Source organism: Rhizobium sp. BK313, assembly GCF_014193655.1.
In the GTDB taxonomy this organism is placed as follows: Bacteria; Pseudomonadota; Alphaproteobacteria; order Rhizobiales; family Rhizobiaceae; genus Rhizobium.
The window spans coordinates 457,103-514,773 of sequence record NZ_JACHZQ010000004.1 but is presented as its reverse complement, the minus strand read 5'-3'; the positions used below and the strand labels follow the sequence as shown (position 1 = coordinate 514,773).

Genomic DNA, 57,671 nt, shown 5'->3' with positions numbered 1-57,671 from the left:
TTTCGCAGCAATGCTGGCGCTCGGGATCGTCGCCGGGAGCGCTCATATGATGATCACCCGCTCGCTGAAGCTCGCTCCAGCCTCGTTGCTTGCCCCGCTGCAATACAGTCTGCTCGTCTGGGCGATCGCTCTCGGCTTCCTTTTCTTCGGCGATCTTCCGGACAGCCAGATTCTGATAGGCTCCGCGGTCATTGTTGTCGCTGGCCTCTTCATCTTCCACCGGAAGAACCTCACGGGAGTTATCCCAAAAGAGGCCGTTCCGCCGGATGGGCACTGAGCGGGAGGGCGGCTATCGCGTGCCAACATGCATCCGGTCGCCTGGGATGATCGAGTCTCTGAAGGTTTCGGCAATGAAATGACCCGCAAGTGTCTTGCGGTTTTCGGCGCCGTTCATGGTAATGCGCAGCATTCCGCGCTACGTCGCGATGCGGAAACGGCTAAGCAAGTTCTTGCAAGCCACATCCAAGCTGGTGTCGAGCACGCCCTGGCTGCCGGGGCCTTGTGAACCATTTGCGGCAACGACGCGTCATGCGACTTTCTGCAAACCATAAGGAAGCGCCTGCAGCCCACTGTTTACATTTGCGATTCCCCGCCAAGCCCAGGCTGGCAGCCTCTCGAACTTGCCGCTGACCAGACGACGCGCCATCGCAATTTCTCCGCAGCCTTTCTGACGCCAACGTCAGACCAATGACAATGTCGCAGGCAGATTGTGATACTGTCGCGAGATACTCGAAGATCACTCGAGCCATCTTTCCGCGAAGTAGGGACTGAGGATCTAAGCCCAATCGATGGAAACAAAAGCCCGGTTCGCTCCGGGGAAACGGCACGAAATGCTGGCACTTGCGATGGGAGATTGAGATGGATGATCGCGCCTTACAGGTGGAGTTGAAGCGTCATTGGGATGCTTCTGACGCGGGCGATTTCAAGGTCGAACATGAAATCTATCGCGAGGATGCTGTGCTGGATTATCCGCAATCGGGCGAGCGGATTCGCGGTCGGCAGAACATTCAAGAGAGCCGGTTCGTCCAGCCAAACAAGAAGCGTTTTACCGTCCGGCGAATTGTCGGCAGCGGCAATCTTTGGGTCACTGAATTTGTCCTCACCTACGACGGCAAACCATCCTATGTGGTGAGCATCATGGAATTCCAAGAGGGACTTGTGGGCCACGAAACGCAATATTTCACGGACGGGTTTGACCCCGCACCCTCGCGTGCGCATCTTGTTGAGCGATTGAACGGGACCACGCCATCCTGAATTCAGTGCCGGGGGAGGCTGTGCGATGCAAAACGATGGGCACGCCACTTGCGTTGCTATTAAGGGCGACCGTCCGCACTGTGAGGATCAAGCCCTGCGGCGAGCAACCTTTTAAGGGTGGCATCGGTCCTTCAGGCTGGTTCCGCTGTCGAAGGCCCGCGCATATTGGCCGGCCCCTGGACCACCAAAACCTATAGGAGAAGGCAATGCCGATCTCATCGACAGAGCTAGAAACAGCCGCCGACGTCTTTGCCGAAGTGCGCACCAAGCCGCTGTTTATAATGAAACTGGATGTCAGACCTGCGCTCGTGTTCGGCGACACGCCGGTCACACACCGGCGAGTCCGGATCGTTGACGGCGGTCGTTTCGAAGGCGAGCGCCTCTCCGGCGATGTTCTGGACGGAGGAAGCGACTGGCAGGCGGTTCGTACGGACGGCTGTATCGTATTGGACGCACGATTGAACCTTAGGACCGATGACGGAGCACTGATTTGCATGAGCTACCGGGGCTTGCGTCACGGTCCCGCGGAGGTGATGGCTCGCATCGAGAAGGGGCAGGTCGTGGACCCGGCAAGCTACTATTTCAGGATCAATCCCATGTTTGAGACGGCATCCGAGAAATACAGCTGGTTGAACGGCGTCCTTGGTGTCGGTATCGGTCACCGTTTCGAGGACGGACTTGTCTATAACGTGTTTGAATTGCTTTGACGCGAACATCGGCGGGGAAAAGCGATCCCTCGCTCTCCTCAAGATCCCCTACTACCCAACGGGATGCCTATGCCGGCTAAATCGCCAATTTCATCTCGCGATAGTGCTCCGTCAATCTTGCCAGGTCAAAGGCCCTATTGAGTCCGCTTGGATTTGGAAGCACCCAGATCGAAGCCCCTGCAAATTCGTCCGGCTGTCTGCCCCATTCGACATGCGCTCTCAGACTGATAGCTGCGTATGCCGCCTTACCTAGAAACGCCAAATTCCGTGGTGCAAGCTTTCTTATCTTGTCTTCCAGGGCAGGAACGGCGGTGATGTAATCGCGTTTCTTGAGTTCGCTGGCGCTCTTCGTGGGACGGGAGACTGCCGATGTCAGGCCCAAGCCATAATTCAGTATCTCGCGTTCCTCGTCCGCCCGCAGCAGGCGTGGCGTAAATCCGGCGAGATGCAATACCCGCCAAAAGCGGTTGCTTCGGTTCGAGAAATTGTGGCCGTCTCGCTCGGCGGAAAGGGCAGGATTCAATCCGCAGAAGACCACTGAAAGGTGAGGTGCGAGGATTTCCGACAGCCCGCTCGCCTGCGTTGCGGTTTCGACCTGATTATCAATGTCCTCGGCTATGGCATTGTCCTGCATATCAACTTTCCTTGCGGGAGCGGAAGCGAGGGCGACGCGCAATTGGCACCTCGTCCAATCAGGATGTATGGCGGCCTGATGGGCCTGCGATCTGCGCCATGACAGGCTGAATCCCGTCCTCGTGATGCAATTCGTCGATCAGGAGCCGAAACCAGCTATAACCAACCCAGAGCGAGAGCTTGTCATCGATGTCCTCGGCGCGGACCTCGCCGCGGGCAGCAGCAATCGTCAGCATTCGTTTTACGTCGGCAGTACGCTCAGGGAGAAACCTCTCGCGCAATGCGCCCAGCGCCTCTTTCGTGCCCTGCGCCTCGGCAATCAAGCCCCGCAATGCGGCTCCCGCAGGGTGTGACCGCCAAAACCGCCACAGGCTTGTCGTGTATTGCACCAGGTCCTCAACCAGGTTTCCTGTGTCGGGAAGCGGCACGAAGGTCGTTCGTTCGGTCGTATAGATTGCGATGAAGAGGTCCGCTTTCGTCGGGTACCATCGGTAGATCGTCGTTTTTCCCGCTCCGGCCCGGCGAGCGACCTCATCGACAGAAAATCCGGCGTAACCCTTTTCGCTGATGAGTTCCTTCGCGGCCGCAAGGACGGCAGCCTCGGCTTCGGGGTTGCGGCGCGATCCTATGGACGTTCGCCTTTTGGCGGGGAGGGACTTCGGCTTCGTGGTCATACATCAGGCCTAGCTCAAACCCGTGCCAGCGATCAACAAGGAAACGATCGCACACGCCCGAACCAAGATATATGGCTCTGCCGCGGCTGACGGTTCAATAGGCGCCTGCCACGCCTAGGCCAACAAAGGTCTTCCTTGCCCCCCAAGGGCATGACGCCCGGCGTGACTGCGAGGATCACGGTGGTGTCGCCGATACCTTTGGATCGCTTTGCGACGAACTCATGTGGCATAGTACGCGGCCGAAAATCCGACGCTGAATGCACTCAATTGGCCCTTGGAATGAAGCCGGGCACGCCGGTTTCAACCACGCCGTTGAACCGGATGTTCGTCCTTATGCCGTCCCGAATCTCCTGCATGGCATCATCAGGTAGGGTCGAGACGTCAAAGTTCTCTTCAATCCGGTGAGGTGTGACCGAGGTGGTCAGGAAAGCAGTGCCACGCTGCACGGCCCATGCCAACGCAACTTGAGCCGGCGTCTTGTTGACGCGCTTGGCAACGGCTGTGATCACAGGATCTTCCAGCACTTTCGGTTCCATGCCGTGTCCCAAGGGTGCGAAGGCCAAGAGTACAATCCCGTGCTCCCGACAGAAGTCGAGCAACTCCCATTCTGGGAGATACGGATGAGATTCGACTTGCACCACCGCAGGCTTGATCCGTGCAGCGGCAACGATCTCCTTCAGCTTCTCCAATGTAATGTCGGATAGTCCGATCGACTTGCACTGACGGTCGGCCACAAGGCGCTCAAGCGCTCGCCATGTTTCGATTAACGTCACCCCTGAATCATAGACGACCTGACCGCGCTCATCTCTAGGTTCCTGCTCGTCGCCGGGCCGAAAGGCAAAGGGGGTATGGATGAGATAGCAATCGATGTAGTCGACCTGCAGTCGCTGGCGGCTCGCGTCAAAAGCCTGCTTCACCCGCTCTGGACGATGATTGGAGTTCCACAGTTTTGTGGTTACAAAGACGTCCTCCCGCCGAACCGTGCCCGCTTTGAACGCATCCTGCATCGCGTTACCAACCGCCTCCTCATTGCGATATCGTTCCGCACAATCGAAATGTCGAAATCCCACCTCCAATGCATTTTTTACGGCCTGTCTGGTCGCGACTGGATCGGGGATCAACGTGCCGAACCCGAGGGCAGGAATCGCACCAGTTCCGTGGGTAAGAGGAATTCTCCTATAACGAAGCATATCCGGCGTTGCCATTCTCCTACTCCCTTGTTTGAGGCCAATCGCTACTCGGGCGCCAGACAGCGCCATACTGAGTTTGTCTGTTAGATAAAGGGCGCCCGCTATCGCCATAGAAACGCGTTGCGAGCATGAAATCCGGCATTGTGAAAGCCGCTCGTCCCTGATGCCTATGGTACCTTGGTGTCACCGCCCATGCGCGGAATCCCGTCAGATTCGGCGGCCCAGATTGCGAAGGAGTTAGGTGCGAGCACGAGAAGAGCAAGCGGCATGTCAAAGTTCCTTTTGCAAGCATGCCACAAATTCAGCGATGGTTTTTTCATTGCGCCGGTAGAAGACCCACTGGCCCACGCGATGAGTGGTGACCCGATCGGCGCGCTGCAGGACGCCGAGGTGAGAGGAGACCGTCGATTGCGATAGGCCGGAGCGCTGGAACTGGTTGGCGCAGACGCCCATTTCGGGAGGTAGTTCCTGCGTCGGAAAATGCTCCTCCGGCTTCTTCAACCAAGCCATGATTTCCAGTCTCGCGGGGTTGGAAAGCGCCTTTAATATTCGATGTTTATCCATGTTGAATGCACAGCATTATTTTGTCAGCGGATGCGCTGGAGACGGGGTCGTGAGCGCAACGACAAACAGCCCAACAATTGCCGCCAGAAAAGCGACCCAAAAGCCGTCAATGTACGCCTGGACGTTTGCCTCTCGCTGCACGACGCCCGCCAGCACACCGATACCCCGTTTCACGGCGTCCGCTTGCGAGCCGCCGGCTTCCGAACCCGAGCCCAACTGGGCCAACATGGAATTCCATCCCGGCGTCGCGCCAGTGACATGCAAGCCGATTTGGCGAAAATTTCTCACGAAGCTTCCTCAAATCGACCGGATCCGAGGTAGCAATGTTAATATAAACGATCCGTATCGTTTCATCGCCGAGAAATGGGGCTATCGGCGGATTGGTCGGATCGATCGGCACTGCAGGCGAGGTCGCGTTTTCAGCTATAGGCGATATCTCGCGATTCCCGGCGAAGGCACCGATCCGTTACCCGCAGTCACTTGAAGAAACCAAGCCATTTGCGGGTCTGCGGTTCGACTTCAGGCGCCTTGCCGAAGACGATCTCGTCCTGCCGGCGAGGACCAGCGGCCTGCGGATCATGGTTGATTCTGTTGCCGGATGTTTGAAGGTGCCGTTGACGATTATCGCGGATATCGATTCAACCATCGGACGGAAGGCGATGGCCGCGCATTGCGGCTGCTACATGATCAAAGCGCCGCATACCATTTCTAACGAGACCGCGAGAGGTGTGTTTGCAAGCAGCGTCCTCCGAAGCCCGTTCATAACCAGACACGTCACGGTCGTAGCCGGTCGTCAGCGCCCGCTCAGCTGGGCAAGTAGAGAGGTTGCTTCGAGGCTGACAGCAACCCTGGAAAGGCTGATGCGACGGTGACGACGCGAGGAAGCGTGTGGTCTCGTCCTTCGTCGTTTAAATGAGCAATAAAGATTTCGGTTAGTCTTCCGCAGTCGGGGAGATCGCAAGGCCCGGCCCGATTGCAGTAACCGAGTTCATGGGGTAATTCCCTTGGATGGTTGTCGCAATGATCATTCTGGCGCTCGCTGCGCGGAGCGAAGCATAGAGCCGGTGTGACCTAGCGTTGTCCTGCAAAGATCCTATGTTTCGTCCTGGATCTATTGTATATGTGTGGGAATAAAGTATCCGATCTACAAATATTGATGGTGTTGGGGGCGCCTGATGGTGAAGTTCAACTTCGATGGCCCCCCTGTAGGTGACGACGCTGCCGACATTTCGGCTGCGTGTCATCGCCAATTCCTGCCTCTGATCCGTGAAGTCGTCCGGGATGGGGTTGCCGCCGGATGGAGCGAGGAGGATATTCTTCTGACCTTGGTAGAACTTGCTTGGGCACTATACGAGAAACGTCGCGGTGAGCTGTAATAACCAGCCGTTATTCACATGGCTCTATATTAGGTTATTACGTGGCCAACGATATCGACGATCTGGCAGGGTTCAAATGAGGCAGCTATACTAGTGTCTCCTAAAATACCGTGATGTTTTTCTTTCGTCCGGCACATTTTTTCTTCACATGCAAATGTTCTGCCCTATCTGCAGTTTGCGCGTCACGCCGACTTTTCGGCGACGTCGGGCTAAACGCAGGACTTCAAGCAACGATTGAAATCCTGCGTTCGTTCGGACGGGCGCAGGATTGCGATCGGGTTGGGCGAGGCGGAATGAAAGATGCGGACGAGACTCAGAGACGAGGCGATTGCCGGGTCGTCTGTTGGAGGACGGGCAGATCGATATGTCTTCGACATAATTCCTGAAAGTGCAGGTCCGAGAAAGGCCACCATGCGGGGGAGCGTGATATACTCCGTCCGCAGCCCTGGATCGCAGAAGTTCCTAGCCAAGGAGCATTCTGTGGGAATTGTGCTCGCGCCCGCGCGCAAGTTGAGAGCCTCGCTCGGCAGCGACAAGATCAAAGAGTACGATGCACCGGTTGGATGTATCGCCATTAATCCCGCAGGCGTGGATAGTAGCCTCGCCTGGTTGGCGACCAGGAAAAATGTCGTCGTAGCGATCCCCCCGGAAGTGCTGTCCGAATTAGCGGTTCATGAGTTCGACAACGCCGATGTAGAACTTGAACCGCCTGCTTTCGGCACGGTTGACCTCTTGGCCCTCGATATGGCCCAGAGGATGTCTGCCGAGTTGACGGAGAAAGCAGCTCCGAATGACCTCTATCTGGACTCATTGGTTACGCTGTTCGGTATTCATCTGCTTCGCACCTACACAAGCCGTAGGAAACACGCCGTGTCGCCCAAGGGGGGGCTCTCCGCCAATAGCGCGCGACGCGTGCGAGACCACCTCAATGAGAATTTTACGCAAAAAGTACATGTCGCCGAGCTTGCGTCGGTCGCGGGAATTTCAACGAATCATTTCATAGTAAGGTTCGCCAGGACGTTTGGAATACCACCGCATCAGTATCTGATTAACCTGCGCCTGGACTTTGCGGAAAAGCTGCTCGTCGAAGGCAAGCTCCCGATTGCCGAAGTCGCCTATCTGTCTGGATTTTCGGACCAAAGCCATTTGGCCACTACCATGAAGAGGTATAGGGGAAAGACGCCGACCGAGCTACGATTTGCGAAGTAATCGTTGCGTGCTGCAGTGGTAGCGGTGGCGTGCCGTGAGCAGGTCCGGCAATGGCCATGCGGGCGGCGGGCAATGCATATATCCCGTTTCGGAAGACGGCTCCAGCAATGGGGTTTGGCGGACAGCGGATTTCCAAGTCCTTATAATCATTTCTGAAAACGCTTGCCTAAGGAAAGCGACGCGTGGAGGCGGCGCGATCCGTTCCATCCGCGAACCGGGAGCGCAGGGCTACAAGCACAATGTCATTTGGCGGCGGTGATAGTCGCGCCGGCGTGGAAGAACTATACGTCGCTTGGAAGCGCCAGGATGCAAGAGTACGAAGCGCCAGTCGGTACGCTTGTGGTTCACTGGCCAATGTCGATATCCGTGCGCAGGGTCAAATGAAAAGTAGCATGAACTAAAGTTGGTGTAGCAAGGCCGCCACACCTGAACCCCCGTGATTGAAGACCGTAATTTCCTGCAAAAATTCCGGGATTTTCCAAAATACCACCGTCGCGAATATGACCACACTCGACATGGTAACCATTCGGTGCGCTACGGAGCTTTCTGGCAATCATTTCATGGGGGTGTGTTGGATTGTCCATGGACATTCATTTTCCGGAATTTGAAATCTTCGCTCCGAAGATCGATACAGCCTGGACTGCCTTACAACGTCAATATGCCGGCCGTATAACCGGCGCGGAACTCGATCATCTATTTGCCTGCCTTGTCTTTGGATTGACCTCCCCGGCATACGCCGAACGGGAGCCAGCTCTTCATTTCGATGTCTGCCATGCGTTGGTGGCGATGAAGCTCCCCGCCGATCGGGTCAAGGCAGCGTTGCATTCCGTCCCGGAACCGACGCAGCCATGGGTCGTGAATGCCCGTGAGCAGATTGAAAGCCAAGCCGCCAGGATGGGGCGCACACTTCAAGAAATGCACAATTTCAACGACGACTCAGTCGCCGATGCGGATCCAAGCGCACCGAGTCGTCCAGGCAACACCGAGGATAGAGCAGCATGAGTGGGTGCAACGAGAGGCAACTGCAGTTCAAATCTCGTCTCATATTTGCCGGAAATTGGAGGTGGGGGAAAACCGATAGCCGTTCCGTGCGCCGCAGGCTAATGGCAGCGCTTCGAACAGCTCATCGCGTGCTGGGTATGAAACGTCTTCGCTTGGGTCTGGGGGCGCCGGCAATCGGCGGCACTGCTGGAGCGCTGCTTGTCGTCATCGGCGGCATGACCCCACAGGCGGCTTTCGCACAGCTTGCCATCGGCAACGGAATCAACGTCAACGGCGCCGATTGCGGCACCAATCCCAGTGCGGCAGCGTTCGGCACGGCGATCGGCTGTGGAACCGTCGCCTCAGCCGCCGGCGCGACCGCCATCGGCTTCAACACCCATGCGAATGGGCAGAACACAACGGCGCTGGGCTCCAGCAACAGTACAACCGGCAGCGGTTCGATCGTTGTCGGCTATTCCAATTCCGCCAGCGGTATCAATGCGATTGCGTTCGGTGCTCTGGCCGTTTCGAGCGGCGTCAACGCTGTGGCCATGGGTGGAGCGGCCAACGCCACCGGAAACGGGACGATGGCCTATGGCGTCAACACCGTTGCAAATGGCGATGGTGCCACGGCCTTCGGAAACGGTGCCCAGGCCCAGGCGGCGAACACTCTGGCAATCGGCACCAGTGCGGTCGCCAATACCAGCGCTGGCGGCAGCATCGCCATGGGCACCGGTTCGAAGGCGGTCTCGACGGGCCAAGGTTCTCCGATTGCCATTGGCGTGAATGCAAATGCCAGCGGAACCGCACCCGCCGGGTTCAGTTTCGAGGCGGTAGCACTGGGCACAGCCACAAACGCCACGGGCGCATGGTCGACCACCGTAGGTTCGAGCTCATCTGCGACGGGGACTGGATCGAGCGCCTTCGGCACGTCAGCCAATGCAACGGCAGATCAGTCTACAGCGATCGGCAATGGGGCAGGGGCTTCCGCCCTGAGGGGCTCTGCCATGGGCTACCTCGCCAACGCGTCGAACACCGATTCCATCGCCATCGGCACGTCAGCTGCCGCATCGGGGACCAACTCGCTTGCCATCGGCCCGACCACCGTTGCGTCGGGAGCCTTCGGGGTCGCCTTGGGTAACCAGGCGCAGGCGCTCGCGGCCGGTGGTGGCGTTGCGATAGGCTCGGGCGCAATCGTCGCCAGTACCGCGACCTCCGGGGTTGCACTCGGCAATAATGCGAATTCAAGTGGGGTTCTTTCGGTTGCCACTGGCGCGGGCGCCAGCGCCAGCGGCGACAATTCCACTGCCACAGGACGCCAGGCTGTCGCCAGTGGCACAAACTCCTCCTCATACGGATCTGGAACGACGGCGACAGGAGACAATTCTCTCGCTGCGGGCGTCAGCGCCAATGCAGGCGGGGCCGGCAGTACCGCACTCGGCATCGGCACCGTAGCAAGCGCCAGCCAATCGATCGCCGCAGGCTATCAGGCCGCTGCCACCGGTACTGGCGCCACCGCCATTGGCATGGGTGCCACCGCTTCCGCCGCATCGGCGATCGCAGTGGGCCCAAGCTCCAAGGCGGATTCGGTCGAAGCAGTCGCCATGGGCACCAATGCGGTCGCAACCGGCGGCAAGGCCGTCTCCATCGGCTCCGGCAATACCGCTTACGGCGACGGCGCAGTCGCCATCGGCGATCCGAGCTTTGCCAGCGGCACCGGCGCCTTCACCGGCGGCGCCAACAATATCGCCAACAGCGACGGCACGGCCAGCGCCACCGCCGCCAACCAGGCCAATGGCGCGGTTGCCATCGGCAACGGCAATGTTGCCATTGGTCAAGGCTCCGTGGCGCTGGGCAATGGCTCTACCGCTGGCGCGGCCGGTTTCGTCGGCAATGTCGCATTGGGCAATGGTGCGACGGCGGCGGCGAGTTCCGGCGACGTGGCACTCGGCTCCGGCTCCACGACTACGGCGGCCGTCGGCACCGCCAGCGCGGTAATCAGCGGTACGACCTACGCCTTCCAGGGCACTACTCCGACCTCCACCGTGAGCGTCGGCACGGCGGGTGCGGAGCGCACCATCACCAATGTGGCGGCAGGCCGGATCAGTGGCAGCTCGACGGATGCCATCAATGGATCGCAGCTCTTTGCGACCAACCAGGCGGTCGACACGCTGGCGAATACGCTCGACGCGACCGCAGTCCACTATCTCAGCATCAATGACGGCGGTACGACGCAGAACAATTTCAACAATAACGGCGCGACCGGGGTGAATTCGATCGCCATGGGGGTGAATGCGGCTTCGGCGACATCGAACAGCATCGCCATCGGCGATAGTGCCTTCAACCAACCCCCGGGCACCGGGGTTGTCACCGATCAGATCGCGATCGGCACAGCGGCGCACACCTTCAGCGGCAATTCGATCGCCATCGGTGGCCAATCCTCCGCGCTCAACGTGAACGCGATCGCGCTTGGCGCCTCGGCGACGGGAAGCACCGCCTATGCCATCGCCATCGGCTCCGGGCCGGCGGCGGGCGCCAGCGCAACAGGTACCGGGTCCATCGCCATCGGTGGCGGTGGCGGAACCGTGCCCACCGGTGCTCCAGCCTCCGCAACCGCAGCACGCGCAATCGCTATCGGCCAGAACACGGTCGCTGCGTTCACGAATTCGGTTGCCCTGGGCAACAAGTCCACGGTCGGAAGCGCCTCCTCGCTTGCCATCGGCGACACCGCCAGCACGGGCGCGACCGGCGCGAACGTCGCCATCGGCAATCTGAGCACAGCCAATTCCGGCACCACAGCCGGCGGCGCGGTGGCGATCGGGCGCTCGAGCACCGCCTTCGGCGACGGCGCGGTGGCGATCGGCGATCCGAGCTTTGCCAGCGGCACCGGCGCCTTCACCGGCGGTGCCAACAACATCGCCAATGGCGACGGCACGGCGAGCGCAACCGCCGCCAACCAGGCCGCCGGTGCCGTCGCGATCGGCAACAACAACAAGGCGATCGGGCAAGGCTCCGTGGCGCTGGGCAATGGCTCCACCGCTGGCGCGGCCGGTTTCGTCGGCAATGTCGCATTGGGCAATGGCGCCACGGCGGCCGCAAGTTCTGGCGACGTGGCACTCGGCTCCGGCTCCACGACCACGGCGGCCGTCGGCACGCCCAATGCAGTGATCAACGGTACGACCTACGCCTTCCAGGGCACTACTCCGACCTCGACGGTCAGCGTCGGCACGGTCGGCGCCGAGCGCACCATCACCAATGTGGCGGCAGGCCGGATCAATGGCAGCTCGACGGATGCGATCAACGGCTCGCAGCTCTTTGCAACCAACCAGGCTGTCGACGCCATCGGCACCACGCTTAACAACATTAACGTCGGCGGCGGCATCAAATATTTCCATGCCAACTCGACGCTGGCGGATTCCCAGGCCCTTGGAGCGGATTCCGTCGCGGTCGGTCCGAATGCGGTGGCTAACAACGCTGGCGACGTGGCGATCGGTCTGAACGCGGCGTCGGGCGCAACGACAGCAGTGTCGGGCGCGACGATCGGCGGTACAAACTACACCTTCGCGGGAACCACCCCGGCCGGTGCATTTTCGGTCGGTGCTGCGGGGGCCGAGCGCCAAATCCAGAACGTCGCAGCCGGTCAGCTCTCATCTGGCTCAACGGATGCCGTCAACGGGTCGCAGCTCTTCGCGACCAACCAGCAGGTTACCCAGAACACGACCGACATTGCCCATCTCGGCAATACGGTCACCACCATCGGGGGCCAGGTTACACAGAACACGACTGACATTGCCAATCTCGGCAATACGATCACCAATATTGCCGGCGACACATCGACGACCTTTACCGACGCAAACGGCGACGGCATCCGATATGTGCGCACCAACGATAGGACGCTTCCCGTCAGCGATTCCTCCGCGCAGGGCATCGGTTCTACTGCAGTCGGATATGACGCGACTGCTGTAGCCGACAATTCGCTCGCGCTTGGAAGGGATAGCCAGTCGACGATCGACGGTGGGGTCGCCCTTGGCTCCGGATCGGTCGCCGATCGCGCCCTGGCACCGACCACCGGCCAGATCGCAGCCGGATCCACCTTCATCCAATACAACACGACCGATAAGACGCTGCTTGGTGCGGTATCAGTCGGTACGTCGACCTCGTATCGACAGATCACGAATGTCGCAGACGGCACCAGTGCGCAGGATGCCGTCACGGTACGCCAGCTCCAGGGAGCGATCGCCTCAGTCGCGACGACACCGACCAAATATTTCCATGCCAACTCGACCGCTGGCGATTCCCTCGCCGTCGGCGCCGAGTCGGTGGCAGTGGGCCCGACCACGGTGGTCAACGGTGACGCCGGCATCGGCATCGGCAATGGCGCCATTGTCGATCAGATAGCGCCGGGTGGCACGGCGATTGGCCAGAATGCCCACGTCATGCTGAATGACGGCTTGGCGCTCGGCACGAACTCGACCGCCGCGGGGATCCAGGCCATCGCCATCGGGGCCGGCGCCCAGAGCACCTTTGCCAACAGCGTGGCATTGGGCGGAAATTCCATAACGACTGTCGGTGCCCAGACGAATTATACGGCTTATGCCCTCGCGAGCCCGCAGACCTCGGTCGGTGAGGTGTCAATCGGTGCCGCCGGGGCCGAGCGCAAGTTGACGAATGTTGCCGCCGGTTCGGCGGATACGGATGGGGTCAACGTCTCGCAGTTGCGCGGTGTTTCGCAGAATGTCGCCAATCTCTTCGGCGGCACTACCGTGGTAAATCCCGACGGCTCGATCACCGGCCCGACGTACAAAATCCAGGGCAACAACTATACGACCGTCTCCGACGCCTTCGGTGCAGTCGACAGCACGCTGACCAACATCACCAATGGCGGCGGCATCAAGTATTTCCATGCCAATTCGACGCTTGCCGATTCCGCAGCCTCGGGGACTGATAGTGTTGCGATCGGCCCCGAAAGCGTAGCAACCGGGACTGACAGCCTAGCTGCTGGTCACGGAGCCGCAGCTGCGGGGCAGGGCTCGATCGCTCTTGGCCAGGGGGCGCAGGCGAACAACGCGAATGACGTGGCGCTCGGTTCGGGTTCTGTGACAGACACGGCTGTCGGCACATCCGGAGCCACCATTCAGGGCAAGCACTATGATTTTGCCGGCACGGCGCCGGTTGGCACCGTCAGTGTCGGTGCTCAGGGGGCGGAACGAACCATAACGAACGTGGCAGCCGGTCGCATATCGGCTGACAGCACCGATGCCGTCAACGGTTCGCAGCTTTATGCGACCAATTCGGCGATCGATGATCTGCAGACCGGCGTGGGGAACCTCACCCAAAATGCGGTTCAATATGACCTCAATTCGGATGGCAGCAAAAAGAACAGCATCACGCTGCAGGGCGGCGACGCAAACGCACCAGTCGTCATCTCGAATGTCGGCAAGGGCGTGGCCGATACCGATGCTGTCAACGTTGCTCAATTGAACGATGGGATCACTCAGGTCAAATCCTACACGGATACCCAGGTTCAGTATGGCATCGACACCGCCAATAGCTACACCGACCAGAAGTTCGGCCAACTAAACCAAGAGCTTGGAGGTGTTCGCTCGGAGGCGAGGCAGGCGGCCTCGATCGGGCTTGCAGCGGCTTCGCTTCGTTATGACGATCGTCCTGGCAAGTTGAGCGTTGCAGTCGGTGGTGGCTTGTGGCGGGGTGAAGGCGCACTGGCCTTCGGCGCTGGTTACACCAGCGAAAACGGGCGAGTTCGAGGGAATTTGTCAGGCGCGGCAGCCGGCGGGCAAGTGGGCATAGGCGCTGGTCTTAGCTTCACTTTGAATTGAGTCCGCTATGTCCAAAGGAATGCTTTCCAGTGTCCCGGTTTTCATGGCTTGCCTGCTCCTGTCCAGCTCACATGCGGCCGGACAGGAGGCAACGCCTTCCGGCTATCGAATAAAGCCTTCCGAAGTAGTGGTGCCTCCAGATCTGAAGCTTGGCGATTATCAGAGGACCATTCGTCCGTTCGAAAACTGGACATTGATTTGTGACGAGAACCTGAAGGTCCGCCAGCGGGTTTGCAACGTTACCCAGATCATCGAGAACCAGGCAGGGCAGGTCGCATTCAGTTGGTCACTTGCGGCCACCAAGGGAGGCAGTCCCTATATGATTTTGCGTACCGCGCCAGTCGCCAGGAGCGATGGTCTTGTTTCGTTGAGGTTCGACGGACTTAAAGACCCGGTACAAATCAAACTCGACGGATGCAGCACAGTGGTTTGCGTCGGCATGTTGCCGGTGGGGCCCATGATGCGTGAACAGATTTCGAAAAACGCGGCGCCAACGATCTCCTATCCGACGACAGACGGGAACACGATCAGCGTAACCGCGACCCTCAAGGGCCTTTCTACCGCCGTTAAGGCGATAAATTGACGGATGCATTTCCAATGAGTCAGCAATCAATCCACGATCGAATAATGTCCCGAAACCAGAGCAGCGCCCCTCTTCAGAGCGCAGTCAATGACCAAGGGAGGCCGAAGCGGAACTGGCGGAAAACGGCGGTCTTCTCGCTGCTCGGAATTGCCGTTGTCAGTGCTGCCGGCTACGCCGCCATGCGATATGATGCGGTTGGGAATTTCATATCGCAGCCGGCGGTTGCGGAGACGAACGAAGCCAATCAAGCCTTGCCCGACACGCCGTTTCTGCAGCACGCCAAACAGGCGGGCTTGCAATCCTGCTCCACCGTCTTTCCTGTTCTCGGAGAGTTGCTGACAAACGGTACCCAATACAACGTGCAATCGAAATGGAACAGCAATGCCGCCGACAAACATGCGGTCGAGGCACTGGTCGGCATGAACTATGCCAGCCAGGGCTACAGCGGACCGGCCGCGGGCATCGTATTTGCTGCGCCGATCGCATCCGGGTGCGAAGGCACAATGGTTCGCGTGGTGCCGTTTGTGGCTTCTTGTGCAGATATTCCGACCAAGTTTCCGAACGGGAGCAAGCTCGTCAACAATCTTGGTCAGATCAGCGTCTACGAACTTGGCAATGATGGCGGCAACGCGATGCTTCTGCCTACCGGAAACGGCTGCGTCATCATTTCCGTGGCCTCGGCAGCAGGGAAACAAGGAAGCGCAAGATGAGATTCAGTTCATCCATTGCGGCGATCTGCCTGCTGTTTGTCTCTGCGGGGAATCTCGGCGCGGCTGATCTCTCTACCGCTTCGGACGTACCGGTTCCGCCGCCTCAAGAGGAGCGTGGCATCTGGGCGGCAATCGCGTACTCCACGCCCGACGAAAAGCACGGCTTCTTTTGGGGTGCCGACAAGCGGCAGGAAGCGATCGATACCGCACTCAAATATTGCAAGCGGGATGGGGGCAGCAAGTGTGTAGTGGTCACCGTATTCCGTAACCACCGGCATTGGGATGACGACGACAACACCGGCTTTCCATATGATCGCTGCGGCGCGCTCGCTATTGGGAAAGAAGAAAGCAATCGCGTTACGCCGTGGGGCGCTAACTCGGCACCAACGCGCCGAGAAGCCGAAGACCTTGCTCTTAAAGCATGCGAGCTCTCAGGGTCACAATGCAAGGTTCGGGAGTGGGTGTGTACATGATTCAAACGTTGGAGATAACCACGCCCGACCACCAGGATGGAAGCCATGGAGGTCATCAGTCTGGTGGCAATTGCGGAGCTAAATCCTTCGCCCTCTAGCACTTCACGGAACCAGCCGAGGAAGTGCCATCTTCTAGACAGAAAGATGTGACCCTTTGCCAATCTCGACATCTATCTCACCTCATAAGAGAAGCGCGCGGCGAACCGGACGACTCAATCGGCTATCTTCCACTCTGTGTGGGTTGGCATCCAAGCATGCCACCTATCATGTTGGGCTTATCCTTTTTTGTTGGAGCATCATTCTTGTGCTTGCTCCGGCAGCCTTTGCTCAGTCAGCTCTGCCAAACGGCGCTTCGACACTCCAGGAGACCTACCAGGACTGGCGGGTTGCATGTAACGTAACCGACAAGGCACCTGTATGTGCAATTTCCCAGGATCAGACTCAGCAAAATGGGCAGAGGCTGCTTGCCGTCGAGGTGCAAATGCGCGCCGATGGCAGCGCTATCGCAACGCTTCTCCTCCCGTTCGGCATCATCCTCGACTCCGGCGTGACGCCGAATGTCGATGATCAGCCGCCTCTAAAGGCGGTGCGCTTCCGCACCTGTTTGCCGACGGGATGCATAGCCTTGCTTCCAGTCGATTCTGCGACACTTGCAAAGTTGCGCGCGGGCTCACGCTTAAACCTCAAGGTTATCGCTGATCCGGGCAAGGAACTGAGCTTTCAGGTGTCGCTACATGGCTTCTCGGCCGCTCTCGATCGCATCGCCGCCTTGAACCCCAGATAGGAAACAGCGGCGGAGAGACGCGCAAGATGCGCATCAGTGAATTGACGCTTGCGGGCAAGGGCGGTGATCACCCATTTGCAGACCTCACCGAGCGATAGACCTTACGGCACTTGGCAAATCGGTATTGGCTGCGGTGGCGGCGCCGGATGATCTTTTCTGTACTGAGCAATGATCGGCTCCAGGGTTTCTTTCGGCCAAAACTTCGGAGCGCCGATTTCTTTCAAACAGGAATCATTCCAATACAAACCGGCGCTCGATGGCGAACGACCGCTCGCCACGGCCTTCGCGACAGCGTTGATGTCCGCTGACTCGGGATAGATGTAGAGTGTTGTCGGGTTGTCCTTCACCATGGAAATGATTTGACCAGCGTCTGATGGTGTCCAGCTGGTGCAGCCATCACTGCGGCCACCGGCGTAGTCCACTAGCTTTCCGAGTGGAACGTATCCGGCACGGTTTGCGTAGGGGCTTTCCGGATTTTTCTTCAGGCACACGCCCGCCACCACCGCGGCTGCGTGCCCGCCGATGGCGCGTTGCCGCGCATTTGCGGCCTCACCTTCGCCGTCAAATTGGACAAACGAGCGAAGCAGCGCCGCATCTTTTGTCCCTGATGCGCGATAGTAGCCCTTAAAAGTCGTTTTCGTTTCGTCCGTCATGTAGGCGCCGCCGGCCGTCAGGTTCGAATCCATCGCATTACCGAAGTTCCTGGCGCACTCTCTTCCGTTGGCAAAATCAGCAACGCCCTTCAAATCCCGACCGCTGCCGTGTCCGGACGAAATGACACGAAACGTTTGGGTGGCTTCACAGACAATATAAAAGCGGCCGCCCGATTTGCCATCGCTTAAATCGTTCGGACGCGTGGCGTCCATTGCGAAGTAGCAAGGATTGCTAACCCTGCCTTCGCTCACCTTTCGCATGTACAGCGCGCGTGCCCTCTGCAGGACCGGTTGTGCGATTTGGCCGTCACTTTCGCCGATATGGGCCCTCAGCCACAATGGAGTGTCCGATTGTCGGCCAGCATCAAATGACTGTGGCGATGCCGAGACGACTGCGGCGACAGTGCAGAAGCTGAATATATAAACGATACTAAAAAGGGCATATCTCAACTGCACTGAATGAAATCTCCCGTTGAAAAATCTGACGTCTGAATGCGCACTACCGGCAAAGCGGCCGGCGATAATGCTTTAGCATGCGCTGGCGAAAGCCGTCCATTGCGACACAGCGACCGCGACAACGAAATGGGCAACGTTATCAACGATTGAATCGCCGCGAATACCATCGCAGCCGCGGCGGGTGATCGGCATGGGCCTGCCCAACTACCCCGCAGGTAGTTGGCGAGCGTCGACGCTTCGCCTTTAGTCCTCGCAGCCCGGACGAATTTCGTTCGTGCGATATCAGCAAGGAACGAACATGACATCCTATCCGATCCAATCTATTGCCTCAGCTCCGGAAAAATCGAAGCCGGTGCTCGAGCAGTTGCAGCAGACTTTCGGCTTGATCCCGAACATCGCCGGGGCGATGGCCAACTCCCCGGAGCTGATCAAGGCCTTCATCGGGTTGTTTCAGCAGGTTCACGCCGGTACATTCTCAGAGGCGGAGATCCAGACCTTGCTGTTGACCAACGCCGTCACAAATTCCTGTGCCTGGGCAGTCGCGTTCCATACCATGTTGGCGCTGAAGCAAGCTGTAGCGGCGGCCGATGTCGAGGCAATCCGTGCACGCCGGGCGCCGGCGGACCAGCGCCTTGCCGCACTGTCGACCCTGGCGCGCAAGCTGATTGAAACGCGCGGCCACGTGATCGAGCAGGATCTAGCGGCTTTCATCGAAGCTGGCTTCAAGCGGCAACAGACGCTGGAGATCCTGGCGGTCGTCGCGGCCTCGACCATCACCAACTATGCCGGCACCATGACGGAGCCACCGTTAGAGGACTTCCTGCAGCAATACGTCTGGCAGGCATGATCGATTGCGATTGTCCACATCGCCAATCTACAGTGTGGCGCGGGCGGCGCTGATCTGAGAGGACCGCCTTTTCCTACCTTTGAGAGGAAGCAGCGATGCCTACGCAAAATTCGATCGCCATGCCGCCTGGTGGTGAGCTGGGCGTGCTACTGCGCCACTGGCGCGATTTGCGCGGTAAGAGCCAGTTTGACCTGTCGCTCGACACCGGGGTGTCGCAGCGGCACATCAGTTTCATCGAAATCGGGCGAAGTGTGCCGAGCCGCCAGATGCTGATCGACATCGCAACAGCGTTGGACATACCCTTGCGCGATCGCAACACGCTCTTAATGGCCGGCGGCTACGCGCCGATCTATCCGGACGGCGCCTGGGACGGTCCAGAGATGCATAGCGTCACCAAGGCCTTGGAGCGCATCCTGCACCAGCACGAGCCGTTCCCGGCCTTGGTCATGGACCGCTATTGGAACGTGCTCATGACCAACAAGGCAGCGCCGCGCTTCTTTGGCTGCTTCACCGACCTGTCGGCGCGCAAGAGTCCGCGCAACATGCTGCACCTGATGTTCGATCCCGAAGGCATGCGGCCATTCATCGCCGATTGGCCCACCGTCGCGGAAAGCCTGATCCAGCGCGTCTATCGGGAATCGGTCGGGCGCGTCGTCGATGACCAGATCAAGGAATTGCTGGCAGCCTTGCTCGCCTATCACGACGGCGAACCCGGCTGGACGCCGCCCAAAGCGATGGGTGCGCGGTCGGCGACGCCGGTCATCCCTATTGGTTTCATCAGGAATGGCAAGGTTCTCAACTATTTCTCTATGGTCACCACCGTCGGAACGCCGCGTGCCGTTGCGGCTCAGGAACTGCGCATCGAATGCATGTTTCCAGCGGACGAGCCGACTGAGGCATTCCACCTCGCGCTCCTAAACGACGACTCAAGGTGAGCGCCGGATTACGGCCCCCGCCTGAAAGCTCGAAATCGCTGAAATCAGCCGACAGGATCACGAGGCCTTTGTGCGGCTTCTACCTTGCGCACGCTCCTGCGTCAGCGCCTGAGACGAGGCGTGTGCGAACTTCGCGCTGACTTGCGCTGACGAGACGAGAAGGCCAGCTCCGCTTCCCTATCGGCGGAGGTGTGGCGCAAATCAGTTCATTGCCGGCATTTACGACGAAACCGACATTGCTGGTCTCAGGCTGGATCCCATCGCACAGAAGAGCGAGAAGCCACGTTTCGCCTTCGTCACGCCCATAAGCATGTGCGATGCCGCAGACGGCCTCCCCGTTCGAAATCGATGAGGCAAATGTTCATGGAAAGGGACACCGCGTTTGCCCCCCAACGCACTTGGCACCTCAACCTGCCTTGTTAAATCAAGAATGATGATATAAATGTCGGCTATTGATGAGGTACTCAAAAAATAATGAAACGCGGCTTTCTAACTATCTATGCCGGTGAGAACGCCGCGGCGTTGCGGGCGCTTTCCGTGCCTGCACGCGTGGACATGCTCAGGCTGCTGTGTTCCAAAGGCCCGCTGAACGTCAATGAAATCGCGCGCGCACTAGAGCTGCCGCAGTCGACGGTCGCCACCGGGATCATGATCCTGGAGGAGGCTGGTCTCGTCGAGACCAAGGCGGCAAAAGCGCGCAAGGGCTACCAGAAGATCTGCTCGGCGCTCTATGACGAAATTCTTCTGAGCTTTGAGGATGCGGCCTTGAAGCACGACGAAGATGTGATCGAAGTTGCGATGCCGATCGGTCTCTATACAAGCTGCGAGACCCATGCGCCCTGCGGCCTTTGCTCGACAGAAGGGGTGATCGGACTGCTCGACGTTCCGGACTATTTCCTTGATCCGCAGCGCATGCAGGCCGGTCTTCTCTGGTTTGGGCGAGGTCACGTAGAATACAAATTTCCCAACAATGCCAAAATCTTGAACAAGAATGTTAACGCCATCGAATTCTCGATGGAGTTGTCTTCCGAGGTCCCTGGAACCAATCCCGACTGGCCGTCTGATATCACGCTCTGGGTCAACAGCGTCGCCATCGGCACATGGACGTCGCCGGGCGATTACGGTGACAAGCGGGGTGCCTTCACACCGAGCTGGTGGAAGCTCGAGGGCTCGCAATATGGCAAGTTGAAGACGTGGCGGATATCGAAGAAGGGCACCTTCATCGATGGCGTCGCCGCGTCTGATGTCACTGTCGACGACCTGGCCATCAGCCAGCATTCCTCGATCCGTCTCAGGATCGGCATTGCCGACAACGCGCGTCATACCGGCGGCGTGAACATATTCGGCCGCGGTTTCGGCAATTACGGCCGCGACATCCTGATGCGCATAGACCTCTCGTAGGTCGAAATCATAAATCTTGATATATAACGCGCGTTGCCGAGGAAATTCCTTTTTGGCTCGGGCCTCATAAGCCATTGTATTTGCGCAATCTTGTCGAAAATCCCAAGGTGGTAGCATGTGTTCTGCGTTGAATCACAACTAATTTGACGTTGACTGGCTGCGAAAGTTATATCAGGATTGAGGTATAAGAACGAAATATTTGATATATACGGGAGGTTAGGCGTGAAGGCGCAAGTGGTCATCCATCGCGATTTCCGAATTGCCGATATCGACGACAGGCTCTACAGCTCCTTTTTGGAGCATCTGGGTAGGGCGATCTACGGCGGCATCTACGAGCCCGGCCACCCGACCGCTGACGCGGACGGGTTTCGCCAGGACGTCATTGAGCTGGTCCGCGAACTGAATTCACCCTATTGCCGCTATCCCGGCGGCAATTTCGTCTCCGCTTACAACTGGGAAGATGGCGTAGGCCCGCGTTCCGAGCGCCCTGTGCGCCTTGATCTTGCGTGGCGCACGCGCGAGAGCAATCAGATTGGCGTCAACGAATTCGTCGACTGGTGCAAGAAGGCCAACACCAAGCCGATGCTGGCCGTCAATCTGGGCTCCCGTGGCCTCGATTCGGCGCGTAATTTCCTGGAATATTGCAATCATCCGGGCGGTACCTATTGGTCGGATCTGCGCCGCAAGCATGGCTGGGCCGATCCCCATGGCGTGAAGCTGTGGTGCCTCGGCAACGAGATGGACGGTCCATGGCAGGTCGGCCATAAATCGGCCTACGAATACGGCCGCTTGGCCGACGAGACAGCCAAGGCCATGCGCGGTTTCGATAAATCGCTGGAATTGGTCGTATGCGGCTCGTCCAATTCGGACATGAAGACCTATCCCGACTGGGAAGCGCAGGTTCTGGAGCAGTGCTACGACAGCGCAGACCATATCTCTCTGCATATGTATTTCGCCAACCGCGAGAAGAACACGCTCAACTACCTCGCCAAGGCGGAGAAGCTCGACCGCTATATCGGCACAATCGGTGGCGTGATCGACTATATCAAGGCCAAGAAGCGCTCGAAGAAGACGATCGGCATTTCCTTCGATGAGTGGAACGTCTGGTATCACTCAAACCAGCAGGACAAGGACATCCTCGCGCGCAACGAATGGCCCGACGCGCCGCATCTCTTGGAGGACGTCTACAATTTCGAGGACGTTCTTCAAGTCGGCGGCATTCTGAACACCTTCATTCGCCGGTCCGACCGTGTGCGCATCGCCTGCATCGCCCAGCTCGTAAATGTCATTGCGCCGATCATGACGGAGAATGGTGGCTCGGCGTGGCGGCAGACGATCTATTATCCGCTTTATTTCGCCTCAAAATACGGCCGTGGTTTCGCGCTCCGGCTGGTCACGGACGGTCCGACCTATGACAGCGACGAGGCCGATGATGTGCCTTATCTCGATGTCTCTGCCGTACATGATGTCGCGGCGAATGCAGTCACCCTGTTCGCGGTAAACCGCCATCCCGACACCGCGCTCGCTCTCGACACTCGCCTGGAAGGCTTTCCCGGCGCCCGCGTCATCGAGCAACATGAGATGGTTCATGAGAACCTCGAGGCGGTCAACACTGCGTCCCGCCCCAATACGGTCGTTCCCGGGAAAACAGGCGACGCGAAGGTCGAGGATGGCCGGCTTCGCGCCACGCTGAAGCCGCTTTCTTATAGCGTGATCCGGCTGTCGGTTTGACGGCCGGTTGCCAGACGCAAATCATGCGCGTCTGGGCTTACTATAATGTCTTGCCGTCGCGAGGAGGCGACGGCAACGCAGTCAGTTCAAGGCCATTTGGACGTGCTCTGTCCAGGTCCAGCTGATGCAGGGAGTTTGGAAGCCGCGGCATGCACGCCAATGTGCACGCATGCCGTCCGATGAATAACCTAGGGAGGAGATCATGCAGAGGTGGAAGAAGCTTGCTTTCGGTGTCGCGCTGGCTACGCTTGGCCTGGTCGCGGCAGCCAAGGCCGAGGATTATACGTCCTTGCCCCGCAAGGAGACGCTGATCGTCGAAAATCCGGAAGGGACGATCAAGAATCCAGGTTGGTTCAATATCTGGGTCAATGGCGGTGGCGGTGTCTCGACGGGCCTGCAGCAATTGACGATGGATACGCTCTGGTACATCGACCCTGAACAGGGACTTGGTGGCTCGACCTGGGACAATTCGCTTGCCGCCGACAAGCCGCAATATAATGCGGACTTCACGGAAATGACGGTCAAGCTGCGCAAGGGGATCTACTGGAGCGACGGCGTGGAATTCACCGCCGATGACGTGGTTTATACCGTCAAGACCCAGATGGACCACCCGGGCATGAACTGGAGCGCGGCCTTTTCGGTACAGGTCGCCAGCGTCGAGGCGCCGGACCCCTATACAGTCGTCTTTAAGCTCAAGAAGCCGAATTCGCGCTTCCACGCCATTTTCACCGTCCGGTGGAACGGCGCCTGGATCATGCCGAAACATGTCTTCGAAAAAGTCGCCGATCCAATTCGCTACGATTTTGCCAATCCGATCTCGCTCGGCGCCTACAAGCTCAAAGCCTATGATCCACAGGGCAAGTGGTACACCTGGGAGAAGCGCGATGACTGGCAGCGGACCTCGCTTGCCCGCTTTGGCGAACCTGCCCCTAAATACGTAACCTATGTCGATCCAGGCCCTCCGGACAAACGCACGATCGCCCAGCTGGAGCATAATCTCGATATCATTCATGACAACACGCCCGAAGGCATGTTCACGCTGAAGGAGAAATCAAAGTCGATCGACAGCTGGTTCCCAGGCTTCCCCTTTGCCCATCCCGATCCGACGTTGCCGGCAGTGATCTTCAACACGCAGGATCCAGCGTTCCAGAATCCGGATGTCCGTTGGGCGCTTGCGCTTCTGATTGATATCCGCGCTGTCGACATGGCGAGCTACCGCGGTGCCGCCACGCTTTCGGCACTTGGCGTTCCGCCGACGGCTATCGCCATGAAGGATTACCAGGCGCCGCTGCAAGACTGGCTCAAGGATTTCGAAATCGATACCGGCAAACGCAAGATCAAGCCGTATGATCCGACGATCGGCCAGCAAGTCGCGGATATCTTGCGAAAGCAGCCGAAATACAAGGATCAGATTCCGACCGACCCGAATGCCATCAGCACGGCCTTTGGCTACGGCTGGTGGAAAACCGACCCACAGGCGGCTGGCGAACTCCTCGAAAAGGCTGGCTTCAAGAAGGTCGGCGGCAAATGGATGACGCCGGATGGTAAACCCTTCAAAATCCGCCTGACGGTGGAAGGCGACACACGCTCGGTCTTTACCCGTGCGGGCACGCTCATTGCTCAGGAATGGGCAGCCTTCGGCATCGACGCCAAGGCGGTGCCCACGACAAATCTCTGGCAGGTTGCCCTCCAGCCCGGTGATTACCAGGTCGCTATTGCTTGGAGCGTCGAAACATGGGGTGGCGATCCGGATCTATCGTTCTTCCTCGATAGCTGGCATTCGGAATTCGTTGCCAAGAAGGGCGAAAACCAGGCGCCTCGCAACTGGCAGCGATGGAACAATCCGGAGCTCGACAAGATCATCGAGAATATTCGTCAGGTAAGTGCCGACGATCCGAAGGGCATCGAACTCGGCAAGGACTATCTGAAACTTGTCGCTCGCGAAATGCCGACCATTCCGCTGATGTCCTACAACGTCTTCACGTCGATGGATACCACCTACTGGAAAGGCTACCCGACGATTGCCGATCCCTATACCGACCCGGTTCCTAATTGGGCTAATTCCCGGCTGATGATGGTGAAGCTGAAGCCGGCTCAGCCATAGTCCTCCCAACCCTGATGCGGCAAATGCCGCGTCAGGCACCTTTCGCCGGACCAAATGGCGGGTCCGGCGAACTTTGTTGAAGAGAGATCAAGTGCAAGCAGCAAGGAAAACGGTGGCATGGCGTCCTATCCCATTTTCGTATTGAGACGATTCGGCCAATTCCTGCTCGTTGTCTTTCTCGGCATTTCAGCGACCTTCTTCATCACGCATTTGACGCCAATCGATCCTGTTGAAGAAAGCATCGGTGCGATCCAGCAGATGGGGCAGTCCGACCCACGCGCCGTCGAACTCATGCGCCAGTCGCTTCGCGAGCTCTACGGCCTGGAGGGCTCGGTATGGCAGCAATATCTGCATTTTTGGGGCCGTCTTGCGACCGGCGATCTCGGGCCGTCGCTCTCCGCATTCCCAACGCCGGTCTCGACCATCATCCTTCGGTCCCTGCCGTGGACCATCGGCCTGATGACCGTTGCGACGTTGATGACATTCATCCTCGGCAACATGATCGGTGCGCTTGCCGGCTATTATCGCAAGAGCATGGCGCTTAAGGCCGTCAGCCTCGTCTTCATCGCGATGCAGCCGATCCCTTATTACATCCTCGCCTTCATGTTGATCATTGTGTTCGGCTATCTCTGGCCAATCCTGCCGATTAACGGCGGCTATGAAATGAACACCGATCTGCAACTATCCTTTCCGCTCGTTCTCGACATCCTTCGGCACTCGATCCTGCCGGCGCTGTCGCTGATCCTCGTCGGTACCGGGGGCTGGCTGATCGGCATGCGGGCGCTGGTGTCGAATATCATTACCGAGGACTATGTGACTTTCGCCGAACTCGGCGGCGTGCCGAAGAACCGCATCCTGCGGTCCTATATCGCCCGCAACGCCATGGTGCCACAGTTCACCGGGCTTGCCATGTCGCTGGGTGCGATCTTCAACGGCACGGTCATCACCGAAATTGTCTTCGGCTATCCGGGCATCGGAAACCTGCTGATTTCGGCGGTGCACGCCGGCGACTACAGCCTGGTGCTGGGGCTGAGCGCACTGTCCATTGCCGGTGTCGCCGCCGCCGTGTTCATCATCGATATACTGGGTCCGCTGATCGACCCGCGCATCAAGGTGGAATAAGGCCATGTTCACGATCATTCGCGACCTCGCCCGCCAGAATGCGGAATTCCTTTGCGGCCTGCTGCTCTTCGCAGTGATCGTCGGGCTGGTGGTTCTGTCCTACTTCTCGCCCTACAGCCCTTCCGATATCTATCTTCTGCCGCCCGACATACCGCCTGACGGCCAATATTGGCTGGGCACAACGTCACGCGGCCAGGATGTCTTCTGGCAGCTCACCACCGCTCTACGCAACACGCTTTATTTCGGCATCGGCGTCGCGTTTCTGTCGCGTATCATCTCGCTGGTGGTGGGGTTGGTGGCGGGCTATGCCGGCGGCGCCGTCGACCGGGTGCTGATGGCCATCAATGACAGCATCATGGTCATTCCCCAGTTTCCGCTGCTGATCCTGCTCTATTTCGTGCTGAAGGACGGGATGACTTGGAGCGTTCTCATCTTGGTGATGGCCTCGCTCGGCTGGTCCTACGACGCCCGCCTGATCCGCTCCGTGGCGATCAGCCTGAAAAGCCGGCCGTTTACGACCCAGAGCGTCTATTCCGGCATGAGCATGTACAAGATTCTCGTCCAGGAGCATCTGCCCTATGTGTTGCCGATCGTCTTCGCAACGACGATGAACAACATGATCTGGTCGATCGGCATGGAGATTACGCTATCGGTGCTTGGTTTCACGGATATCGAAACGCCGACGATGGGCATGATGATCTATTGGGCGAACGCACATTCGGCGCTGATTGCCGGAACGTGGTGGTGGGTTGCCGCGCCGGTGGCGGCCATCATCGTTCTATTCATGGCACTTTTCCTCCTCTCGATGTCCATGAACGAATACAACGATCCGCGCAGTCGCCTGAATCGGATGGGGGGCTAGTTATGGACGCTGTAGTCGAGGTCAAAAACCTCAAAGCCTATTACCGGGCTTTCCTCTTCGGTATCGATCGCGAAGTGCGCGCGGTCGACGATATCAGTCTGACCATCGCTCGCGGCGAGATCTATGGCGTCGCCGGCGAATCGAGCAGCGGCAAGACGACGCTCATCAAGACCATCGCCGGCGCCATTCGTCCACCGCTGAGGGTCGTCTCCGGCTCGGTCACCTTTCATTTCAATGGTGGCACGCAGGACATCTATGCGATGGCTCCGGATGAGAGGGCGGCCCTCAGATGGCGGCATCTGTCCTACATCATGCAGGGCTCGATGAACGTGCTCAATCCTGTGCGGCGCATCCGCCATTCGTTCATGGATTTCGCCTTTCGCCACATGAAGGTCGAGAGATCCGTCTTCTTCGACCGGGTCGCCAGCCATCTGCAGCGGCTGAAGCTTGATCCGCAGTTGCTCGATGCCTATCCTCACGAATTGTCCGGCGGCATGCGCCAGCGCATGACGATTGCGCTCGCCACCATTCTGACACCGGAATTCATCATCGCCGACGAGCCGACCACGGCACTCGACGTCATTGTGCAGCGCGACGTATTGACGATGATCCGCGAGATCCAGCGGGAGATGGGCTCCTCCTTCCTGTTTGTCACCCATGACATGGGAGTGCACGCCGCAGTCTCCGATCGCATCGGCATCGTCTATGCCGGTCGCCTGGTCGAGGAGGCGCCGACGCGCAAGCTCTTCCAGCTGCCGCTGCATCCCTACACACAGCATCTGGTGGCAAGCCTGCCGCGTATCGGCGACGCATCCGCTCGGCCTTCATTGGAAGGGCGGCCGCCCAATCTTGCCATGCCGCCCGAGGGTTGCCGTTTTCATCCGAGGTGCCCGAAGCGCATGGATATTTGCAGCCGGGAGGTGCCACCGATGGTCTCGGTCGAGCCGGACCGGCGCGTGGCCTGCTTTGCCGTGACGGGAGACCGGACTTGAACGATCTGCTTTCGCTCTCGCATGTCACCAAAGTCTACCGGCAGGGCGGTCTGCTCGGCCGGCGCCATATTACGGCTGTCCGAGATGTCAGCCTCACACTCGGGGAGGAACCGGAGATCCTCTCGATCGTCGGCGAATCCGGTTCGGGAAAGTCAACGATCGCGGCGATGATCCTCGGCCAGACGGCGCCGACGGAGGGACGGCTGGAATTTAGGGGCAGGCCCGTTGCGGTTCACGGAAGGGCTGAGCGGCGCGCCTTCATGAGGGAAGTCCAGCCAGTGCTGCAGAACCCGTTTGAAGCCTTCAATCCGCTGAAGCGGGTCGATCGCTATCTTTTCGAAACGGCAAAGAGTTTCGCGCCTGACGGCAAACGCCCAAGCCGCGCAGAGGTAGAGCGCATGGCCGATGTCGCGCTTTCGCATATCGGTCTGAGTTTGGCTGAGGTAAAAGGGCGATTTCCTCACGAACTATCGGGCGGCCAATTGCAGCGCACCGCGATCGCGCGCGCGCTCATACCGCAACCACGGCTTCTGGTCGCCGACGAGCCTGTTTCCATGGTCGACGCATCACTGCGGATGGCGATTGTCAATCTCTTCAGTCAATTGAAGAACGAACTCGGCCTGTCGATCATCTACATTACCCATGATCTCGCGACCGCCTATTACATCAGCGATCGGATCATCATCATGAAGAAGGGCGAGATCGTCGAAGAAGGTAAAGCGCGGGCCGTTCTGGACAATCCACAACATCCCTATTCACAAGCGCTGAAAGACGCCGTGCTCTCCACGACCCCGGAGATTCCGAAATCTTCCGTGATGTAGAACCATGTTCGCCGCTTCCGAAAAGGCGGGGAACTGGCGTGGTGTTCGCAACACAACCGGCTAACCGGGTGAGTTCTGACGGTTGCCCGATCGTAAAATGGTGAGGGCGAGATTGCCGGTGAAATTTCCGCCGGCAACTCCACGACAAGCGCTGCCCTAGTTGTCGGACGCGGTCGAACGAGGCGTGCCGTCGCTTCGCGGACGAGGCATCCCAATGGCAAGCGTCCGGGCAACGAATCCGTTGAGGATGACATCCAATATCTTCAGCAATAATGTCTTCATCCTACCGGGCCTTTCTCACGATGCTATCTCGGCCTTGGCATGAACATAGCGCCGCCAGCCGCCGAAGTCGGTGATATCCAGCGCATCCACAGCGGCATGAGCCTCGCAAAGAAAGCCCGATACCGCAGTGCCGTCATCCAGTGAGATCTTACCAATGCCGAGTGGGGCGGGGATTTTCTGGACGAAGCGGCCGAAGGCTTCGGGTGATACCGCCCAGACCTCAACCTCCACGCCCTTGCCCGAAAAACTCGGGTCGCGCACCATCCCCGGTTTGGGCGGGACGGTTCCCGGCAGCGCGAAGAGACGGTAATCACCAGCCGTTCGGCAGATTTTCAGCCGGTATCCGCCCGAAGAAGTGAGTTCGTGGTTGAGCGGCATGCCGCTCAAATGCGCCCCGACGACGACGATCGGCACCGAACCGTCATCGGCCGGCGGCACTCGGCTTGCCTCGGAGATCACAGCCATGCGGTCCTTGCCCATTCCCACCTTCAAGGTCCGGTGCATGGCGTCGGCGAAGGGGGCGAGGGCATCGTCGGTAAAGGCCGGGCCAATCAACGTCACGCCAGCCGGCAGGTGGCCATCCGCGTCGAAGCCGGCTGGAATGGCAATGGCCGCGCAATCGAGCAGATTGACGAAGTTGGTGTACCTGCCGAAATGGCCGTTTTTCACAATCGGATCGGCCATCATTTCTTCGACCGTATAGGTGGTCGGCGAGGTCGGCAGCATCAGGACATCAGCCTTCTCCCATTCCTCCCTGGTCTTTTGGCGCAGCGCTTCGAGCTTATATCTGCCTTCGAAGGCAGCGACCGCGTCATAGGCTTTCGCGCCCTCGATGATAGTGCGCACGGTGGGATCGAAATCGCCGGCATTGGTAGCGAGAAAGTCCTTCACCGCCGCCAGCCGCTCGGCGACCCAGGGGCCGTTGTAGAGCAGTTCTGCTGCCTCTCGGAACGGCGCGTAGTCGAAGGGAACGATGATGGCGCCGAGCATGCGTGCCCTTTCGATCGCGGCGTCATAGAGGGCTTCGACGTGCTTGTTGCCGAAGAATTCCCGCTCGGCCCCGTCAAGCACGCCGATCCGCAAACCGGAGGCAGGCAGGTTGGCGGGAGCCGCCTTGCGCGAGAACGGATCGGCGGCATCATAGCCCTCCATTATCTTGCGGATCGCAACGCCGTCGCCGACCGTCGCAGCAAAAATGGTGACTACGTCGACGCTGCGGCAAGCGGGCACGACGCCGACATTCGGCACCAGCCCCGGCGTCGGCTTGATGCCGACGAGATTGTTGAAGGCCGCCGGCACACGGCCGGAGCCGGCCGTGTCGGTGCCGAGCGCGAAGCTCGCCAGGCCCGAGGCGACGGCAACCGCCGAGCCGGAGCTCGAGCCGCCCGACACGTAATCCTTGTTGAAGACCGAGCGCGGCGCGCCATGCGGCGAGCGCGTGCCGTTAAGGCCGGTGGCGAACTGGTCGAGATTGGTCTTGCCGATCACCAGCGCGCCGGCGGCTTTGAGCCGAGCCACCACCGTTGCATCCTTGTCGGGATGATAGGCGAAAGCCGGGCAGGCGGCCGTCGTCGGAAGACCCGCTACGTCGATATTGTCCTTGACCGCAAAGGGGATGCCCCAGAGCGGCAGGGTGTCTGGATCGGGCGCCAGCGCCATCAGCGCCTTGGCGGCGGCACGCAGTTCTTCGTCCGGGGTCGGCGTGATGAAGATTGCCGGATCGTCGGAAGCCTTGCGGCGGTGGATCACCTCCTCGACGAGATCGAGGGGCGACAAGCCGGATGCATAGGCGGATTGGAGCGAAGCGAGATCGAGAATGGCAGGGAGCATCAGATTTCCTCCAGCACGACGAGGACATCGCCGGCTTTCACGTTGCGGCCGGGGCCGGCGCGCAGATCGCGGACGCGGCCGGCGGCATGGGCGGTCACATTGATTTCCATTTTCATGGATTCGATTATAGCGAGCGTCTCGCCGGCGACGACCGGCTGACCCTCCTCGACGAGGATCTTCCAGACGTTGCCGGGGACTGCGCTTTCGATGCCGAAGCAGCCTTCGGGGATGTCACCCCCAAGCCCAGGACCGGTGCCTTCGTCGACCGAGAAACTGTCGAGACCGAGATCCTTCCAGCGCTGGCGTTCGGCCTCGAAGGCCGATTGCTGACGGGCCTTGAAGGCGCCGATCGGCTGCGCGTTGGCGGCAAGTTCCGCCTCGTAGGCTGCGTAGGAGAATTCGCTCTCCTCGATGCGGATCGGATAGCCCCCATGAGGGAAGGCGGCACGTGCCTCCGTCAGTTCCTCGTGGCTGACGGGAAAGAAGCGGATCTGGTCGAAGAAGTCGAGAAGCCAGGGCTTCTGTTTGGAGAAAACCTGCGTCTGGCGCCAGGTGTTCCAGACCTGGATCGTCCGGCCGAACAGCTGATAGCCGCCGGGACCTTCCATGCCGTAGATGCACATATAGGCGCCGCCGATGCCGACGGCGTTTTCCGGTGTCCAGGTTCTGGCCGGATTGTACTTCGTCGTCACCAACCGATGCCGGGGATCCATCGGCGTGGCGACCGGCGCGCCGAGATAGACGTCGCCGAGCCCGAGGACGAGATAGCTGGCGTCGAAGACGATATCGCGCACCGCCTGTTCATCGGCGAGGCCGTTGATGCGGCGGATGAACTCGATGTTCGACGGGCACCAGGGCGCATTGGGGCGGACGAGCTCCTGGTACTTGCGCATCGCCAGTTCGGCGTCGGGATCGTTCCAGGAAAGCGGCAGATGTACGACACGGCTCGGGACCTTCACCGCCTGCGCCGGCGGCAGCGATGCCTCGATTTCGGTCAGGAGACCGAGAAGGCGCGTGCGGGTGAGGCCGGTCCCGTCATAGTGGATCTGCAGCGACCGTATGCCGGGCGTGAGATCGACGAGGCCCGGAAGCTTCACGTCCTTAACCGCCTGCATCAAGAGATGCACCCGCAGACGTAGCGCGATGTCGAGCTGCATGGGTCCATATTCGACCAACAGATTGTCGTCGCCCTGGCGGCGATAGACAACGGGGACCGGCCCGGCGTCGTTGCGCCCAATGATCGCGGCACCGGCCTCGTCGCCAATGCGCTTTACGACCGGGCCGGCGATCGGGTCCTCGGTGCGCTTCACCGCATGGAAGCGGATCTTGTCGCCCGGTTTGAGCTGGCCCATCTTCCATTGCTCGTCACGCGCGATCACCGCCGGGCAGACGAAACCGCCGAGACTGGGGCCGTCGGGACCGAGGATGATCGGCATGTCGCCAGTGAAGTCTATCGCGCCGACCGCATAGGCATTGTCGTGCAGGTTGGAAGGATGAAGCCCCGCCTCACCGCCATCGGTGCGCGCCCATTTCGGCGCCGGGCCGATCAGGCGCACGCCTGTGCGGGCACTGTTGAAATGAACCTCGTATTCGGTCGCAAACAGCGTTTCGATGTCCTCCTCCAGGAAGAAGTCGGGAGCGCCATGTGGACCGTAGAGCACACCCACCTCCCAGCTGCGCGAGAAGCGGGCAGGTTCATTAGCCGGCTTCGAAACCGGCTGTGGAGCACGGGCAAGCCGCAGCACATGTCCGGCGCGAAGCGTGCCCGTCGCATGCCCACCGAACTGTCCCAGGCCGAAGGTTGCGCGCGAACCAAGCACCTCAGGGGCCGCAAACCCGCCCGCAACGGAGAGATAGGCGCGCTGGCCGGCCCCCACGATCGCAGCGATCGCTAGCGTCTGGCCCACCTTGACGAGGATTGCGGTGTCATGTGGAACGGGCTTGCCGTCAAGCGCCATCGGCATGTTCGCGCCGGCAAGCGCAATCGTCACATCCGAGAAGAACTTGAGCATCGGGCCGGAGACGGTGAGCTCGATCGCCGCCGTCTCGTCGGCGTTTCCGACCAGCCGGTTGGCGTGGCGGAAGGATCGCTCGTCCATCGGTCCGCTTGGCGGCACCCCAACATGCCACAGGCCCAGTCGCCCGGGCAGCTCCTGCAAGCTCGATTGAGCGCCCGGCGCGATCACCTCGACGACATCAGGCACGAAGTCGAAATCCTTGAGCGCCGTCGTCGCCACATTGCCGCTCGACAGCAGATCCGAAGCCGCGATTGCCTTCAGATAGTCGAGATTGGTCTCGATCCCGGAAATCATGCTGTCTTCGAGCGCCTTGCCGAGCGCCTTGATCGCGGCGGGGCGATCTTTAGCCTTGACGATCACCTTAGCGAGCATGGGGTCGTAATAGGGGCTAACCTCCGTGCCCGTCTCGATCCAGCCATCGACACGCACATTTTCCGGAAAGACGACCTCGGTCAGCAGTCCGGCGCTCGGCCTGAACCCGGCATGCGGCATCTCTGCATAGATGCGTGCCTCGATAGCCGCACCCTTGGGTACGAGGGTTTCGTTGCCGGTGAGCACGTGTTCACCAGCGGCCTGGCGGATCATCCATTCGACAAGATCGATGCCGAAGACGGCTTCGGTCACCGGATGTTCGACCTGCAAACGCGTATTGACCTCGAGGAAGTAGAATTCCTCGCGTGCTGGATCGTAGATGAATTCGACAGTTCCGGCCGACCGGTAGTGGGCGGAAACGCCGAGCGCGATGGCCGCGGCATGCAGGCGGCTCCGAACCGCGTCGGACAATCCTGGCGCGGGGGTCTCCTCGATCACTTTCTGGTTCCGACGCTGCAGCGAGCAGTCGCGTTCGCCAAGCGCAATCACCCGGCCATTGCCGTCGCCGAAGATCTGCACTTCGACATGGCGGGCCTCGGCGACAAAGCGTTCGAGATAGACGCGCGCGTCGCCGAAGCTCGCGCGCGCAGTGCGCTGCACGCTCTCAAAAACCGCTTTCAGGCTTACGGAATCGTCGCAGAGCTGCATGCCGATGCCACCGCCGCCGGCGGTCGATTTCAGCATTACCGGGTAGCCGATGCCGGTCGCAGCCGTCAGTGCATCGTCGATCGTCTCCAAGAGTCCGCTGCCGGGCAGCAGTGGCACGCCACTTTCGCGCGCCAGTTCGCGGGCGGTGTGCTTCAGCCCGAAGGCCGCGATGTTGTCGGGCGTCGGGCCGATGAAGGCGATGCCCTCTTTCGCAAGCCGCTCGGCAAAGCCGATATTTTCCGAAAGAAAGCCGTAGCCCGGATGCACGGCCTCGGCACCGGTCGCCTTGCAGGCGGCGATAACGGCATCGGCGTCGAGATAGCTTTCGGAGGCCGGTGCCGGACCGAGCCTTACCGCCTCGTCCGCCATCAGCACGGCCTTGGAAAAGCGGTCGGCATCGGAATAGACGGCGACGGAGGCGATGCCCATGCGCTGCAATGTCTTGATGATCCGGACGGCGATTTCGCCCCGGTTTGCGATCAGAACCTTCTTGAACATGTCAGGCCTCGCTGTCCCAGACCAGCACCCGGATTGGCGTCGGATCGAAACCGTTGCAGGGATTGTTGATCTGAGGGCAATTGGAGATGACGAGCAGCACGTCCATCTCGGCTTTCAGCTCCACATAATCGCCAGGCGCGGAAATCCCGTCGACGATCGTCATCTCACCGCTCGGTTGGATGGGCACGTTCATGAAGAAGTTGATGTTGGGAACGACATCTCGCTTGCTCATGCCGTGCTTTGAGACTTCGAGAACGAAATTGTCCCGGCAGGCATGGAGATATTTGGTGCCGTGGCCGAAGCGCACCGTATTGCTCTCGCAGGAGCAGGCGCCGGCGGACGTATCATGGCGACCGCAACTGTCGGCGGTCATGGTCAGCATCACTCGGCCTTCATTGGAAATGACCTTCGTGCCGGTCGAGATATAGGCCGCGCCCTGTTCACGCATCGTGTCCTGATTGGAATAGCGCTCGGAATAGTCTTCAGCATTGTAGAACAGCGTGTCGATCGCCTGCTGGCCGTATGTGTCCTCGATGCGGACCGTCTGGCCTTTCCGGATCACCGTCGAGAACGGCGCCTCGGCCGGGATGTAATGGTCCTGCGTGGTGTTTTCGAGCGTGCGGACTGGAGCTGTCTGGATGAAATCGGTCATGGTCTTGCTCCTCCTCATATCGCCGCCAGCGCGTTGTTTTCAAAGCCACGTATGGCCTCGGCGGTCGCGGTCCGGCAAAGGTCATCGGCGGCAGGCTCCGTCGCTGCCATGCGGGTGACGGTCACCCGGTTCGGCTGGTATAAGGGATCCGGATCAAGCGGATGCGGGCAATTGGAGAAGCCTACGATCATGTCCATCTCGGCGCGCAGCTCGACGTTGTCGCCGCCACGCAGGAGTTCCGGCTTCCACAGGAACGCGCCGTCCTGGTCGACACGAACCGGGGCAAAGAGTGCCAGCACCGACGGAATATCGCGCTTGTCGAGCCCGGCCTTGGTGGCAAGCAGGATCAGGTTGTCACGGGTATTGCGTTTGCCTGCCCCATATTTGGCCGCGTTCGACGTAAAGGTGGAGCCGCCCATCAGCCCGTCATGGACACCGGAGGAGTCTTCCGTCACCGAAAACATCACCCGGCCCATGTCGGAGAAGATCACCCGGCCTTTGCCGAGAGCCGTCGTCCACTGCATCTTCACCGTATCGGGCAGGTTCAGCCGCTCGCTGCTGTCGGATGCGCTCCAGGCGACCAGGGAAACCGTGGAGAAGCCATGATCGAGACTGACGCGGAACACTTCGTTCTTTTTGATAGGGGTCGACCAGTACCAGCCACCGGGGATCACTTCGCGGTGGATGATCTTGTCGGGCGCGATTTCAGGCGCCGGCAACGGGCTGGCCCCCGGTAGAGCCTTGGGCGCGAATTCGAGCCCCTTCCTTTGATGCTCTTCATAGCGGGCGCGGTTGGCGGCTATTTCTTCCGGCGAACGTCTGACATGTGTCATGGCTGGATTTCTCCTGACGAAGCCAGGTCGTCCCGGCGATGCCCCGGGGAAGGGACCGGGCCGTCCCGGTCGGGGCTGAAGATCGATGGCGTGCCGGCAACGCGCGGCGGCCAGATGGAAATATCCTTTGTGATGGTCGCGCCGTAGCGCTCCTTCTCCTCCGGCCGGTCGCGGCGACGCTCGAAGGCGACCACTCTTGAGGCGAGCGTGAAGGCCTCGCGCATGTCATGAGTGACCATGACGACGGTCATCTGTGTCTCATGCCAGAGCCGCTTCATCAGCGTATGGATCTCTGCGCGAATACCCGGATCGAGCGCGCCGAACGGCTCGTCAAGCAACAGCACCTTCGGTTTCATGATCAGCGCCTGGGCAAGCGCCAGTCGCTGCTGCATGCCACCGGAAAGCTGCGCCGGATATTTGTCTTGCGCGCCCGCAAGGCCGACTTCGCCGATCAGTTGCCGTGCTTCGGCGATCGCGTTGCGCCGCGCGGCGCCAAAGAGCTTTGCCTTGTGGCGCGCGCCGGAAAATTCCTTGCCGAGCAGCACATTGCCGAGAACGGTCAGATGCGGAAAGACGGAGTAGCGCTGGAAGACGACGCCGCGATCCGGGCCGGGCTCTGCCGGCAGAAGCACGCCGTCGAGCAGGATCTGGCCCCTGGTCGGCTGCTCCTGGCCGAGCAGCATGCGCAGGAACGTCGACTTGCCGCAGCCGGACGGGCCGACCAGTGCTACGAAGGCACGAGAGGCGACGGTCAGCGATACGTTCTCGAGCACGATCTGGTCGCCATATTCCTTCCAGACATTTTCGATCCTGAGTTCGCTCATGCCCGTTTCTCCAGTTCGGACCACGGGAAGACGGCGATGCGGATGCGATCGAGGATGTAGTTCGTCAGTACGGCTAGCAGCGTGATCCAGACGACATAGGGAAAGATGATATCCATAGCCAGATAGCGGCGGACGAGGAAGATGCGGTAGCCGAGACCCGAATCCGACGAGATGGCTTCGGCTGCGATCAGGAACAGCCAGGCGGGGCCGAGCTGCAGTCTGAGGCAGGTGATCAGTCGCGGCAGGATCTGCGGCAGCACGACACGTAGGGCGATCTGCCAGGAGGAGCCGCCAAGCGTCTCGGCCTTGACGATCTGCTCGCGCGGCAATTCCAGCGCCTTCAGCGCCAGGTCGCGGATCATCGTCGGTGCAACGCCGATTACGATGAGAGCGATCTTGGAGGTCTCGCCGAGACCCATGACGATAAAGAGGATCGGCAGCAACGCCAGCGGCGGCACCATGGAGATGACGGCGATAAAGGGAGCGAGCAGCGCCCGCAGATAGGGTAGCATGCCGATCAGCATGCCGATCATCAGGGCAGTCACCGTGGAGATGCCAAGGCCGGCGAAAAGCCGGATCAGGCTCGCCCAGGTGTCCGACCAGAGCAGATATTCGCCGGTACGCTGATCGGCGACGAAGGCCATGCGGTCAATCGCCTGAACGAAGCCGGAAAGATTGGGCAGCAGCTTGTCATTGGCGTTTTCGGCCAGCCGAGCCGTCGATCCGAAGACATAGGCAACGAAGATCAGGACGAAGGGCAGCAGCATCAGGGCAAATTGGGCGCCCCGGCTCGGCTTGGTGTTGATCCAGCGCATCAAGAAAGCTCCGCTGATGAAGGGATGACGCGGCGCGGTTTTCCCGCGCCGCCGGTCGAACTTCGCTCAGAGCGCGCCGTCAGCGGCCGCCTTCATGTAGGTCTCGGTGAAGCGCAGCTTGACGTTGCCGCTGTCGCCGAGAACCTTACCATCGGGCATTTCGATGCCGATAATATCGGCTGACGGCGCACCGTTGCCGAGCAGGCCCTTCTGGAAGAGGAAATTGCGCACCAGATCCATCGTCTTGGGGAGGCTCGGCGACGCCGTGAAGGCAACTGCATCGGCGGGTTTATCGAAGAGCTTGGTCGCGGCGACCTGCGCTTCAAAGCCTTTGAGATCGGTGCCGGAAGCCGACCCCATCGTCTCGCGGGCGGCTTTGCCGTCCGGTGTATCTGCCTTCAACAGCGCCGCGGTCTCATACCAGATGCCGGCCAGCGCCTTGCCGAAGTTCGGATTGTCCTTCAGCACCGTGGTATTGGCGACCATCAGGTCGATGATTTCGCCGGGCACTTGCGAGCTGTCAAATACCTTCTTGGCGGAGGGATCCTCGAGGATGCTGGAGACCAGCGGATTCCAGGTGACCACGGCGGAGACGTCGGGCGTCTTGTAGGCGGCGACCATGTCGGCGTCGGAGGTGTTGACAACCTTCACGTCGCGCTCGCTGAGCTTGATGCTTTCAAGCGCGCGGGCGAGCAGATAATGCGAGACGGAATACTCGACCAGATTGACGTTCTGACCTTTGATGTCGGCAAGACTTGCCTTGTCCTTGAGGATGACGGCGTCATTGCCGTTCGAAAAGTCGCCGACGATGACGGCGGTCGTATCGACGCCGCCGGCGGCCGGAATGGAAAGGCCGTCCATATTGGTGAGCGTAACGGCGTCGAAGGCGCCGGCCGTGTATTGGTTCATTGATTCGACGTAGTCGTTGAACTGGGTCACGTCGATCTTGATGCCGTATTTGTCGGCCCATTTCTTAACGATGCCGTGATCTGCGGCGTAGCCCCAGGGCATCCAGCCGACATAGATAGACCAGGCAACCTTGAACTCGGTCTTCTGCGCGGCATCGGCGGTGGAGCCGAGGCCCAGCATCAGCGAGGCGGTCAAGGCGGTGATGGAAAGAAGCTTCGAAAAAGTCTGCATTGAAATTCCCCTTTTGCTTTTTCTCAAAAAGGGATCGGCAAAAACCATCGCGCCGCCAATCCCTTGGCTTACGAGGTCTCCCGGGCTTTTGTCCCGCCGTGCATCCGGTGGGATTTCTCCCCCACCGGCGGCAGCTCTCGGACCAGCACGCTTTTCGAAGCGCCGGAACCCTAGCCACCAACTCAGCATTTTCCACGCAAGTCGCGTGCCAATTTATAACCTATTGATTTTTATAGGAGTCACTTACCGACGGAGATCGGGCTGGCTGCACTCGATGGCAGTTGCCCAATATTTGAGCGTCGATCGGCGGTTTTGACGGGCAGGAATGTGACTGCGCGAGGCCGGATGGATGCCCACCAGGGTGCAGCGGACCAAATCACCGGCTTTTCGATCGTCGGAACATCGAGCGGTGCGAGCTTACCGCTTCTATCTGTTTTTCACATGGCCTTTGCCGCCGGCTCGACGTTCCATATCGGCGGTGTGCCGGTCGCCGAGGCGCGGCTGGACGTTAACGTCAGCCGCAACGCAACGCTCGACCTCTCCAATCTCGGCCAGTTCGAATGCGGTAGAAAATACCTAAACTGAAATCCGAATTGCGGATTTGGAATTCGCATCCCTTCAAGACCGTATTTATTAACGAGCTTCGATCCGGTTTGCGATGACCGACCCACCTTTCAAAATCAGCGCTAGTTTTTCCTCCGGACGCGTTAATACGCTGACATCGGAAAGTGGATCACCCTCGACCGCGAGGAGATCGGCGAGATAACCCGGCGCAACGCGACCGATCTGCCCCGTCATGCGAAACAAGGCGGCTGCGGTAGTCGTAGCCGATCTAATGATGTCGATCGGCGCCTGCACGGCCGAGCGTATGGTAAACTCTTCAAGCTGGCGGCGATGCATCGAACCGAGGAGATCAGTTCCGTATACGATCTTAACCCCAGCCTCGTGGGCCATCCGCAAGGCATTGATGCCGGCATCCACAACTTCGGCAATTTTGGGCACCATCTTCTCCGGAAGTCCCGCTGCGACACCCTCCTCAGACAAGGCCTTATAGGTGATGAGTGTCGGAACCAGGAAGGCGTCGTATTGCTTGAAGTGCCTAATCGCCGACATGTCCAGGAGATTGCCGTGTTCGATCGAGTCTACGCCGCACATCAGAGCGCGATTGATCGCCTTGGCCGTATAGGCATGAGCCATGACAGGGATGTTGGCGGCATGGGCCTCCTGCACAGCGGCCTGGATTTCCTCGAAGGCGAATTGCGTGCTGTCGATCCGGTCGGTCGGCGAGGCGACGCCTCCTGATACCATGATCTTGATCTGGTTCGCTCCTTTCCGGATTTCCTCGCGGCATGCCTTGCGCATTTCGGCGACGCCGTCGCAGATCGCACTGAGACCGGCGCAGCACAGGCATTCGTTGAAATGCATGTCGCCCGGGCCCCGGATGTCGCCATGCCCTCCGGTCTGAGACAGAGAATGGCCGCAGAAGAGCAATCGCGGCCCCTTTATCAGCCCTTCCTCCACCGCACGCGCCAACCCGAAATCCGCGCCGCCGGCATCCCGCACCGTCGTGAAGCCGCGAAGGAGCATGTCTTCCATAATATTGCGCGCGTGCTGCGCAACATAGAACGGCGACATGCGATTGACCGCGCCGAGATCTGCGGTAACTGCGGTAACGTGGACGTGCGCATCGCAAAGCCCCGGCATGAGCGTGCGGCCGCCGATGTCGACTTCCTGGCCATTGCTGCGCGGCCGGGTGTCACCGATGGAGATGATCCGGCCGTTGGTGATTTCGACGAAACGATTGTCGAGATACGTACCGGCGTCAACGTCGAGAACGCGTGCGTTAGAGATAATGATCGGCTCGCTCATGCTGACATATCCTGAAAGTTCGGAGCGGGATGCGTGCCAAAGGGCATCCTTGTCCAGGGCTGCGTCTATCTGATCTATTCTGCCGCCGGCTTCGATTGATGCGGTTGCTTCACTGGCCGCGGCTTCGCAGCGGACCTGGCAATCGGCAGGGTTTCCGACGGATAGCGATGGCTTTGATCGATCACTGCCGCGTAGTGTTCGGGTCGACGGTCCTGTAGCAGATTGAGGCCGAAAAACTCCTCTGTGCGTGATTTCAGGATCTCTTCCTGCAGGTCGGCGGTGTGAATGACCAGGCCCTCTTCGTCGGCGAGATAGCTCACCACCTTGCCGCGCGGATCGACGATCTGCGAGCCGCCGTAATAGTCGATCTTCTTCGAGTAGGCCGCCTTTTCGCAGTGATTGGAAATCACCAGCCAATTCTGATTGAAGAAGGCATTGCCTTGAGCCGCGGTATCCATGGCCCAGCCGTGGTAGTCGGTGGCGCGATCATGTCCGCGCATCGGCCAGGCTGTCGACATCAGCACGACATCGGCACCCTTGACGGCATAGGTGCGCAGTAATTCCGGAAAGCAGAGATCATAGCAGATGATGCTGCCGAAGACGCCGAGTGGTGTCTCGAATACCGGCATCTCCTCACCCGGATTGAAATAGGGGAACTCGAACTGGTTGTGTACCTTGCGGTAGATGCCGATCACGCCTTCGGGCCCGATGAGCGCGGTGGAGTTATAGATAGCGTTTCCGTGCAGGGCACGTTCCGCCATTCCCAGCTGGATAAGCATGTCGTGCTTGCGCGCCAGCGCGGCGATCGCTTGCGTCGATGGGCCGGGGATCGGTTCGGCCTCGCGGAAATAATACTGTTTCTGCTCCGCCTTTGCCTTGCCGGAAAGATCGAAATCCGCATAGCCCTGCAGGCCGGCCTCTGGGAGCACGAGAACATCCACCCCCTTGTCGGCTGCCTCCTCAATCAGCTCCGTGAAGCGCTTCAAGTTCTGCTTCTTGTCGTGAACGATTTTGACATTGGCTGCGGCGAGGGTCGCGACGGTCATGGTTTCGATCTCCTTTGGTCACGCAAGCGGTTGGTGCGCTATTTGATCCTGATTGAAGGCAAGTCTCATGAGGCCGGCTACCGCAGCGTCATCGGTGGCCCTGACGGTGAAGGCCGAGCGCCCGGTCTGAATGAGGCAGAGGTCGTCGGCGAAATCTCGCGCCCGCGCTATATTCTGCTCGACGAGAAGCATCGTCAGCCCAGAGGCTCTGAGCTTGCTCAGATGGCCATAGATCTCGTCGACGATACCGGGTGCGAGGCCCAGTGACGGCTCGTCCAGAAGCAGAAGCTTCGGGCGTTCGACCACGGCGCGTGCCAGCGCGACCATCTGCTGCTGGCCGCCGGACAGCAGCGTCACCGGATCGGCAAGCCGCGATTTCAAGGCCGGAAACAGCTCAAGCGCCTCTTCGAGACGGTCGTAGGCGGATTTCGGCAGACCGACGACGATGTTTTCGAACACGGATAGCTGCTTCAAGAGACCGCGGCCCTCATGGACGGCGGCGATCCGATGTCGGCGGACGCGTTTCGGCGTTGCCAGACGCTCGCTGACTTCACCCTCGATGCGGATGCCGCCGCTAGTGCGGATCAATCCGAGCACAGAACGGATCGTCGTGGTCTTTCCCGCGCCGTTGGTGCCGACGAGCGCCATGCACCGGCCTGTCTGCAGCGAGAAGCTGACGTCGAAAAGCGCCTGCGTTCGACCGTACCATGCAGATAAATGTTCCACCTCAAGCATGAGCTGCCTGCCCAAAATAAGCGATTTTGACGAGCGGATTTTCAAGGACTTCGGCCGGCGTACCCCTGGCGATGACCCGGCCTTCCGCCAGCGCCACGCAATCCTCGCAGAGCTTGCGGACGAGATCGACATCGTGCTCGATGACGATAAGTGTGAACGGATTTTCGGCATGGTAGCTGCGCAGCGTGTCTACCAGCCGTCGGCGTTCAGCGGCGTCGAGACCAGCTGCGGGCTCGTCGAGCAGCAGGACTTTCGGCCGCACGAGCAAGAGCCTGGCGATCTCCACCAGTCGCCGGCTGGCAAAGGGTAGCTCCGAAGCGAGGCGACGGGCATCCGCCAGCAACCCCAGCCCCGCAAGCGTCTTCGTCACGGCGGCGATGTCGCGCGCGCGGCTGCGCTGCTGCGACGGCAGATTGAGAAGCTGCGCCATCAAAGGCGGTTGCGGAAGGCGTTCGCAGCCGACGAGAACATTGTCGAAGACGCTCTCCCGCTCCAGCAGGCGAACAGTCTGGAAGCCACGAACGATTCCCATTTCCGCCCGCGCCCGCGCCGTGGACGACCTGATGTCCACGGCATCCAGCGCCAGCGTACCTGACGTCATGGCCGTAAAGCCGGAGATCGCATTGAGCAGCGTGGTCTTTCCGGCGCCATTGGGACCTATCAGGCCGGTGATCATGCCCGGTGCGAAATCCACGCTCACGCCGGCAACCGCTGCCACTGCGCCGTATTGCACTCGAACATCGCGAACGCTGAGATTTCCATCCACGGTGCCTTTAATCATTGCGGCTCCCTTCCGATCCGAAGAGACGCAGAAGGCGCGAGAAACCTTCAGTTAGGCCGCCGGGAAGCAGCAGCGTAACGACGATCAGCACCACACCACCGAGCAGCGGAAAGAGATTGGTATAGCCGAGCGCCGTGAACGCCTCCGGAACCAGCACGATGTATGCGGCCCCGAGCCAGGCGCCGATGGATCGACCGGCACCGCCGAGGATGACCGCGACGAGGAAGTTCACCGAACCGAAGAGATCGAAGGTGGTCGGTGACACAAAGCCGGCGATATAGGCATAGAGGCATCCGGCAATCCCCGCGAAAACGGCGGACATGATGAAAGCCGTGATCTTGGTCGTAACGATGCGAATGCCGACAGAGGTGGCCGCTAGTTCGGAGTCCCGGACTGCAAGCATGCGGCGGCCGATCTGGGATCGCGAAATCTGGATTACCAGCAGAGTCGCGACAGCCGCAACCGCAACGGCGAGAACATAGGCGTGCAGGGGCGTGACAGAGCTGAAGCCACCGATCTCCAGCTGTGGCACCGCCATACCCTGCGAACCGCCGGTCGTCTCGCCGCTGTGGTTGATAGCCCAGATGAAAAGCTCTCCGAAGAGCAGCGTCACCAGTGAAAGGCGAAGGCCGGAAAGCCGCAGCGTCGGCACGGCGACAACCGCGCCGGCGATGATTGCCAAAAGGACGATCACCGGAACCTGCAGCCAGATCGGCCAGGACCAGTTCGCCATCAGCGCGGCCGAGTAGGCCCCTAGTCCGAAGAAGCTGGCGTGGGAAAGGGAGAGCTGGCCTGTTCGGCCGAAGACGATATCGAGACCCAATGTGGCGATCGCGTAGATCGCGACCTGGGTCGCGAGATACAGATAGTAGTCGTTCAGGATGAGCGGCAGCGCGACAGCGAGGCCCACCGTCAAGGTGCACCTGACGACACTCCGCAAGCGGCCGTTGTCAGCAACGCTTACATTCGCGTCCGATGCGGAGCTTGCCGGTATCGGTATATCAAGCGCGGGCTTCATTGCGTTCGTCCACAAAACGTTTCGGCATCAAGGTGAGGACCGCTACGACCAAGATAAATAGCGCCGGCACGCCTCCAGCCTCGCCGAAAAAATAGATGGCAAAGGCCTGGTAAAGCGCGATGAAGAATGCGGCGAGGATCGGCGGCCAATATCGCTCAAGGCCACCGATCATCCCGGCAATGAAGACGTTGATGACCAAGGGCGTCATGTAGAAAGAGCTGACGGAAAGTCGGCTGGCAAACATCATTCCGGCAACGGAGACGAGCAGACCCGAAAGCGCCCAAGTCCAGGTGCGCAACGCCGGAACGGAAATGCCGGCACTTTGTGCGATATCTGCGTCTTCCGCCGCCGCGCGCAGGGAGATCCCTAGCGTGGTGTGCCGCAGGATGAAATGGCCCACAATCACGAACACCACGCCGAGGGCGATGGCCAGGAGGTCGTTGGCGTTGATGAAGACGCCTCCGACCGTCCAGGAGATGTCGGACAACAACCTGAGATAGCTACGCGCGCTGGTACCGAAGATCAACTCGGCGAGGGATGTCAGAAGAAGAAGCTCGCCGAGCGTGACGACAAAGTCGAGGCCTTGCCGGTGGGCTATCCGCCGGATGATGACCAGGTCGGTCAGGGCGGAGATGACCACCGCGGCGGCCGTTGCCGCAAGCACTGCCAGCCAGATTGGCCAGCCGTTCTCCGCGTAGAGCCAGTAGCTGCCGAAAGCAGACACCATACCGATCTGACCATAGGCGAAATTGATATTTTTACTGACCTGGTAGACGATCAGGACTCCGAGCAACATGATCGCATAAAGCGCCCCGGTCGCTAGGCCGCTGAGCGCCACCTGCAGAAGTGTCGCTAAGTTGATACTGGCCATCATCAAGGCTTCCCTTGTTGAACGGGTAACTATTTGACGGACGTGAACGGCATGACTTCTTTAGTCTTGTCGCCTTCGAGCTTCACGAGCCCGACTGCATTCACACCCTGTCGCAGTTCAGGTCCGAAACTTATTGGGGGCAGAATGCCAGTCTCGAAATTCTTCATGCTTTCCAAGGACGCCATCAGGCAGGAGCGCGTCAGAGCCTTGCTATCTTGAAGGGCCTTGACCGTAATCTGCGCTTGGCTCCAGCCAAGCTCTTCGAACTTGCCCGGATCGCGGCCGGTTTTCGCCTTGAAGTCGGCGACGAATTTTTTGACCAGCGGGTCCGAGCTATCGAGTTTTGCGGTCTCTTCCGCAATGATCATGCCCTGCGACAGATGGCCAAAGCCCTTGATGTAGTTCTCGTCGTCCATTCCGGCCCACGCCGCCGTCTGCGGCTTATAACCGATGCGAGCCATGGATTCGAGCAATTGACCGGTATCGGCGTTAGTGAGGATCAGGAACACCCAGTCGGCATTGGCGTCACGCAATTGCGTTGCGATCGGCGTCAGATCGGCTGTGCCGGGCACTTCAGGAATATAGTTGACCTTGACGTCGGTGCCTTTGACAGCAGCGTCCATACCGGCTTTGGCATCGTCGCCGACATTGCCCTGGACGCCGACGAGGCCGAGCGACTTCGGCTTGAAATTCTTGACCACATAGTCGGTCATGATCTGAAATTCGGTGATGTAGTTGACAGCCGTCATGAAGACATGCGGTGCCTTCATCGTCCCGAGCTCGCTCGACGGGGCATAGGGGGCGATCGCCGGAACGCCGGATCGCTCAATAAAGGGAACGGTCGCGAGGAAGTTTGGCGTTCCTTCGCCACCGGCGATCGCGAAGACACCCTCGCGCTGAATGAGGGTGCGGATCTGCTGCTGTGCAACCGACGGCGTATATTGATCATCGAGGACGGTGTATTTGATCTTTCGTCCTTGAATGCCGCCAGCGTCGTTGATGATGTCGAAATAGGCTTGGGCGCCATCTCGCGCGCCGATACCACCAGCTGCTGCTGATCCGCTCAGAGGCATCAGCGAGCCGAGCTTGATTTCCGTCTTGGTGACGCCGGTGGTTTTTTCCTTCGGATCGCATTCCGTCGCATGTGCGACGCTGGCGAGGAGGGCGCTTACGGTTGCAATCGAGGCAAGAAGCCGCATCGATCGGCGAGAGGCATTAAGATTAGACTTTCTTGTGCACATTGCGGTTCCCTTCTTCGTTGGCTTTTCATGTCTCTTGGTCGTCCATGGCAGGTATAGCGGAGCTGTTGATCGGAGCTCTGAAACTGCGATTGTCCTGCTCGTTTTTCGTTGATGAAAAATAACTGCCCTGGGCGCGGAGCTTCTGTGAAATCGTATCGGCTGCGGCGACGATGAGGTCTCCGTAGCGGTCAAAACCATCGCCGTCGCTCGCCGTCCCGAGAAAGCTGAGGCTGATGCCCGCTATCGGCGCGCCCGTGACATCGACGATAGCAGCACCCACGCCGCAGACCCCGGGATAGCTTTCCTCCATCATCGGGACCCAGCGGCGCGCGCGATGCTGATGCAGCTGACGATCAAGATCGTCGCGTGTCTGCAGCGATTGCGCCGTAAGCCCTGTCAGTCGATCGACCCCCAAGATCCGATCGAGCTCAGACCTGTCCATCGACATCAACATTGCTTTTCCGGTCGCGGTGGTGGCTGCCGGCAGGCGATCGCCAGGCGTCCAGAGGAACCGTATTGGCTGACTTCCCTCGCGCACGCCGAGAATGATGATCTCGTCACCATAAAGCTTGCCAAGGTAGGAGGTGAACCCCGTCTGCTGCGTGAGACCGAGCATCGTTTGATCCGCGATTTTCGTGAGCGGATTATCGGTCAAATAAAGCGCGCCGACTTCGCAGGCGGTGACACCGATGCGGTACTTCACACCGTCCGCCGCCCGCTCCAGGAATCCGGCCTGTTCGAGCGTCGTCAGTATCCGCGTCACAGCAGTCCTGGACACCTTCAGTTTCCTGCAGATCTCGGCCGTACTCAGCTCCGTTTCGCCGCGCCGGAATGCGCGCAGAACCTGAAGAGTCTTTTCGACGGTCTTTAAAGTCTCGCTCATAGTGTCCGATATTCGGTCATTGCGTCCTGTAATCGGATAGTAACGGCAGAGGGCGCTGCCGTCAATGCGGCACTGCACAAATATTTTGCTTGCCTATTTTTTGATCTGGTTTCTAATCGGTGTGCTTTTGCTTGCCTCTTGCGCGTGCATTTCTGCCTTGCCGCTGGCGCGTCGCAACGGAGATCAGGCCCGAAAATCAGGAAATTGACGATGCAGCAGCTGTTGACCTTGCTTTCCCAGCCCAATCAGCCCGATTGCCTCTACAATGCGCTTCGTGATGCACTGGCCGAAAGGGTTGGCCACAAATTGCTGACGCTCCTCTGCGTCGACGGCACGACGATGACACGCGTCTATTCGACGCGACCGGACGTCTACCCAGTGTCGGCACCCAAGCCGATGGGGCCGACGGCCTGGGGGGAGCAGGTGCTGCAAAAGAAGGAACCCTTTCTCGGCACCAATATGGATGCCATAAGGTGGGCTTTTTTCGATCACGAACTGATCGCGAGCCTGGGACTCGGATCAGCCATCACCGTTCCTGTGGTGTATAACGACAAGTCGCTCGGTTCGATGAACCTGCTTCACGAAGAGCACTTTTACCGGCCCGAACATTTGGAGCTTGCCATGCCCTACGCTCCATTGCTCATACCCGCGTTTTTGGAGCCTTTGAGGCCAGATCGTCTGTGATCCACGACTGCCTTTTTAAGCTCTTATAAGCGCCACGGCTGTTGTTACGTTGGATGCCGCGCTCAGTATTTCCTCCTGCCAACTTTGAATTACCGAGGAGTTTGCAGCAGAACTACTCAAACCATATCGACTTGACTGATCCGATTGTCACAAATTTAATGTTCTTACCCGATGGTTGTGAAAACATAGCCGCACCCGAAGCAATTTGCTTCGACTGCTGGCACGAGCGCAATGAGTGCGTAGCGAGTGCAGGCACGCCGTTTGACCGTGGTCGAAGCGTTGGAAATCAACCCTCTTGCAAATAGTCGCGACGCCCCGATCCAAACGGCGTTGCTGATGGCTAAGCCGCAATGCGCATGCTGATCTGGGTGATAAGGGTAGGAGAAAGAGTGCTGTGGGGGAGTTTTTTGAAAGCAAAGCTGGAAAGCAGCTTGCCGCGCTGGTCGCCGGTGCGCTGTTCCTTTGGACTGTTGGGCTTGTTTGGCACGTTCATATTTTTGGCACGTTTCGACAATTCGCCGGCGACACAACGGACATGCTTTTCCTGACCTTCTTCGTCGCGGGTCTGGCCAGTTTCATTTACTCACTGCTTCGAATCTTCGATCTACGCAAAGAAATGCTGCGACAGCAGGAGCACGGAAAACGGGCGCATTGGATCGCCACACACGATCATTTAACGCGACTTCCAAACCGATACGCGTTCGAAAAGTTCGAAGTCGTGCAAGCTCTCAGAGATGATGAAAACAATTCCCTTCCGACGGCGACGGTGTTTTCGGTTGATCTTGATGGATTCAAAAAGGTGAACGATCTGGTTGGTCATCAAGGCGGAGACTTATTACTGCAGGAAGTGTCAAAACGCCTATCTGCACTCGCCGCTGAATCTTGCGTATTTCGCTTTGGTGGTGATGAATTCATCGTTGTGGCTCGAGGATTGGCTGCCGACAAAGACGAGAGATTTGCGAAGCTCATCATTCATTCCGTCAGTCGATCCATCAGGATTGGCTCGATATGGTGTCAGGTCGGAGCGAGCGTTGGCTATGCCCGCTGGCCGGAACAGGGGCAAACGCTCAACGACGTGTGCCATAGATCCGATATCGCTCTTTACGAAGCCAAGAGCAGAGGCGCGAATACCGCCATGATGTTCCACGAGGAAATGCAGCTCAAGGTGACGGCACGCGCTAAGCTCGAAGGGCAACTGCGCGATGCGATAGAAGCCGGCCACATCAGACCGTTTTATCAGCCACTTGTTGATCTGCGCTCAGGCGATGTATGCGGTTTCGAAGCGCTTGCACGATGGACGGACGAAGATGGCATAAGCGTTTCGCCACAAGTGTTTATTTCCATCGCCGAAGAGACGGGATTGATCACGCCACTGTTCCAGCAACTCCTGAAGACGGCGTGTAGCGATGCTAAACATTGGCCAGAGCATGTCTCCCTCTCGTTCAACTTGTCGGCTGTTCAGATGGAAGACCGGCTTCTCACGTCGAGGATCCTGAAAATACTCGACGACGCTGGGCTGGATCCAGGACGTCTGGAAGTGGAGATCACCGAAAACGCGCTCATTCAGGACCCGGAGCTTGCTGCATCAATAGTTGATGATCTTCACAAGGCAGGCATACAGATTGCGCTGGACGACTTCGGAACCGGTTATTCGAGCTTGGCACAATTGGCGCGATATCGGTTTGACAAGATCAAGATCGACAAAAGTTTCGTCAAGGCATCGCGCGACCATGACGATAGACATGAAAAAATCGTTCAGGCGCTCCTCAACTTGAGCCGAGGGCTTGAGATCAAGACAACGGTTGAAGGCATAGAGGAGAATGGTCAGATGGCCTACTTTGTGCACGAAGGATGCGATATCGGCCAAGGCTATCTCTTCGGCAAAGCAATGCCTTTCGCAGACACACTACTGTTTTTACGAGATCGCCGTGATGTGCTTAAGGCGGGTTAATCTGGGATTGCCCGGCGGAGCACAGGCTCCTAGTCAAATGATATAGCGTAGCCCTGCCTTGGCCGAGGTCGTCCGCAGGCCGCCGCCAACTCTGTGCTTCAAGACCGCCGATGGTCAAAAGGCGGCGACCTGTCGTGCCGGTCGCCGCCTTTTCGCTGTTGCATTTGACCGAAAAGTCCCGACTGCCAGCTTAGCGATTATCCCCACGCAGTGCGGCTATCACGGCATCCGTGACTTGTGCGGTATTGGCTGCGCCTCCGAGGTCCGGGCTCAGATGTTCCCGGCGGCTGGTGACCAGCTCGATCGCCTGCATCAATGCGCGCGCGCTGGATGGCTCGCCGAGATGTTCGAGCATAAGGCTCGCCGTCCAGAACGAGCCTAGCGGATTGGCAATGCCTTTTCCCATGATGTCGAAGGCCGAACCATGAATCGGTTCGAACATCGAGGGACGGTGCCGCGAAGGGTCGATATTCGCGGTCGAGCCGATACCGAGCGAACCGCCGAGCGCTGCGGCAAGATCCGACAGGATATCGGCATGCAGGTTGGTCGCAAGCACGGTGTCGATGCTTCCGGGCTTGTTGACCATGCGCTGTGTCATCGCATCGACCAGCATCCAGTCCACGGTAAGATCGGGATAGCCGTGGATCACTTCGCGCACGACTTCGTCCCAGAGCACCATGCCATGACGCTGCGCGTTCGATTTGGTGACGACCGTCAGAAGCTTGCGTGGGCGCGAAGAGGCGAGTTCGCAGGCAAAGCGGGCGATGCGCTCGATCCCCGCTCTGGTGAAGACGGCGACATCCATGCCGACCTCGATCGGCAGGCCGCGATGCGCGCGACCGCCGACGCCGGCATATTCACCTTCGCTGTTTTCGCGAACGATGACCCAGTCGATCTGTTTGCCGAGTTCTGGGCGGAGAGGACCAGTGAGGCCCGGCAGCAGGCGTGTCGGGCGTACATTGGCGAATTGGTCGAATCCTTGGCAGATTGCCAATCGGAGCCCCCAAAGCGTGATGTCGTCCGGGAGGTTGGGATCACCGACGGCGCCAAAATAGATCGCGTCGAAGCCGGCTATCTGGGCGAGCCCGTCTTCCGGCATCATCCGGCCGTTAGCCCTGTAGTAGTCGGAGCCCCAATCGAAGCTTTTGAACGTGAAGGAGAGGCCCGGCTGGGTCTCCGCCAAAGCTTCGAGGACCCGTACGCCGGCTTCCACGACCTCGGTTCCGATTCCGTCGCCGCCGATGACGGCAATATTGTGTGCGGACATGTTCGTTTTCCTATCTCAGGCTGGATCGCCGTGTGCTGACCCCTGCATTAGCCGACCTTTGCGATGAGGCTCATCAGCCGCTCGATAGAAGGTTGCCGCTCCAGGTTCGCCACCAGCGCGACGACTTCATCGGCCGCGTCCCGCTTCAATCCCGCATGCGCGGCATTTTCCTGGAACTTGTTGGCGACTTCATCATAGCTCATCGGATTGGCAGGGCTGCCCTTTCCGAAGTCCGCTTCGCCGTGGATAACGCGGCCATCGGTGAGCGTGATGTCGATGATGGTCGTCATCTTGTGGTAGCCCGCCTTTTCGGCCTTTTCATCAACGACGAAGTCGACCTTCTCGATCATCGCCTTAACATCCGGTCGCTGCGTCGTCTCGTCCGTAAATTCCCCAAGGCCGGCCCGACCGTCGAGCAGCAGGATGGCCATGCAGAATTCCATCGAGAACTTCGCCTGCAATTCGTCCTTCGGACGATGATGAATCAGCGCATTCGGCATGTTGGAATTGGTGCCGACGCGAACATGCTTCACATCCGCCGCTTTGATGTTGTGTTCGCGGATGAGGCGCGCCATCTCGGTCATGCCCGGATGTGTCAACGAGCCCGACGGATGCGGCTTGATCGAGATCCCGGGGTTGGCGAATGTCCAGGGCTCTCCAAGGCGCGGATAGATCGCGCCGATATCGTAGCCGCCGCCGGCAGCGTTGAAGAAGCCGCGCGGCGCTTCCAGGATTTTATCGGTTGCCGTCCAGCCGTGAGCGGCGAACTGCGCCGCAGCGACCCCGCTCTCCGAGGCGCGACCTGCATGAAACGGCTTCGTCATGGTACCGAAGTTCTCGCGGAGGCCTGCCGACTGGCTGCCGGCGATGGAAAGCGCCCGGGCAGTTGCTTCCGGGTTGAGCTTCATCAACGAGGCAGCCGCGGCGGCCGCAGCGAAGGTTCCGCAGGTGGCGGTGGCGTGGAAACCCGTCTGATAGTGGCGAGGATCGATAGCCTCGGCGATCTTGCATTCGACTTCCACGCCGAGGTGATAGGCGAGCATCGTCTGTGCACCGGTCGCGCCGACCATTTCCGCCATCGCCAGCGCTGCCGGCAGGGCCGGGGCGGTCGGATGGGTCAGAAGGCCATAGACCCGATCCGTCGCGACGGCGAGCTGTGTGTCGTCGTAATCGTCGGCATGGATGCCCACGCCGTTGGCAAAGGCGGCAAAACGCGGGGCGATCTTGCGGCCCATGCCGATGACTGTTGCTGCGCCTGCCTGCAGGCCGAGTTCATCGAGGTGGCGAAGAACGATTGCGCCGCTATGGGCAACGGAGCCGGAGAGGGCGAGGCCGAGCCCGTCGAGAATGGATTTCTTTCCAAGTTCGACGACATCGGCAGGCAGCTCTTCAGGTGTAGCCCCGGCGACGAAGCCAGCGACGTATTTGGTAAGCCCGTTTTGTGCCGATTTATCCATTTGTTTCTCCCGTTCGGTTTCTCACTTTGCCGCCAATCCGGCAACTGGCTGAAGTAGAGTATGAGTTATAGTAAACTGTCAACAATTTTCTGCCGACAATAAGACCAGCTGATTTCTTTCTTCCGGATTGTTTTGGGATCGGGAAGACCGCCGATCTTAGTCGAATGAAGTTGCCGGGTGGTGATGTCTCGCCGAAGTGGCTCGGCGGGTACGTGCCGTGCCGTTGGTGATATGGGCATATCCGGCAGCAAAGCCGCGTTGCGCGTCATGAGCCGCGACCGCATCCACAATCGCTCGATGTTCGGCGTTGGAGACGGTCAGGACATCGCCGCTGGCCAGGGCCCGATAGCGCTGGATGTGGAGTTCACGCGCCAGACCGAGATATATTTGCGCAAGACGCATGTTCCCGCAGGATTTTGCAAGCTCCGTGTGGAAGTCCAGATTGACCGGATAGTAGCTGCTGACTTCGCCGGTCGCGGTGAGTTCGTCCATGCGGTCGACGAGGCTGCGCAATTTGGCGATATCCTTCTCGCCGGCGTTCTTTGCCGCGCCCATGACGATGCACGCAAAGAGATAGGCTCTCGCTTCCGACACCTCCCGCGCTTCATCTTCGCTCAGTTCCCTGACGAAGAAACCACGGTTCGGAATGACCTGGATGAGGCCGAGCGCCACCAGGGCGCTGCACGCCTCACGGATGGGACCGCGGCTCACCTTGAGCCGCTGAGCCAGGGCATTTTCGTTTATCCGCTCGTTCGGGGTAAATTCGCCCTCGACGATCATCCGCTCGATTTCCGTCTGCACGACGTTTGTGAGCGAGCGCGTGCGAAGAAAATCGATGGGCGAAACCCCGGAAGTGTTGCTGGTGCCGTCCGTCATGAGCAGTGAATCCATCTGAAGTTTGGCAGGCGGCTTAGCTCAACTCGTATAGGCCCGGCAAGACGACAACGCGATGCCGCAGGCCTTGTTGCAATGGCGATGTCTGCGCTTTTCATCACTTTCGCACTCCTGGCGGCGATCTCGCGGCCGATCTCTGCGCTGTGGGCAATCCGTTGCATTCAAACCTCGCGTTTCGCCGTTGCGGAGCCGCCGAGGATCGGCACGTTATTGGCTACGAAGACCACGGCGAAGGAGACGATCAGCAGAAGGATGCCGAGCACGGAGATCGCGCCGTAGTCGCCGCTTTCGTTCAAGTCGTAGATGATCACCGAGACCAGCTTCGTCTGGGCCGTGGTGAGCAGGATCGTTGCCGACAGTTCGCGGATGGTTCCGATGAACACGAAGCACCAGGCTGCGATGATGCTGGTCCTCAGCAAGGGCGCAGTGATCTGGAAGAGACTTCTCATGCGCGTCGCTCCCAGGATCCGGCTGGCTTCCTCCAGTTCGGGATGTACCCCGTGGAAAGCGGCCGAAAGCTGCTGGTAACCTGCAGGCAGCTCTAGCGTCAGGAAGGCGATCAGCAGGATCCAGAGAGTGCCGTAGAGATGAAAGGTCGTATTGGCGTAGGCAAGAAAGAGCCCGACGCCCAGCACGATACCCGGAACGGCGATCGGGGCCATCGCCAGTCCGCCGAGCAGCGACGCATGGTTCACCGCGCGGCGAGCGACGAGATAGGAGACGACGAGGGCGATTGCCGTTGCGATCGTGGCCGTCAGAATTCCAACGATGAAGGTGTTCCAGATCGCAAGCCGCGTGCTTGAAAGCTCGAACAGGACGAACTCAAAATTATGAAAGGTGAGAGAGCTCCATGACAGCGGCTCGGAAATGTTGTGCGTCAGGGCGACCTTGAGAAGAGCCAGATAGGGAAAAATGATGGTGACGCAGAGGATGGCCAGGACAAACAGACCCGCAAGCCATTTCCAGGCCCCCAGTTCGACGCGTCTCGGCACGCCGCTCTTACCGCCGACAACGGTATAGCCGCGGCGCCCCAGCAGCCATTTTTGCAGCCACAGCAGAAGCATCGTCATGATCAGCAGGGGCAGGGCGCTGGCAGCAGCAAGGTCGAGGCGCGGCGGAAACTGGAAAAAGCTCCAGATCTTGGTGGTCAGAACGTGAAAGCCCGCAGGCAGGGCAAGAATGGCCGGCGAACCGAACATGGTGAAGGCCTGCACGATGGCGATGAGCGAGCCGGCCAGCATGGATGGCAACACCATTGGCAGGGTAACCCGCCATAGCGTTGTTCCCGGCTTGCCGCCGAGGATCGCCGAGGCCTCTTCCAAATCCGACGGCACCTTGTCAAAGGCATTGGCGACCAGGGTGAAGACGAAGGGGAAGGAGTAGCAGGTTATCGTGAAGACGAGACCAGTGAACGTATAGATATTGAATAGTGCCTCCGACTGGTCGAGACCAAAAGCCCAGCGATAGATGTTGTTGAGAATGCCGCTGTTTGGGGCCGCAAGCATTGCCCAAGCGATCGCGCCAAGGAAAGGCGGCGTCACGAAAGATGCCGTTACGAGGCTGCGGATGAACTTCTGGCCCGGCATGTCGGTGCGGGCGACAAGCCACGCGAGGGGTGTGGCTACAAGACATGAAAAGAAGCCGACGCAGGCTGCCATTCCCACAGATATGAAAAAGGCCCGGCGAATGGTCGCATCGGAGAAAAGCCGGACGAAATTCGCCAATGTCGGCGAGCCGGCCTTGTTGGTGAAGGCATAGTAGCCGAGCCAGAAGAGCGGCAATATAACCAGGATGCACAGAATGATCGCCAGCAGGATGAACAGCGGCGTCGAAAAATCGAACCTGACGAGACGCTGCCTTGAAGAGGGAGCAGCAGAGAGTGCGAGGTTTGTCACCGTATCACCTTTGAGAGTTTGCGCTTTCATCCGCAATTTTGCGGATCCTGTAAGGCGCCAGCGAGTTTCAGTCCCGGCAAGATCGGCAATGCGAATGGCATCAAGTGCTGGGAAGGAGGCGGCAGGGGCGCCTCCCTCCCAGGCTTGATCACAGTATCGATGTCATCAAGGCACCACCGTTCAATACGGATAGCCTTCGTGACATTGTCACGTTCCGAAATACTGTTCGTATTTCTGCTTGATTTCCTCAACCGCCTCGCGGACGGCGGAAGGGTCCGACTCTATGATCTTGATCTGCGACAGCGGCGTTCGATTGGACTTTTCCTTTACGTCCGGACGTACAGAGCGCAGTCCGCCGACATCGTCGTTGAGCTGCTGGGCCTCCTGCGTGAACATGAAGGAATAAAACAGCTTCGCTGCATTCGGATGAGGTGCGTAGGCAAGGATGGCAGCATTGCCGTAGGCGATGGATGTGCCTTCCTTTGGATAGATCGCCTTGATCGGCACGCCCTTATCCTGAAGGATGAAGACGTTGTATTCATTGCCATCGGCTTCGATGGGGCGTTCACCCTGGGCGAGTACCTTTGGCGGCTCAGTCGAGGACTGAACCTGCATCACGCCCTGTTGACCAAGCTTCTGGAAATAATCCCAGCCCAGGAGCTGGCTAAGGGCATAGGTCGCCGTCATGACGTTGCCGCTATAGCCCGGATGCGATTTCACGAGCTTGCCCTTGTATTTGGGATCGAGCAGATCAGTCCAGGTCTTCGGGGCGTCTTCAGGCTTCACCAGATCCGTGCGATAAGCCATGACGGTAAGTGTCGCGCGGAAGGCGGCGTAGAGCCCGTCCGGATCACGATTCTTTTCCGGCCAAAACTTTGCCACGTCCTCCGGCACGGCCGGCATCAGCCAGTTCTGATCTTTGAAGACGAGAAAGTTCGAAGCGTCCGAGGTCTCGATGACATCGGCGTTGTGGATGCCGCTGGAATATTCCTGGCCGATCCGCTGGAAGACACGCTCTGAGCCGGCGCGTTCCACCTGAACCTTGAGGCCCGGATATTTTGTTTCAAACGCTTTACCAAGCTTTTCGGCAACCTGTACGTCGGTCGAGGTGTAGTATACGACCACACCCTCCTTCTTGGCGGCCGCCACCAGGTCATCCGTCACCTGATAGGGAGCCGGTGCTGCTGCCCAGACGGAATGACTCCATCCGAGCGAAGCGACAACTGCAACAGCTGCGATTCTCATTTTCTTCATATCATTCTCCTCCCTTAACGTGCGAGCGCCCGGCAACGATCAGGCGGGCAGTGAAGCCAAACTTGTTGGCTCTCCGGGATCGCGACGTTGACGGGCGCGACTGCCCGCACGGTTTCCCCGCCTGATAGACTGATGAGGTAGTCTCGGTGGGAGCCGAGATAGACCTGCCGTATGACCTTGCCGCTCGCCCAGTTGCTGCCGCCGCCGCTCGGTCTTTCGCTTGCGAGATGCATGTCGTGGTGACGTATGGACACGGCAACCTCGCCCTGGTCGGGGAAATCGCCGCTGCCGCATGTAAGTACCAGACCCTCGCCGCAATCGACGGCATTGTCACCGACGCGCCGGCCCTTGAAGATGTTCGAACCGCCAATGAATTGCGCCACGAATTCCGATCGCGGGCGTTCGTAGATGTCTTCGGGTGTCCCGGCCTGTTCGATGTTGCCTTGCTTCATCACAACGATGAGATTGGCGGCGGTCATCGCTTCCGTCTGATCGTGCGTCACGTAAACCGTGGTGTAACGAAACTCGTCATGCAGGCGACGGATCTCGAAGCGCATTTCTTCGCGGAGATTGGCATCAAGGTTCGAAAGCGGCTCGTCGAGCAGCAGCGTCTCCGGCTCGACGACAAGTGCGCGTGCCAGCGAAACGCGCTGCTGCTGGCCCCCTGACAGTTCCGACGGATAGCGCGATGCCAGATTGGCAAGCTTCGTCGCCTGCAGGATGCGGTTGGTCCGTGTTTCGATATCCGCACGACCAAGCCGCCGCAGTTTCAGCCCGTAGGCGACATTGTCGAATACCGTCATGTGTGGCCAGAGCGCGTAGCTCTGGAAGATCATCGACATGTTGCGGGCTTCGGGTGGTTCGCTCGCGGAGGCGGAGGAAACGACCCTCCCTCCGACACTGATGCGGCCATCCGATGGCTTGATGAATCCGGCAACCAAGCGCAGGGTTGTCGTCTTCCCGCAGCCCGAAGGCCCTAGCAGGCAGACGAGGGTGCCTTTGTCGATGGCAAGG

52 protein-coding genes, 1 pseudogene and 1 riboswitch (2 of these 54 running past the window's edge) are annotated in these 57,671 nt (G+C 59.4%); of the genes and pseudogenes, 25 read left to right on the top strand and 28 right to left on the bottom strand.

All coding sequences use genetic code 11. From position 1 onward, the window contains the following. The 4 genes and pseudogenes from FHT86_RS22615 to FHT86_RS22605 all read left to right on the top strand — a co-directional run. A protein-coding gene (locus FHT86_RS22615) for a DMT family transporter (RefSeq protein ID WP_133709704.1) crosses the window boundary here: on the top strand, positions 1–277 show its final stretch. The gene continues 638 nt to the left of window position 1, outside the view; only the last 277 of its 915 coding nucleotides appear in the window; its start codon lies off the left edge, out of view; its stop codon occupies positions 275–277. A gap of 132 nt (positions 278–409) precedes the next feature. Then, a pseudogene (locus FHT86_RS38140) lies at positions 410–505 on the top strand (GntR family transcriptional regulator); the annotation flags it as partial. Positions 506–858: 353 nt separating this feature from the next. Then, positions 859–1,254, top strand: a complete 396-nt coding sequence (locus tag FHT86_RS22610; RefSeq protein ID WP_133709703.1) for a nuclear transport factor 2 family protein — start codon at positions 859–861, stop codon at positions 1,252–1,254. A 206-nt stretch (positions 1,255–1,460) separates the two neighbouring features. Further along, a complete protein-coding gene (locus FHT86_RS22605) occupies positions 1,461–1,961 on the top strand; it encodes a DUF3237 domain-containing protein (protein ID WP_133709702.1) in 501 nt (166 codons plus the stop codon). Between the two features lie 76 nt (positions 1,962–2,037). On the opposite strand, the gene mug is transcribed toward FHT86_RS22605, so the two are convergent. The 5 genes from mug to FHT86_RS22580 all read right to left on the bottom strand — a co-directional run bounded on the left by mug (position 2,038) and on the right by FHT86_RS22580 (position 5,310). Then, a complete protein-coding gene (gene mug / locus FHT86_RS22600) occupies positions 2,038–2,595 on the bottom strand; it encodes a G/U mismatch-specific DNA glycosylase (RefSeq protein WP_133709701.1) in 558 nt (185 codons plus the stop codon). 58 nt (positions 2,596–2,653) lie between these two features. Beyond that, positions 2,654–3,268, bottom strand: a complete 615-nt coding sequence (locus FHT86_RS22595; protein ID WP_133709700.1) for a TetR/AcrR family transcriptional regulator — start codon at positions 3,266–3,268, stop codon at positions 2,654–2,656. Between the two features lie 263 nt (positions 3,269–3,531). Then, positions 3,532–4,473, bottom strand: coding sequence for an aldo/keto reductase (locus FHT86_RS22590; protein WP_133709699.1), 942 nt, complete (start codon positions 4,471–4,473; stop codon positions 3,532–3,534). A 255-nt stretch (positions 4,474–4,728) separates the two neighbouring features. Further along, positions 4,729–5,022 (bottom strand): ArsR/SmtB family transcription factor, encoded by a 294-nt coding sequence (locus FHT86_RS22585; RefSeq protein WP_133709698.1) that lies wholly within the window; start codon positions 5,020–5,022, stop codon positions 4,729–4,731. Between the two features lie 15 nt (positions 5,023–5,037). Continuing rightward, complete coding sequence (locus FHT86_RS22580) at positions 5,038–5,310, bottom strand: hypothetical protein (protein WP_409527614.1); 273 nt, start codon at positions 5,308–5,310, stop codon at positions 5,038–5,040. A gap of 92 nt (positions 5,311–5,402) precedes the next feature. On the opposite strand from FHT86_RS22580, the gene FHT86_RS22575 reads away from it, so the two are divergent. The 3 genes from FHT86_RS22575 to FHT86_RS22565 all read left to right on the top strand — a co-directional run bounded on the left by FHT86_RS22575 (position 5,403) and on the right by FHT86_RS22565 (position 7,607). Then, the gene (locus FHT86_RS22575) at positions 5,403–5,894 is read left to right on the top strand and encodes a hypothetical protein (protein WP_166656907.1); all 492 of its coding nucleotides are present in this window, start codon (positions 5,403–5,405) and stop codon (positions 5,892–5,894) included. A 303-nt stretch (positions 5,895–6,197) separates the two neighbouring features. Then, the gene (locus tag FHT86_RS22570) at positions 6,198–6,398 is read left to right on the top strand and encodes a hypothetical protein (RefSeq protein WP_133709696.1); all 201 of its coding nucleotides are present in this window, start codon (positions 6,198–6,200) and stop codon (positions 6,396–6,398) included. Between the two features lie 480 nt (positions 6,399–6,878). Further along, positions 6,879–7,607, top strand: coding sequence for a helix-turn-helix domain-containing protein (locus FHT86_RS22565; protein ID WP_409527613.1), 729 nt, complete (start codon positions 6,879–6,881; stop codon positions 7,605–7,607). Positions 7,608–7,951: 344 nt separating this feature from the next. Here the strand turns inward: FHT86_RS22565 and FHT86_RS22560 are convergent, their stop codons facing one another. After that, positions 7,952–8,197: a hypothetical protein gene (locus FHT86_RS22560; protein ID WP_133709694.1), complete on the bottom strand. Its 246-nt coding sequence runs from the start codon at positions 8,195–8,197 to the stop codon at positions 7,952–7,954. Between FHT86_RS22560 and FHT86_RS22555 the strand changes: the two genes are divergently transcribed. From FHT86_RS22555 to FHT86_RS22530, 6 genes are all read left to right on the top strand, one after another. Next, on the top strand, positions 8,190–8,609 hold the full coding sequence (locus tag FHT86_RS22555) for a hypothetical protein (RefSeq protein WP_133709693.1): 420 nt from the start codon (positions 8,190–8,192) through the stop codon (positions 8,607–8,609). The genes FHT86_RS22560 and FHT86_RS22555 overlap by 8 nt on opposite strands. Positions 8,610–8,746: 137 nt before the next feature. After that, positions 8,747–14,425 carry a calcium-binding protein gene (locus FHT86_RS22550; protein WP_281413717.1) on the top strand — a complete coding sequence of 1,893 codons (5,679 nt, stop codon included), beginning with the start codon at positions 8,747–8,749 and terminating at the stop codon, positions 14,423–14,425. Positions 14,426–14,432: 7 nt separating this feature from the next. Continuing rightward, positions 14,433–15,008 carry an invasion associated locus B family protein gene (locus tag FHT86_RS22545; RefSeq protein WP_133709691.1) on the top strand — a complete coding sequence of 192 codons (576 nt, stop codon included), beginning with the start codon at positions 14,433–14,435 and terminating at the stop codon, positions 15,006–15,008. Positions 15,009–15,022: 14 nt separating this feature from the next. Then, the gene (locus tag FHT86_RS22540) at positions 15,023–15,718 is read left to right on the top strand and encodes a hypothetical protein (RefSeq protein ID WP_133709690.1); all 696 of its coding nucleotides are present in this window, start codon (positions 15,023–15,025) and stop codon (positions 15,716–15,718) included. Continuing rightward, on the top strand, positions 15,715–16,191 hold the full coding sequence (locus tag FHT86_RS22535; RefSeq protein ID WP_133709689.1) for a DUF4189 domain-containing protein: 477 nt from the start codon (positions 15,715–15,717) through the stop codon (positions 16,189–16,191). Before FHT86_RS22540 ends, FHT86_RS22535 begins: the two co-directional genes overlap by 4 nt. Before the next feature lie 277 nt (positions 16,192–16,468). Next, entirely contained in the window at positions 16,469–16,975 is a 507-nt protein-coding gene (locus FHT86_RS22530; protein ID WP_133709869.1) for an invasion associated locus B family protein, read from the top strand. A gap of 101 nt (positions 16,976–17,076) precedes the next feature. On the opposite strand, the gene FHT86_RS22525 is transcribed toward FHT86_RS22530, so the two are convergent. Then, positions 17,077–18,084, bottom strand: coding sequence for a hypothetical protein (locus tag FHT86_RS22525; protein ID WP_133709688.1), 1,008 nt, complete (start codon positions 18,082–18,084; stop codon positions 17,077–17,079). A gap of 298 nt (positions 18,085–18,382) precedes the next feature. Between FHT86_RS22525 and FHT86_RS22520 the strand changes: the two genes are divergently transcribed. The 9 genes from FHT86_RS22520 (at position 18,383) to FHT86_RS22480 (ending at position 28,899) form a co-directional block, all read left to right on the top strand. Continuing rightward, positions 18,383–18,931: a carboxymuconolactone decarboxylase family protein gene (locus tag FHT86_RS22520; protein WP_133709687.1), complete on the top strand. Its 549-nt coding sequence runs from the start codon at positions 18,383–18,385 to the stop codon at positions 18,929–18,931. A 95-nt stretch (positions 18,932–19,026) separates the two neighbouring features. After that, positions 19,027–19,866: a helix-turn-helix domain-containing protein gene (locus tag FHT86_RS22515; protein ID WP_246779613.1), complete on the top strand. Its 840-nt coding sequence runs from the start codon at positions 19,027–19,029 to the stop codon at positions 19,864–19,866. Between the two features lie 474 nt (positions 19,867–20,340). Next, positions 20,341–21,267, top strand: a complete 927-nt coding sequence (locus tag FHT86_RS22510) for an ArsR/SmtB family transcription factor (protein WP_133709686.1) — start codon at positions 20,341–20,343, stop codon at positions 21,265–21,267. A gap of 222 nt (positions 21,268–21,489) precedes the next feature. Continuing rightward, positions 21,490–22,998 (top strand): alpha-N-arabinofuranosidase, encoded by a 1,509-nt coding sequence (locus tag FHT86_RS22505; RefSeq protein ID WP_133709685.1) that lies wholly within the window; start codon positions 21,490–21,492, stop codon positions 22,996–22,998. A 202-nt stretch (positions 22,999–23,200) separates the two neighbouring features. Continuing rightward, entirely contained in the window at positions 23,201–25,102 is a 1,902-nt protein-coding gene (locus FHT86_RS22500) for an ABC transporter substrate-binding protein (protein WP_133709684.1), read from the top strand. Positions 25,103–25,219: 117 nt separating this feature from the next. Then, positions 25,220–26,224 carry an ABC transporter permease gene (locus FHT86_RS22495; protein WP_133709683.1) on the top strand — a complete coding sequence of 335 codons (1,005 nt, stop codon included), beginning with the start codon at positions 25,220–25,222 and terminating at the stop codon, positions 26,222–26,224. A gap of 4 nt (positions 26,225–26,228) precedes the next feature. After that, positions 26,229–27,086, top strand: coding sequence for an ABC transporter permease (locus FHT86_RS22490; protein ID WP_133709682.1), 858 nt, complete (start codon positions 26,229–26,231; stop codon positions 27,084–27,086). A gap of 2 nt (positions 27,087–27,088) precedes the next feature. Then, positions 27,089–28,078 carry an ABC transporter ATP-binding protein gene (locus FHT86_RS22485; RefSeq protein WP_133709681.1) on the top strand — a complete coding sequence of 330 codons (990 nt, stop codon included), beginning with the start codon at positions 27,089–27,091 and terminating at the stop codon, positions 28,076–28,078. After that, on the top strand, positions 28,075–28,899 hold the full coding sequence (locus FHT86_RS22480) for an ABC transporter ATP-binding protein (RefSeq protein WP_133709680.1): 825 nt from the start codon (positions 28,075–28,077) through the stop codon (positions 28,897–28,899). The genes FHT86_RS22485 and FHT86_RS22480 overlap by 4 nt, the downstream gene beginning before the upstream one ends. 297 nt (positions 28,900–29,196) lie before the next feature. On the opposite strand, the gene atzF is transcribed toward FHT86_RS22480, so the two are convergent. From atzF to FHT86_RS22445, 7 genes are all read right to left on the bottom strand, one after another. Next, positions 29,197–31,011, bottom strand: a complete 1,815-nt coding sequence (atzF, locus tag FHT86_RS22475; protein ID WP_133709679.1) for an allophanate hydrolase — start codon at positions 31,009–31,011, stop codon at positions 29,197–29,199. Next, a complete protein-coding gene (gene uca / locus FHT86_RS22470; protein ID WP_133709678.1) occupies positions 31,011–34,547 on the bottom strand; it encodes an urea carboxylase in 3,537 nt (1,178 codons plus the stop codon). Before uca ends, atzF begins: the two co-directional genes overlap by 1 nt. A gap of 1 nt (position 34,548) precedes the next feature. Further along, positions 34,549–35,199, bottom strand: coding sequence for an urea amidolyase associated protein UAAP2 (locus FHT86_RS22465; protein WP_133709677.1), 651 nt, complete (start codon positions 35,197–35,199; stop codon positions 34,549–34,551). Positions 35,200–35,213: 14 nt separating this feature from the next. Continuing rightward, positions 35,214–36,032: an urea amidolyase associated protein UAAP1 gene (locus FHT86_RS22460; protein WP_133709676.1), complete on the bottom strand. Its 819-nt coding sequence runs from the start codon at positions 36,030–36,032 to the stop codon at positions 35,214–35,216. Next, positions 36,029–36,856, bottom strand: a complete 828-nt coding sequence (locus tag FHT86_RS22455; protein WP_133709675.1) for an ABC transporter ATP-binding protein — start codon at positions 36,854–36,856, stop codon at positions 36,029–36,031. The genes FHT86_RS22460 and FHT86_RS22455 overlap by 4 nt, the downstream gene beginning before the upstream one ends. Then, positions 36,853–37,671, bottom strand: coding sequence for an ABC transporter permease (locus FHT86_RS22450; protein WP_133709674.1), 819 nt, complete (start codon positions 37,669–37,671; stop codon positions 36,853–36,855). The genes FHT86_RS22455 and FHT86_RS22450 overlap by 4 nt, the downstream gene beginning before the upstream one ends. Before the next feature lie 66 nt (positions 37,672–37,737). Further along, a complete protein-coding gene (locus FHT86_RS22445) occupies positions 37,738–38,811 on the bottom strand; it encodes a putative urea ABC transporter substrate-binding protein (RefSeq protein WP_133709673.1) in 1,074 nt (357 codons plus the stop codon). Between the two features lie 75 nt (positions 38,812–38,886). Further along, a riboswitch (guanidine-I (ykkC/yxkD leader) is annotated at positions 38,887–38,996 on the bottom strand. 160 nt (positions 38,997–39,156) lie between these two features. Here FHT86_RS22445 and FHT86_RS22440 point away from each other — a divergent pair. Beyond that, positions 39,157–39,396: a hypothetical protein gene (locus FHT86_RS22440; protein WP_133709672.1), complete on the top strand. Its 240-nt coding sequence runs from the start codon at positions 39,157–39,159 to the stop codon at positions 39,394–39,396. A gap of 48 nt (positions 39,397–39,444) precedes the next feature. On the opposite strand, the gene FHT86_RS22435 is transcribed toward FHT86_RS22440, so the two are convergent. The 8 genes from FHT86_RS22435 to FHT86_RS22400 all read right to left on the bottom strand — a co-directional run bounded on the left by FHT86_RS22435 (position 39,445) and on the right by FHT86_RS22400 (position 47,255). Further along, entirely contained in the window at positions 39,445–40,680 is a 1,236-nt protein-coding gene (locus FHT86_RS22435) for a metal-dependent hydrolase family protein (protein ID WP_133709671.1), read from the bottom strand. Positions 40,681–40,754: 74 nt separating this feature from the next. Continuing rightward, positions 40,755–41,726, bottom strand: a complete 972-nt coding sequence (locus FHT86_RS22430) for a carbon-nitrogen hydrolase family protein (protein ID WP_133709670.1) — start codon at positions 41,724–41,726, stop codon at positions 40,755–40,757. A gap of 18 nt (positions 41,727–41,744) precedes the next feature. Further along, on the bottom strand, positions 41,745–42,461 hold the full coding sequence (locus FHT86_RS22425; RefSeq protein WP_133709669.1) for an ABC transporter ATP-binding protein: 717 nt from the start codon (positions 42,459–42,461) through the stop codon (positions 41,745–41,747). Then, positions 42,454–43,242, bottom strand: a complete 789-nt coding sequence (locus FHT86_RS22420) for an ABC transporter ATP-binding protein (protein WP_133709668.1) — start codon at positions 43,240–43,242, stop codon at positions 42,454–42,456. Before FHT86_RS22420 ends, FHT86_RS22425 begins: the two co-directional genes overlap by 8 nt. Further along, complete coding sequence (locus tag FHT86_RS22415) at positions 43,235–44,260, bottom strand: branched-chain amino acid ABC transporter permease (RefSeq protein ID WP_133709667.1); 1,026 nt, start codon at positions 44,258–44,260, stop codon at positions 43,235–43,237. The genes FHT86_RS22420 and FHT86_RS22415 overlap by 8 nt, the downstream gene beginning before the upstream one ends. Further along, complete coding sequence (locus tag FHT86_RS22410; protein WP_166656905.1) at positions 44,244–45,131, bottom strand: branched-chain amino acid ABC transporter permease; 888 nt, start codon at positions 45,129–45,131, stop codon at positions 44,244–44,246. Before FHT86_RS22410 ends, FHT86_RS22415 begins: the two co-directional genes overlap by 17 nt. Positions 45,132–45,160: 29 nt before the next feature. Continuing rightward, positions 45,161–46,372: an ABC transporter substrate-binding protein gene (locus FHT86_RS22405; protein WP_166656904.1), complete on the bottom strand. Its 1,212-nt coding sequence runs from the start codon at positions 46,370–46,372 to the stop codon at positions 45,161–45,163. Between the two features lie 25 nt (positions 46,373–46,397). Then, complete coding sequence (locus FHT86_RS22400; protein WP_133709664.1) at positions 46,398–47,255, bottom strand: IclR family transcriptional regulator; 858 nt, start codon at positions 47,253–47,255, stop codon at positions 46,398–46,400. Between the two features lie 210 nt (positions 47,256–47,465). On the opposite strand from FHT86_RS22400, the gene FHT86_RS22395 reads away from it, so the two are divergent. Then, entirely contained in the window at positions 47,466–47,939 is a 474-nt protein-coding gene (locus FHT86_RS22395) for a GAF domain-containing protein (RefSeq protein WP_133709663.1), read from the top strand. Between the two features lie 394 nt (positions 47,940–48,333). Further along, entirely contained in the window at positions 48,334–49,890 is a 1,557-nt protein-coding gene (locus FHT86_RS22390) for a putative bifunctional diguanylate cyclase/phosphodiesterase (protein WP_133709662.1), read from the top strand. A gap of 190 nt (positions 49,891–50,080) precedes the next feature. On the opposite strand, the gene FHT86_RS22385 is transcribed toward FHT86_RS22390, so the two are convergent. From FHT86_RS22385 to FHT86_RS22360, 6 genes are all read right to left on the bottom strand, one after another. Then, a complete protein-coding gene (locus tag FHT86_RS22385) occupies positions 50,081–51,157 on the bottom strand; it encodes a tartrate dehydrogenase (protein WP_133709661.1) in 1,077 nt (358 codons plus the stop codon). Positions 51,158–51,204: 47 nt separating this feature from the next. Next, positions 51,205–52,614 (bottom strand): MmgE/PrpD family protein, encoded by a 1,410-nt coding sequence (locus FHT86_RS22380; protein WP_133709660.1) that lies wholly within the window; start codon positions 52,612–52,614, stop codon positions 51,205–51,207. 156 nt (positions 52,615–52,770) lie between these two features. Continuing rightward, the gene (locus tag FHT86_RS22375; RefSeq protein ID WP_166656903.1) at positions 52,771–53,490 is read right to left on the bottom strand and encodes an FCD domain-containing protein; all 720 of its coding nucleotides are present in this window, start codon (positions 53,488–53,490) and stop codon (positions 52,771–52,773) included. A gap of 179 nt (positions 53,491–53,669) precedes the next feature. Next, positions 53,670–55,433 carry an ABC transporter permease gene (locus tag FHT86_RS22370; protein WP_133709658.1) on the bottom strand — a complete coding sequence of 588 codons (1,764 nt, stop codon included), beginning with the start codon at positions 55,431–55,433 and terminating at the stop codon, positions 53,670–53,672. Between the two features lie 177 nt (positions 55,434–55,610). Then, positions 55,611–56,657, bottom strand: a complete 1,047-nt coding sequence (locus FHT86_RS22365) for an ABC transporter substrate-binding protein (protein ID WP_246779612.1) — start codon at positions 56,655–56,657, stop codon at positions 55,611–55,613. A gap of 14 nt (positions 56,658–56,671) precedes the next feature. After that, positions 56,672–57,671, bottom strand: partial view of an ABC transporter ATP-binding protein gene (locus FHT86_RS22360; RefSeq protein WP_133709657.1) — the 3' portion only. 68 nt of this gene lie beyond the right edge of the window; only the last 1,000 of its 1,068 coding nucleotides appear in the window; its start codon lies beyond the right edge, outside the window; it ends in the stop codon at positions 56,672–56,674.

Excerpts from the sequence above, each read along its gene's own strand:
- atzF (WP_133709679.1), bottom strand. The coding sequence starts at position 31,011 with ATGCTCCCTGCCATTCTCGATCTCGCTTCGCTCCAATCCGCCTATGCA.
- FHT86_RS22460 (WP_133709676.1), bottom strand. The coding sequence starts at position 36,032 with ATGACACATGTCAGACGTTCGCCGGAAGAAATAGCCGCCAACCGCGCC.
- FHT86_RS22465 (WP_133709677.1), bottom strand. The coding sequence starts at position 35,199 with ATGACCGATTTCATCCAGACAGCTCCAGTCCGCACGCTCGAAAACACC.
- FHT86_RS22485 (WP_133709681.1), top strand. The coding sequence starts at position 27,089 with ATGGACGCTGTAGTCGAGGTCAAAAACCTCAAAGCCTATTACCGGGCT.
- FHT86_RS22445 (WP_133709673.1), bottom strand. The coding sequence starts at position 38,811 with ATGCAGACTTTTTCGAAGCTTCTTTCCATCACCGCCTTGACCGCCTCG.
- FHT86_RS22555 (WP_133709693.1), top strand. The coding sequence starts at position 8,190 with ATGGACATTCATTTTCCGGAATTTGAAATCTTCGCTCCGAAGATCGAT.
- FHT86_RS22490 (WP_133709682.1), top strand. The coding sequence starts at position 26,229 with ATGTTCACGATCATTCGCGACCTCGCCCGCCAGAATGCGGAATTCCTT.
- FHT86_RS22590 (WP_133709699.1), bottom strand. The coding sequence starts at position 4,473 with ATGGCAACGCCGGATATGCTTCGTTATAGGAGAATTCCTCTTACCCAC.
- FHT86_RS22435 (WP_133709671.1), bottom strand. The coding sequence starts at position 40,680 with ATGAGCGAGCCGATCATTATCTCTAACGCACGCGTTCTCGACGTTGAC.
- FHT86_RS22605 (WP_133709702.1), top strand. The coding sequence starts at position 1,461 with ATGCCGATCTCATCGACAGAGCTAGAAACAGCCGCCGACGTCTTTGCC.
- FHT86_RS22495 (WP_133709683.1), top strand. The coding sequence starts at position 25,220 with ATGGCGTCCTATCCCATTTTCGTATTGAGACGATTCGGCCAATTCCTG.
- FHT86_RS22425 (WP_133709669.1), bottom strand. The coding sequence starts at position 42,461 with ATGCTTGAGGTGGAACATTTATCTGCATGGTACGGTCGAACGCAGGCG.
- FHT86_RS22455 (WP_133709675.1), bottom strand. The coding sequence starts at position 36,856 with ATGAGCGAACTCAGGATCGAAAATGTCTGGAAGGAATATGGCGACCAG.
- FHT86_RS22570 (WP_133709696.1), top strand. The coding sequence starts at position 6,198 with ATGGTGAAGTTCAACTTCGATGGCCCCCCTGTAGGTGACGACGCTGCC.
- FHT86_RS22365 (WP_246779612.1), bottom strand. The coding sequence starts at position 56,657 with ATGAAGAAAATGAGAATCGCAGCTGTTGCAGTTGTCGCTTCGCTCGGA.
- FHT86_RS22430 (WP_133709670.1), bottom strand. The coding sequence starts at position 41,726 with ATGACCGTCGCGACCCTCGCCGCAGCCAATGTCAAAATCGTTCACGAC.
- FHT86_RS22450 (WP_133709674.1), bottom strand. The coding sequence starts at position 37,671 with ATGCGCTGGATCAACACCAAGCCGAGCCGGGGCGCCCAATTTGCCCTG.
- FHT86_RS22515 (WP_246779613.1), top strand. The coding sequence starts at position 19,027 with ATGCCTACGCAAAATTCGATCGCCATGCCGCCTGGTGGTGAGCTGGGC.
- FHT86_RS22380 (WP_133709660.1), bottom strand. The coding sequence starts at position 52,614 with ATGGATAAATCGGCACAAAACGGGCTTACCAAATACGTCGCTGGCTTC.
- FHT86_RS22540 (WP_133709690.1), top strand. The coding sequence starts at position 15,023 with ATGAGTCAGCAATCAATCCACGATCGAATAATGTCCCGAAACCAGAGC.
- FHT86_RS22535 (WP_133709689.1), top strand. The coding sequence starts at position 15,715 with ATGAGATTCAGTTCATCCATTGCGGCGATCTGCCTGCTGTTTGTCTCT.
- FHT86_RS22395 (WP_133709663.1), top strand. The coding sequence starts at position 47,466 with ATGCAGCAGCTGTTGACCTTGCTTTCCCAGCCCAATCAGCCCGATTGC.
- FHT86_RS22410 (WP_166656905.1), bottom strand. The coding sequence starts at position 45,131 with ATGGCCAGTATCAACTTAGCGACACTTCTGCAGGTGGCGCTCAGCGGC.
- FHT86_RS22375 (WP_166656903.1), bottom strand. The coding sequence starts at position 53,490 with ATGACGGACGGCACCAGCAACACTTCCGGGGTTTCGCCCATCGATTTT.
- FHT86_RS22420 (WP_133709668.1), bottom strand. The coding sequence starts at position 43,242 with ATGATTAAAGGCACCGTGGATGGAAATCTCAGCGTTCGCGATGTTCGA.
- FHT86_RS22610 (WP_133709703.1), top strand. The coding sequence starts at position 859 with ATGGATGATCGCGCCTTACAGGTGGAGTTGAAGCGTCATTGGGATGCT.
- FHT86_RS22510 (WP_133709686.1), top strand. The coding sequence starts at position 20,341 with ATGAAACGCGGCTTTCTAACTATCTATGCCGGTGAGAACGCCGCGGCG.
- FHT86_RS22385 (WP_133709661.1), bottom strand. The coding sequence starts at position 51,157 with ATGTCCGCACACAATATTGCCGTCATCGGCGGCGACGGAATCGGAACC.
- FHT86_RS22500 (WP_133709684.1), top strand. The coding sequence starts at position 23,201 with ATGCAGAGGTGGAAGAAGCTTGCTTTCGGTGTCGCGCTGGCTACGCTT.
- FHT86_RS22440 (WP_133709672.1), top strand. The coding sequence starts at position 39,157 with ATGGATGCCCACCAGGGTGCAGCGGACCAAATCACCGGCTTTTCGATC.
- uca (WP_133709678.1), bottom strand. The coding sequence starts at position 34,547 with ATGTTCAAGAAGGTTCTGATCGCAAACCGGGGCGAAATCGCCGTCCGG.
- FHT86_RS22550 (WP_281413717.1), top strand. The coding sequence starts at position 8,747 with ATGAAACGTCTTCGCTTGGGTCTGGGGGCGCCGGCAATCGGCGGCACT.
- FHT86_RS22405 (WP_166656904.1), bottom strand. The coding sequence starts at position 46,372 with ATGTGCACAAGAAAGTCTAATCTTAATGCCTCTCGCCGATCGATGCGG.
- FHT86_RS22595 (WP_133709700.1), bottom strand. The coding sequence starts at position 3,268 with ATGACCACGAAGCCGAAGTCCCTCCCCGCCAAAAGGCGAACGTCCATA.
- FHT86_RS22560 (WP_133709694.1), bottom strand. The coding sequence starts at position 8,197 with ATGTCCATGGACAATCCAACACACCCCCATGAAATGATTGCCAGAAAG.
- FHT86_RS22545 (WP_133709691.1), top strand. The coding sequence starts at position 14,433 with ATGTCCAAAGGAATGCTTTCCAGTGTCCCGGTTTTCATGGCTTGCCTG.
- FHT86_RS22520 (WP_133709687.1), top strand. The coding sequence starts at position 18,383 with ATGACATCCTATCCGATCCAATCTATTGCCTCAGCTCCGGAAAAATCG.
- FHT86_RS22400 (WP_133709664.1), bottom strand. The coding sequence starts at position 47,255 with ATGAGCGAGACTTTAAAGACCGTCGAAAAGACTCTTCAGGTTCTGCGC.
- FHT86_RS22370 (WP_133709658.1), bottom strand. The coding sequence starts at position 55,433 with ATGAAAGCGCAAACTCTCAAAGGTGATACGGTGACAAACCTCGCACTC.
- FHT86_RS22585 (WP_133709698.1), bottom strand. The coding sequence starts at position 5,022 with ATGGATAAACATCGAATATTAAAGGCGCTTTCCAACCCCGCGAGACTG.
- FHT86_RS22415 (WP_133709667.1), bottom strand. The coding sequence starts at position 44,260 with ATGAAGCCCGCGCTTGATATACCGATACCGGCAAGCTCCGCATCGGAC.
- mug (WP_133709701.1), bottom strand. The coding sequence starts at position 2,595 with ATGCAGGACAATGCCATAGCCGAGGACATTGATAATCAGGTCGAAACC.